This window comes from Cerasibacillus terrae, from assembly GCF_008039555.1.
In the GTDB taxonomy this organism is placed as follows: Bacteria; Bacillota; Bacilli; order Bacillales; family Amphibacillaceae; genus Cerasibacillus; species Cerasibacillus terrae.
Map to the genome: position 1 here is coordinate 1 of NZ_VDUW01000012.1, position 57,671 is coordinate 57,671.

Annotated in this window: 59 protein-coding genes and 3 pseudogenes (1 of these 62 running past the window's edge); 11 read left to right on the top strand and 51 right to left on the bottom strand. The window is 35.0% G+C overall.

Annotated elements, in window-relative coordinates; genetic code table 11:
- From FHP05_RS13250 to FHP05_RS13270, 5 genes are all read right to left on the bottom strand, one after another.
- Positions 1-805, bottom strand: an 805-nt coding sequence (locus FHP05_RS13250; RefSeq protein ID WP_147669094.1) for a hypothetical protein, incomplete at its 3' end; no start/stop codon positions are given.
- The gene (locus FHP05_RS13255) at positions 802-1,110 is read right to left on the bottom strand and encodes a hypothetical protein (protein ID WP_147669097.1); all 309 of its coding nucleotides are present in this window, start codon (positions 1,108-1,110) and stop codon (positions 802-804) included. The genes FHP05_RS13255 and FHP05_RS13250, both read right to left, overlap by 4 nt.
- A 225-nt stretch (positions 1,111-1,335) precedes the next feature.
- Positions 1,336-1,560 carry a hypothetical protein gene (locus tag FHP05_RS13260; protein WP_147669100.1) on the bottom strand — a complete coding sequence of 75 codons (225 nt, stop codon included), beginning with the start codon at positions 1,558-1,560 and terminating at the stop codon, positions 1,336-1,338.
- Positions 1,560-1,952 carry a DUF4176 domain-containing protein gene (locus FHP05_RS13265; protein ID WP_147669103.1) on the bottom strand — a complete coding sequence of 131 codons (393 nt, stop codon included), beginning with the start codon at positions 1,950-1,952 and terminating at the stop codon, positions 1,560-1,562. The genes FHP05_RS13260 and FHP05_RS13265 overlap by 1 nt, the downstream gene beginning before the upstream one ends.
- A 35-nt stretch (positions 1,953-1,987) precedes the next feature.
- Positions 1,988-2,263: a hypothetical protein gene (locus FHP05_RS13270; RefSeq protein WP_147669106.1), complete on the bottom strand. Its 276-nt coding sequence runs from the start codon at positions 2,261-2,263 to the stop codon at positions 1,988-1,990.
- Between the two features lie 169 nt (positions 2,264-2,432).
- Here FHP05_RS13270 and FHP05_RS13275 point away from each other — a divergent pair, with 169 nt between their 5' ends.
- The gene (locus FHP05_RS13275) at positions 2,433-2,786 is read left to right on the top strand and encodes a hypothetical protein (protein ID WP_147669109.1); all 354 of its coding nucleotides are present in this window, start codon (positions 2,433-2,435) and stop codon (positions 2,784-2,786) included.
- Positions 2,787-2,819: 33 nt separating this feature from the next.
- Here the strand turns inward: FHP05_RS13275 and FHP05_RS13280 are convergent, their stop codons facing one another.
- The 4 genes from FHP05_RS13280 to FHP05_RS13295 all read right to left on the bottom strand — a co-directional run bounded on the left by FHP05_RS13280 (position 2,820) and on the right by FHP05_RS13295 (position 5,717).
- Positions 2,820-3,053: a heavy-metal-associated domain-containing protein gene (locus FHP05_RS13280; protein WP_147669111.1), complete on the bottom strand. Its 234-nt coding sequence runs from the start codon at positions 3,051-3,053 to the stop codon at positions 2,820-2,822.
- A gap of 21 nt (positions 3,054-3,074) precedes the next feature.
- Positions 3,075-3,380, bottom strand: coding sequence for an iron-sulfur cluster repair di-iron protein, ric (locus FHP05_RS13285; RefSeq protein ID WP_147669114.1), 306 nt, complete (start codon positions 3,378-3,380; stop codon positions 3,075-3,077).
- Between the two features lie 37 nt (positions 3,381-3,417).
- Entirely contained in the window at positions 3,418-3,651 is a 234-nt protein-coding gene (locus tag FHP05_RS13290; protein WP_147669116.1) for a heavy-metal-associated domain-containing protein, read from the bottom strand.
- Positions 3,652-3,860: 209 nt separating this feature from the next.
- Positions 3,861-5,717, bottom strand: coding sequence for a heavy metal translocating P-type ATPase (locus FHP05_RS13295; protein ID WP_147669120.1), 1,857 nt, complete (start codon positions 5,715-5,717; stop codon positions 3,861-3,863).
- Positions 5,718-6,358: 641 nt separating this feature from the next.
- Here FHP05_RS13295 and FHP05_RS13300 point away from each other — a divergent pair.
- A complete protein-coding gene (locus FHP05_RS13300) occupies positions 6,359-7,204 on the top strand; it encodes a malate synthase (protein ID WP_330998096.1) in 846 nt (281 codons plus the stop codon).
- Between the two features lie 621 nt (positions 7,205-7,825).
- Here FHP05_RS13300 and FHP05_RS13305 read toward each other — a convergent pair.
- Genes FHP05_RS13305 through fdnG form a run of 4 tightly spaced genes read right to left on the bottom strand, consistent with a single transcriptional unit; the run spans position 7,826 to position 12,700 of the window.
- Positions 7,826-8,044, bottom strand: coding sequence for a twin-arginine translocase TatA/TatE family subunit (locus FHP05_RS13305; RefSeq protein WP_147669123.1), 219 nt, complete (start codon positions 8,042-8,044; stop codon positions 7,826-7,828).
- A gap of 56 nt (positions 8,045-8,100) precedes the next feature.
- Complete coding sequence (locus FHP05_RS13310) at positions 8,101-8,787, bottom strand: formate dehydrogenase subunit gamma (protein WP_191126353.1); 687 nt, start codon at positions 8,785-8,787, stop codon at positions 8,101-8,103.
- Positions 8,780-9,625 (bottom strand): 4Fe-4S dicluster domain-containing protein, encoded by an 846-nt coding sequence (locus FHP05_RS13315; RefSeq protein ID WP_147669129.1) that lies wholly within the window; start codon positions 9,623-9,625, stop codon positions 8,780-8,782. Before FHP05_RS13315 ends, FHP05_RS13310 begins: the two co-directional genes overlap by 8 nt.
- 3 nt (positions 9,626-9,628) lie before the next feature.
- On the bottom strand, positions 9,629-12,700 hold the full coding sequence (fdnG, locus tag FHP05_RS13320) for a formate dehydrogenase-N subunit alpha (protein ID WP_147669131.1): 3,072 nt from the start codon (positions 12,698-12,700) through the stop codon (positions 9,629-9,631).
- A 545-nt stretch (positions 12,701-13,245) separates the two neighbouring features.
- Between fdnG and FHP05_RS15405 the strand changes: the two genes are divergently transcribed.
- Positions 13,246-13,443, top strand: a complete 198-nt coding sequence (locus FHP05_RS15405) for a hypothetical protein (protein WP_191126354.1) — start codon at positions 13,246-13,248, stop codon at positions 13,441-13,443.
- Here FHP05_RS15405 and FHP05_RS13325 read toward each other — a convergent pair.
- Positions 13,435-14,208: a hypothetical protein gene (locus tag FHP05_RS13325; RefSeq protein WP_147669134.1), complete on the bottom strand. Its 774-nt coding sequence runs from the start codon at positions 14,206-14,208 to the stop codon at positions 13,435-13,437. The genes FHP05_RS15405 and FHP05_RS13325 overlap by 9 nt on opposite strands.
- A gap of 454 nt (positions 14,209-14,662) precedes the next feature.
- On the opposite strand from FHP05_RS13325, the gene FHP05_RS13330 reads away from it, so the two are divergent.
- Positions 14,663-15,664 carry a replication-relaxation family protein gene (locus tag FHP05_RS13330; protein WP_144925651.1) on the top strand — a complete coding sequence of 334 codons (1,002 nt, stop codon included), beginning with the start codon at positions 14,663-14,665 and terminating at the stop codon, positions 15,662-15,664.
- Positions 15,665-16,193: 529 nt separating this feature from the next.
- On the opposite strand, the gene FHP05_RS13335 is transcribed toward FHP05_RS13330, so the two are convergent.
- The 14 genes from FHP05_RS13335 to FHP05_RS13400 all read right to left on the bottom strand — a co-directional run bounded on the left by FHP05_RS13335 (position 16,194) and on the right by FHP05_RS13400 (position 25,058).
- Complete coding sequence (locus FHP05_RS13335) at positions 16,194-16,430, bottom strand: glutaredoxin family protein (RefSeq protein WP_144925649.1); 237 nt, start codon at positions 16,428-16,430, stop codon at positions 16,194-16,196.
- Positions 16,431-16,481: 51 nt separating this feature from the next.
- Entirely contained in the window at positions 16,482-16,868 is a 387-nt protein-coding gene (locus FHP05_RS13340; RefSeq protein ID WP_088051593.1) for a DUF302 domain-containing protein, read from the bottom strand.
- Positions 16,869-16,898: 30 nt separating this feature from the next.
- Complete coding sequence (locus tag FHP05_RS13345) at positions 16,899-17,198, bottom strand: rhodanese-like domain-containing protein (RefSeq protein ID WP_088051594.1); 300 nt, start codon at positions 17,196-17,198, stop codon at positions 16,899-16,901.
- Positions 17,199-17,213: 15 nt separating this feature from the next.
- Positions 17,214-17,573 carry a rhodanese-like domain-containing protein gene (locus tag FHP05_RS13350; protein WP_144925640.1) on the bottom strand — a complete coding sequence of 120 codons (360 nt, stop codon included), beginning with the start codon at positions 17,571-17,573 and terminating at the stop codon, positions 17,214-17,216.
- Positions 17,574-17,753: 180 nt separating this feature from the next.
- On the bottom strand, positions 17,754-18,014 hold the full coding sequence (locus FHP05_RS13355) for a metal-sensitive transcriptional regulator (protein WP_088051596.1): 261 nt from the start codon (positions 18,012-18,014) through the stop codon (positions 17,754-17,756).
- Entirely contained in the window at positions 18,004-18,360 is a 357-nt protein-coding gene (locus tag FHP05_RS13360; RefSeq protein ID WP_144925637.1) for a rhodanese-like domain-containing protein, read from the bottom strand. Before FHP05_RS13360 ends, FHP05_RS13355 begins: the two co-directional genes overlap by 11 nt.
- A 212-nt stretch (positions 18,361-18,572) precedes the next feature.
- Positions 18,573-20,267, bottom strand: coding sequence for an FAD-dependent oxidoreductase (locus FHP05_RS13365; RefSeq protein ID WP_147669137.1), 1,695 nt, complete (start codon positions 20,265-20,267; stop codon positions 18,573-18,575).
- Between the two features lie 11 nt (positions 20,268-20,278).
- Entirely contained in the window at positions 20,279-20,575 is a 297-nt protein-coding gene (locus tag FHP05_RS13370; RefSeq protein ID WP_147669139.1) for a rhodanese-like domain-containing protein, read from the bottom strand.
- Between the two features lie 58 nt (positions 20,576-20,633).
- Positions 20,634-21,413, bottom strand: a complete 780-nt coding sequence (locus tag FHP05_RS13375; RefSeq protein ID WP_147669144.1) for a sulfite exporter TauE/SafE family protein — start codon at positions 21,411-21,413, stop codon at positions 20,634-20,636.
- Between the two features lie 63 nt (positions 21,414-21,476).
- Complete coding sequence (locus FHP05_RS13380; protein ID WP_088051601.1) at positions 21,477-21,704, bottom strand: sulfurtransferase TusA family protein; 228 nt, start codon at positions 21,702-21,704, stop codon at positions 21,477-21,479.
- Positions 21,705-21,736: 32 nt separating this feature from the next.
- The gene (locus FHP05_RS13385) at positions 21,737-22,864 is read right to left on the bottom strand and encodes an MBL fold metallo-hydrolase (RefSeq protein ID WP_088051602.1); all 1,128 of its coding nucleotides are present in this window, start codon (positions 22,862-22,864) and stop codon (positions 21,737-21,739) included.
- Positions 22,865-22,947: 83 nt separating this feature from the next.
- Positions 22,948-23,343: a DsrE/DsrF/DrsH-like family protein gene (locus FHP05_RS13390; RefSeq protein WP_147669147.1), complete on the bottom strand. Its 396-nt coding sequence runs from the start codon at positions 23,341-23,343 to the stop codon at positions 22,948-22,950.
- Positions 23,344-23,355: 12 nt separating this feature from the next.
- The gene (locus FHP05_RS13395) at positions 23,356-23,907 is read right to left on the bottom strand and encodes a sulfurtransferase TusA family protein (protein WP_147669150.1); all 552 of its coding nucleotides are present in this window, start codon (positions 23,905-23,907) and stop codon (positions 23,356-23,358) included.
- Positions 23,908-24,248: 341 nt separating this feature from the next.
- Positions 24,249-25,058, bottom strand: coding sequence for a cupin domain-containing protein (locus FHP05_RS13400; protein WP_144925628.1), 810 nt, complete (start codon positions 25,056-25,058; stop codon positions 24,249-24,251).
- A gap of 244 nt (positions 25,059-25,302) precedes the next feature.
- Here FHP05_RS13400 and FHP05_RS13405 point away from each other — a divergent pair.
- Positions 25,303-25,752, top strand: a pseudogene (locus FHP05_RS13405) (ferritin-like domain-containing protein); the annotation flags it as partial.
- 377 nt (positions 25,753-26,129) lie between these two features.
- On the opposite strand, the pseudogene FHP05_RS15610 reads toward FHP05_RS13405, so the two are convergent.
- A pseudogene (locus tag FHP05_RS15610) lies at positions 26,130-26,249 on the bottom strand (spore coat protein); the annotation flags it as partial.
- A gap of 78 nt (positions 26,250-26,327) precedes the next feature.
- On the opposite strand from FHP05_RS15610, the gene FHP05_RS13415 reads away from it, so the two are divergent.
- From FHP05_RS13415 to FHP05_RS13425, 3 genes are all read left to right on the top strand, one after another.
- Positions 26,328-27,460 (top strand): IS3 family transposase gene (locus tag FHP05_RS13415; protein ID WP_147669153.1). Its coding sequence is split into 2 segments (ribosomal slippage): positions 26,328-26,577 and positions 26,577-27,460, totalling 1,134 coding nucleotides; the frame shifts between segments, so codons are not numbered across the junction.
- 766 nt (positions 27,461-28,226) lie between these two features.
- Entirely contained in the window at positions 28,227-29,060 is an 834-nt protein-coding gene (locus FHP05_RS13420) for a sugar phosphate isomerase/epimerase family protein (protein WP_147669156.1), read from the top strand.
- Between the two features lie 85 nt (positions 29,061-29,145).
- Entirely contained in the window at positions 29,146-30,198 is a 1,053-nt protein-coding gene (locus FHP05_RS13425; RefSeq protein WP_147669159.1) for a Gfo/Idh/MocA family protein, read from the top strand.
- A 395-nt stretch (positions 30,199-30,593) separates the two neighbouring features.
- Here the strand turns inward: FHP05_RS13425 and FHP05_RS15410 are convergent, their stop codons facing one another.
- From FHP05_RS15410 to melA, 13 genes and pseudogenes are all read right to left on the bottom strand, one after another.
- Positions 30,594-30,923: a hypothetical protein gene (locus FHP05_RS15410; protein WP_191126355.1), complete on the bottom strand. Its 330-nt coding sequence runs from the start codon at positions 30,921-30,923 to the stop codon at positions 30,594-30,596.
- 362 nt (positions 30,924-31,285) lie between these two features.
- Positions 31,286-31,507, bottom strand: coding sequence for a hypothetical protein (locus FHP05_RS13435; RefSeq protein WP_147669162.1), 222 nt, complete (start codon positions 31,505-31,507; stop codon positions 31,286-31,288).
- A gap of 452 nt (positions 31,508-31,959) precedes the next feature.
- On the bottom strand, positions 31,960-32,811 hold the full coding sequence (locus FHP05_RS13440; protein WP_147669165.1) for a sugar phosphate isomerase/epimerase family protein: 852 nt from the start codon (positions 32,809-32,811) through the stop codon (positions 31,960-31,962).
- Positions 32,812-32,822: 11 nt separating this feature from the next.
- Positions 32,823-33,794 (bottom strand): Gfo/Idh/MocA family protein, encoded by a 972-nt coding sequence (locus tag FHP05_RS13445; protein WP_147669168.1) that lies wholly within the window; start codon positions 33,792-33,794, stop codon positions 32,823-32,825.
- Positions 33,794-34,801, bottom strand: coding sequence for a Gfo/Idh/MocA family protein (locus FHP05_RS13450; protein WP_147669171.1), 1,008 nt, complete (start codon positions 34,799-34,801; stop codon positions 33,794-33,796). Before FHP05_RS13450 ends, FHP05_RS13445 begins: the two co-directional genes overlap by 1 nt.
- A gap of 400 nt (positions 34,802-35,201) precedes the next feature.
- A pseudogene (locus tag FHP05_RS13455) lies at positions 35,202-35,497 on the bottom strand (IS4 family transposase); the annotation flags it as partial.
- Between the two features lie 49 nt (positions 35,498-35,546).
- Positions 35,547-36,269 carry a ThuA domain-containing protein gene (locus FHP05_RS13460; RefSeq protein ID WP_191126356.1) on the bottom strand — a complete coding sequence of 241 codons (723 nt, stop codon included), beginning with the start codon at positions 36,267-36,269 and terminating at the stop codon, positions 35,547-35,549.
- A gap of 52 nt (positions 36,270-36,321) precedes the next feature.
- On the bottom strand, positions 36,322-37,059 hold the full coding sequence (locus tag FHP05_RS13465) for a glycerophosphodiester phosphodiesterase (protein ID WP_210766938.1): 738 nt from the start codon (positions 37,057-37,059) through the stop codon (positions 36,322-36,324).
- A 27-nt stretch (positions 37,060-37,086) separates the two neighbouring features.
- Positions 37,087-37,731 carry a YesL family protein gene (locus tag FHP05_RS13470; protein ID WP_147669178.1) on the bottom strand — a complete coding sequence of 215 codons (645 nt, stop codon included), beginning with the start codon at positions 37,729-37,731 and terminating at the stop codon, positions 37,087-37,089.
- Between the two features lie 76 nt (positions 37,732-37,807).
- The gene (locus FHP05_RS13475) at positions 37,808-39,433 is read right to left on the bottom strand and encodes an extracellular solute-binding protein (RefSeq protein WP_147669181.1); all 1,626 of its coding nucleotides are present in this window, start codon (positions 39,431-39,433) and stop codon (positions 37,808-37,810) included.
- A gap of 22 nt (positions 39,434-39,455) precedes the next feature.
- Positions 39,456-40,340, bottom strand: a complete 885-nt coding sequence (locus FHP05_RS13480) for a carbohydrate ABC transporter permease (RefSeq protein ID WP_147669184.1) — start codon at positions 40,338-40,340, stop codon at positions 39,456-39,458.
- Between the two features lie 24 nt (positions 40,341-40,364).
- Positions 40,365-41,258, bottom strand: a complete 894-nt coding sequence (locus FHP05_RS13485) for an ABC transporter permease (RefSeq protein ID WP_230974010.1) — start codon at positions 41,256-41,258, stop codon at positions 40,365-40,367.
- A gap of 244 nt (positions 41,259-41,502) precedes the next feature.
- The gene (gene melA / locus FHP05_RS13490) at positions 41,503-42,804 is read right to left on the bottom strand and encodes an alpha-glucosidase/alpha-galactosidase (RefSeq protein ID WP_147669187.1); all 1,302 of its coding nucleotides are present in this window, start codon (positions 42,802-42,804) and stop codon (positions 41,503-41,505) included.
- A gap of 133 nt (positions 42,805-42,937) precedes the next feature.
- Here melA and FHP05_RS13495 point away from each other — a divergent pair, with 133 nt between their 5' ends.
- The 3 genes from FHP05_RS13495 to FHP05_RS13510 all read left to right on the top strand — a co-directional run bounded on the left by FHP05_RS13495 (position 42,938) and on the right by FHP05_RS13510 (position 46,876).
- A complete protein-coding gene (locus FHP05_RS13495) occupies positions 42,938-43,882 on the top strand; it encodes an AraC family transcriptional regulator (protein ID WP_147669190.1) in 945 nt (314 codons plus the stop codon).
- 921 nt (positions 43,883-44,803) lie between these two features.
- Complete coding sequence (locus FHP05_RS13505) at positions 44,804-45,694, top strand: PucR family transcriptional regulator (RefSeq protein WP_147669196.1); 891 nt, start codon at positions 44,804-44,806, stop codon at positions 45,692-45,694.
- An 84-nt stretch (positions 45,695-45,778) separates the two neighbouring features.
- Positions 45,779-46,876 carry an ABC transporter ATP-binding protein gene (locus FHP05_RS13510; RefSeq protein ID WP_147669197.1) on the top strand — a complete coding sequence of 366 codons (1,098 nt, stop codon included), beginning with the start codon at positions 45,779-45,781 and terminating at the stop codon, positions 46,874-46,876.
- A 528-nt stretch (positions 46,877-47,404) separates the two neighbouring features.
- Here the strand turns inward: FHP05_RS13510 and FHP05_RS15415 are convergent.
- The 9 genes from FHP05_RS15415 to FHP05_RS13550 all read right to left on the bottom strand — a co-directional run.
- Entirely contained in the window at positions 47,405-47,551 is a 147-nt protein-coding gene (locus tag FHP05_RS15415; RefSeq protein WP_191126357.1) for a hypothetical protein, read from the bottom strand.
- 83 nt (positions 47,552-47,634) lie between these two features.
- Positions 47,635-48,621 carry a virulence RhuM family protein gene (locus FHP05_RS13515; RefSeq protein ID WP_147669200.1) on the bottom strand — a complete coding sequence of 329 codons (987 nt, stop codon included), beginning with the start codon at positions 48,619-48,621 and terminating at the stop codon, positions 47,635-47,637.
- Complete coding sequence (locus FHP05_RS13520; RefSeq protein WP_147669203.1) at positions 48,611-49,306, bottom strand: DUF559 domain-containing protein; 696 nt, start codon at positions 49,304-49,306, stop codon at positions 48,611-48,613. Before FHP05_RS13520 ends, FHP05_RS13515 begins: the two co-directional genes overlap by 11 nt.
- Positions 49,307-49,602: 296 nt before the next feature.
- Entirely contained in the window at positions 49,603-50,022 is a 420-nt protein-coding gene (locus tag FHP05_RS13525; RefSeq protein WP_147669206.1) for a hypothetical protein, read from the bottom strand.
- Between the two features lie 2 nt (positions 50,023-50,024).
- Positions 50,025-51,872 (bottom strand): DEAD/DEAH box helicase, encoded by a 1,848-nt coding sequence (locus FHP05_RS13530; RefSeq protein WP_147669209.1) that lies wholly within the window; start codon positions 51,870-51,872, stop codon positions 50,025-50,027.
- Between the two features lie 137 nt (positions 51,873-52,009).
- Positions 52,010-52,636, bottom strand: a complete 627-nt coding sequence (locus tag FHP05_RS13535) for a hypothetical protein (RefSeq protein WP_147669212.1) — start codon at positions 52,634-52,636, stop codon at positions 52,010-52,012.
- Positions 52,637-52,721: 85 nt separating this feature from the next.
- Positions 52,722-53,564 carry a toll/interleukin-1 receptor domain-containing protein gene (locus FHP05_RS13540; protein ID WP_147669215.1) on the bottom strand — a complete coding sequence of 281 codons (843 nt, stop codon included), beginning with the start codon at positions 53,562-53,564 and terminating at the stop codon, positions 52,722-52,724.
- 152 nt (positions 53,565-53,716) lie between these two features.
- Positions 53,717-56,701, bottom strand: coding sequence for a type III restriction-modification system endonuclease (locus FHP05_RS13545; protein ID WP_147669218.1), 2,985 nt, complete (start codon positions 56,699-56,701; stop codon positions 53,717-53,719).
- Between the two features lie 14 nt (positions 56,702-56,715).
- Positions 56,716-57,671: the 3' portion of a site-specific DNA-methyltransferase gene (locus FHP05_RS13550; RefSeq protein ID WP_147670227.1), read on the bottom strand. The gene runs 889 nt beyond the window's last position; the window shows 956 of its 1,845 coding nt (coding positions 890-1,845); its start codon lies off the right edge, out of view — the gene reads right to left on this strand; it ends in the stop codon at positions 56,716-56,718.

Here is a 57,671-nt window from a genome sequence, read left to right on the forward strand (position 1 = left end):
CGGCCTGTTTCAATCCTTCTGGCTCTATTATATCAGGAATGATATCGGAAAGGACAACAATTCCTGCATCAAGGACAAGTGTTAATAGGCCTTTTGCGATTTCATATAAACCAACGGCAAGCCCTTTAACAAGGCCCCATACTTTTTCCGATCCCCACTCAACTACATCCCATACACCTTCGAAAAAGTTTGTATATTTAGCCTTTACATTTGCGGCTTTATCATTGTATGCATCATCAACATTTTCAAACCTTTTCACCTTGGAGGTGTAGAGATCCCATAGTTCATCCATCTTATATTCGAGGTTGTTTTTTGTTTGTTGGATGTCCTGCCTAATATTTTCTATCTTTGCTTGATTTATTCGACTTGCTTCTTTTTCTGCGTCTGTTGGGTCATCTAAAAAGCTAAAAATAGAAGTAGGAGAATCATACGTTTTCATAAATGCTTTGGGTACGTTGTTAGCAATTCCGCCATCCATTTGCTTTAAATTAAACCATATATCATTCCTATCTACTCGCATCATGGCATTTCTTGCGATGGGGGAAATATACGCCGTTGTGTCGGCTACATAGTTTTCAAATAAGGATAAGAGATCACCGACTTGGGCTTGGTAATCTTTTATTTTTTCTTTAGAACCGGTGATTCTTGCATCCCAAGCATCAATACTTTCCCCTTTATACGTTTGAATATAAGTGGAAACATCTGTGAGCGACTCTTCCATTGTTTCAAGGTTATTTTCGTATTTTCGGAGTTGCTCGATAATCTCATCTAAAACACCATAATTTATTTGCAAATCTCGTTTCATGATGAGCCACTTCCGATTTTCGCACTAATTTCCTCATCTACTTCCTTCATATTGTTAAGTAGTGCTTTCCCACTTTGATGGATAGCATTCAATTGGTCAATTAAATCACTATTCATATCGTCATTCATGTTATCCAGTAGTGCATCTACCTTATCTATAAAGTCCGAATTAAAAGCTTTTAATCTATCTCTTGTATGAGAACGAAATGACGTCGTATAACTTGTAAATTCTTCTATACTACTATCTAATCGGTCTAACGTTGATTCGAGATCCGCTATATCTAGTTTAATTTCTGATTTCGCCAATCCTATACACATCCCTTCCTTATATAAAACTTCAATCAGAGGAGATTTTTTCCTTTCCCAATTCATTATTAGTAGGGAAAATCTAAAATATACCGCCCATTCCACCACCTAAGCTGATACTTTTAGCTTGAATTTCCGTGTATGTCATAAGAAATAATCTTGGGTTTCCATACACTTCTAATGAAGAATTTCTCATGACCCACTTATAGAGTTAGCTCTATGAATCTATCTGAAATGAGTAGATTGAATGTCATTAATTAGCCGATTTAATTCGGTAATCATTTCATTAACAATCTCCCTCATTTCTTCTTCAACAGAGGCATTTTCTAAGTCCATTTGTTCAAAGTTTTGTTGAATTTCGTTACAAGCATCTTGTAACTTGTTAATAATTCCGGAATCCCAACCACCGTATAATAGGTTATGGCAAAAATTATAGTCATATAATCCCATTATGATTCACCTACTTTTTTCTTCTCCTTCATTTCTTGCTGGAGTTTTTTCATATCTTGATTCGAAAATTCAATGGAGTTCATATTCTTTTCTACAATAAATTCCTGCTTCATTAAAAAGACAAAAGCGTCCTCCATCTCATCTGTATATCCTTGATGAATGACCTTTTTGATTAAAGGGGTTGTAAAATAAATTTGTGATCCTATTCTCACTTCTCCCACTGGATAGACGACCCCTACATATGGAAAATAGCTATGATAACCCTGTGGAGCGATGAATCTCCCTGTAATCACTATTTTGGAAGGGGATGTGTTTGCTTTGTCGGGTTTAAAATAAGCTGGGTCTAGTTCTACAATAGATCCTAATGGGAGTACTTCCCGTGTAATTTCAATCGTATTTGATAATAACTGAACAAACGTTGTCTCATCTAAGGAAAACGTTTATCTAAAAAGGCAATGGTATGTGATGTATCTTCATATGTATAGGAGAGGGTAGTGTGTTTACGATGTAGGTATAAGGATGTACGATTTTTGTAAGCATGATAAAGCTGTTGACATACAGTTTCATCCTCTATAAACTGGTTAAAAAAATCCCTTATAGCATGACCATATTTCAAACGGATTTCCTTTTTTAATGACTGGGTGATTTGATCTACTTTTTGCAAAGCAAGTTTTCGTAACTGATTTTTAAACTCTTCATTCATGAATTTGTATCACTCGCTCTCTTCATTATGCTAAAAACGCGCACTTTTCTATATATAAATATTAATTCCAATTTTATATAATTACAATACTACCTTTTACCTAGTTTTGTACTGGGTATATTTTGCTATTGGCGTATGTCTGGGTGATTATATGCAAGTATTAGTCTAAATGAATGTCCAGTGGAGGGTACAAGTAAAAAGGGAGTTACAAAATAGGAAAGATGCGAATGATCCATTGGGCTCTGCCGATTCAAAATTATACAACCAGAACTACTTATCTCTAGGATACAAGAAAGCCTCAGGAGAGAATAAAAAACAATTGTTTCGACATCTTATTAATCAAGTAACAATTGAACAAAAAGGGGAAATTCCTATAAAAATATGTATTTATCAATTTAATTTTGGAAAGGATGATAGTATAGTAGTTTTTTTAGGTCGTAAGTATTATCAGCCTATGTCAAATGATGCTTCAAAAAAAAAAGGAACTGAATCAAAATTCAGTTCCCTTTTTCACAGAAAATAGTCTTCGTTTTTATTATTTTAATTTATAAACTGATTAAACAGCTTTTACTTTCGATTTAATGATCGGGTATCCCAAGTCTTCAATTGCTTTTTCGATATTTTCAATTGTTACAGCTTCTGAATCAAAATTTGCCTTTACTTTACTTGAGTTAAACATAACTTTTACGCTATCTTTTTCTACCCCATTCAATCCTTTTACGGCGTTATCAATCTTTTGTAAACATGATGGGCAAGATAAAGTTTCTAATTGAATCGTTGCTTTTTTCATGTGTATTTCCCCTTTCTTATATCAAGTATGATAAGATTTGTCTGCTTCCGATAACATATTATATACGCCTGCATAAGTCTCACAAACATCTCCAGGAATCGTGTAGTTATCTGTGATGTTACGCAGTTTTGTAAATTCCTCGTCCAAATTCGGTTTCTCTGTTCCAGCTTCCTTTACTTTTTCATTCATGATTTCAAACAGTTCACGTACTTCGAATGCTTCTGGATGATTCTTACCATGAGCACGTGTGATTGCGGTGGTGTATAAATCTAATGTTGAGAAGTTTTTTTCTACGACTTCGTTAAATTTTGCAGTTTGTTCCGACATGATTCATTACCCCTTTCATTGTATTTTGCTTTATCGCTTAAACAGCTTTTACTTTCGATTTAATGATCGGGTATCCCAAGTCTTCAATTGCTTTTTCGATATTTTCAATTGTTACAGCTTCTGAATCAAAATTTGCCTTTACTTTACTTGAGTTAAACATAACTTTTACGCTATCTTTTTCTACCCCATTCAATCCTTTTACGGCGTTATCAATCTTTTGTAAACATGATGGACAAGATAAGGTTTCTAATTGAATCGTTGCTTTTTGCATATTAAATCTCTCCTTTTTTATATGAATGCTTTACTTTAATTGTTCTACTTTTTCTTTCTAATTCTAGTTTAACGTAATTTAGATTTTAAATAATTGACCGAGGTCAAGTTTCATTACATTTTTAAAATTACTTTCATCTGTTTGGGCAGTCTATTTTGTTTGAGTTGTTTCTACTGTTACTGTTGCTTTTGTTCGGACGTCATTACCTCTTAGTTGCCTCTCAAGCGATATCCAAGTAATCTCATTCCATTTAAAATAACAACCAGGATACTCAATTCATGAACCAACATTCCGATCGTCATGTTCATCCAGTTACTAAATAATAAGGCGGCTAGTAAGATTAAAACGACACCTACTGCAATAATGATATTTTGCTTCATGTTTCTTGCAGTTGATTTTGTCAAACCTAATGCGTGTGGTAAGCGGCTAAAGTCAGAGTTCATCAAGACAACATCGGATGTTTCAATTGCAACGTCCGTTCCACTTCCCATGGCAATTCCGATATCCGCTAATGCGAGCGATGGACTGTCATTCACTCCGTCACCTACAAAGGCGATGATTTGACCTTCTGCTTGCAACTTTTCAATATAAGCTGATTTTCCTTCTGGCAACATATGTCCATGTGCTTCTGTTAATCCAAGTTCACGAGCAACTAAATCAACCGTCCCTTGATTATCCCCGGAAAGGACAACAAGGTTTTTTACGCCAAGTTTTTTCAGTTTCTGCAAGTCTTGCTTCACACCTGGTCGGATTTGATCTCGAACACCCATCAGAGCTTTTAATTCCCCATCGACCGCTGTAAGAACAAGTGAGTTTCCATTTTTCTCAAAGTGTTCGACGTCTTTTTTAGCTTTTTCATTTAACACAATATTTTCCTGTTTCATTAAAGCGATGTTTCCGACTGCGATACGGTGACCAGCTACTTTTGCGACAATACCGCCGCCTTTCACCACTTCCGTTTCTTCTACAGTGGAGAATTTCGTCTCTCCAATATCCTCCAGAACTGCTTTTGCTAATGGATGGTCGGATTCACGTTCCACACTGGCCAAGTAGCCAAGAACTTCATCCATATCCTTTCCATAAAATTCCTTTTCTACGACTTCAGGGTTTCCGATTGTCAATGTTCCTGTTTTATCAAAAACGATTGTATCTACCTTACTGAAATCATTGATAACTTCACTACCTTTTAAGAGGACACCGTTACGGGCACCATTTCCGATACCGGAAACGTTAGATACTGGAACACCGATAACTAAGGCTCCAGGACATCCTAGAACAAGAACCGTAATTGCAAGCTCAACATTATTTGTAAACAGCCAAACAATAATACCAAGGACTAAAACAGCTGGTGTATAGTACTTCGAGAATTTGTCAATAAATCGCTCTGCTGCTGACTTAGAGTCCTGCGCCTCTTCTACTAATTCAATAATTTGACCAAATGTGGTGTCTTCACCAACACGGTCAGCTTGGATTTGAATCGTTCCATTTTCTAAAATTGTTCCTGCAAATACTTCCGAACCGTTCTTTTTACCTACGGGTAGAGACTCACCAGTGATACTTGCTTCATTAATGTGACCTTCACCAATTAGCACTGTTCCATCTACTGGCACTTTCGCACCGGTTTTCACTAACAGAACATCACCTTCATCTACATCGTCAACGTCCACTTCATCAAATTCCCCATTTTCCATTTGTTTCAATGCACTTTCTGGCGCCAACTCTGTTAATTCTTTGATCGCAGAGCGTGTTTTGTTCAAGGTACGTTGTTCCAGATAAGCACCAAATAAGAATAGGAACGTAACAATTGCTGATTCTTCATAGTTTTGAATTAACATAGCTCCAACTACAGCAATTGTAACTAATACATCAATACTAACGACCTTTACTTTTAATGCTTGATACGCTTGAATCGCAATCGGTGCGATCCCAAGAATAGATGCAATAATGAGCGACCAGTTGAAAATGAACATGTTGTCTATACCAAATTTCCCATAGAACCCAAAGACAATTAAAATGGCACTGATCAACGTGATCTGATTTTTCTTTCCTAATATATATCTTTGCATGTTGCTTCCCTCCACATTTCACTTTTTAATTTTGTTGTTGACTCTAGTATAGAATATTAACGAATAATAATAATTGACCAGGGTCAAGTTTTGGCGGTGCCTGTCACTCCCCGATTAAAATATGGCGGTGCCTGTCACTCCCCGATTTTTGTCGATTTTTGTAATATCTTGTCGATAATTATTTTATGATGAAAAACTTCATATACATATAAAACTAAGGTCAGATTCTATTTTGCTAAGACTGTAGCATAATGGAGTCTGACCTTTTATTGCTCAAGTATATTTAGCTAATAACTCATAAAAAAAAGCTTACCTCTATTAACGGTAAGCTTTTTCGACAAACTTCAACAAAAACCGGGTGGTGACAGGCACCTCCAAAACTTCATATTATACACTAGACAAACTACCAATGTCAATTGAAAAATTGACTTTTTTTAATTGACATGATATTATGTAAATAGAATGATTTTGAAGTAATATTCATTTTTTTGAGCGCAGCATCTTCTTCTATACAGAATTTGGATGCGTTTTTTAATTTGATTTTTTTATATCTTACCATCCTATACTTTTATTCAATGCAAACTCATTTGGAAACAATAGGCACAACCATAAAGTTCAAAATATATAAAGAGAGTAGGTTAATGAATTTGAATTTACTTAATGAAAAAGTAACTCATAACGTCTTTGGTAAGGGAAAGATAGTGAATCAAGATGAATCCATCATCACCATTAACTTCAACGAAAATATTAAAAAATTCGTTTACCCCGATGCTTTCGGAACATTTATTTCACTAAAGGATAAAGACACTGCAGAGTCTTTGAAAAAAATCATCTCAAAAAAAGAAATGGAAGAAAAAGCGCTTGAAAAGAAACGTGAAGAGAAAAAGAAACAAGAGGCACTTGAACAACAGCGTATCCAACAAATAAAGGACCACAAAATTCATGAGAGCTCACAAATCGCTTTTTGGTTGGATGAAAATGAACAACAGAATATCTTTACAGATTGGCAAGTATCTACCGGTAAGATACAGAGCGGACCAAATAAAGGTCAACCTAACCGAGCGGCTCGATTGCGTCCAAATAGTGCAGCTCTTTTAACGGCAAGAGGAAAAAATCAAGCAGAAACAGAAAGACAAATTCTTGGTCTATACATGGTAAATGAAACATTCGCCGGGAATCTTAGTGAAGATGGGATGGTCCCAGCTCATGCAGATTTTAAAATCAAGCTCACGGATCAAGAAGCAGAGAAAATGCTTTTCTGGAATTATTATAAAAGCAAAAACTATCCTCATCGAACGACTTGGAATTCTGGTAAATATCGCTATTTTGATAACGTTTGGACCGCACAAATTCTAAAAGATATCATTGCATTAAAAACGGATGAAGAAGAAATTAAAGAAATCAAAAACTTCCTAGAATACTTCTCTAAAATGAACCTCCTCGACATAGATAATATCCCCGAAGCATGCGGTGCTTTAAAACAATAATAAATGAAATATAGCAATGGCTCCCACTTCATTAAAAGAAACGAAGACAGAAAATCGTTTTTTGATTAGCTTGAGATGGACGACTAAATAATCCCCAATAATTTAAAGGGGGATTATATTTTTGTGCGTAAAATTTGTGTAAAGTAACTTTTTCAGTTCTATAAACAGTATAGTCATCATAGCCATTTAAGATGTAAATAGCCTTTGGTAAAGTAATCAATGGCTATTTACATCTTAATTATTTATAAAATAAGTCACATAAACACACCTTGGAAGGCTATCTTTCTTAGAATATTAAGGCACTACACTTGGTTCTGCTAACTCTTCTCTATTTTCTGTTGGTGTACGTTGTATATAAAGGATATTTAGGTAACCTTCAAAAAATAGAACAATTAAAAATGCGTACTTGTACAGATACAGCATAGCATACCTGGGAATCCATGCTTCCAAAGGTTTACACAGTGGAAAAGACAGATTTTCCTTTTTAAAAAAGAAGACACTAGAATTTGTTACTTCATTCTAAAGTGTCTTCCTTTTTTTAGTTTAGGCGTTGACTTATAAATCAACATCAGATCATGCTGCCTTTACATTAAACACATGGATAGCAGATCAACTTGAACATTACGAAACTCTTGTGGATTCTTGCTTGTTACTTTTTTCAACGTTCTTTTCAGCATCCGATGTCTCGTCATCATCCTCCAATACACCATTTGCCGACTGTTTGAACACCCTCAATGTTTGACCTACTGCCTTACCAAGTTCAGGTAACTTGTTCGGGCCAAAGATAATTAAAGCCAAAGTAAGGATTAGAATCAAGCCAGGTACACCGATATTGGCCATTGAACTTTCTTCCCTTCTCCAATTATTTGTTTTACTCCATTTCTAACGGAAACTAGTTAAGCGTTTTTCTTGTAAAAATCTGAATGATTATTTTCCTTTTCTTCTTGAGCTTTTACCTCGTTATACCATAATTCATGATGATGTTTGGCATACTCTCTGTCCATATAACCAGTCGCCATAGCATTGAAGGACGTACGATCAGCTGGATGAAAAATAACCAAATAAACATGAACAAAAAAGAAAAGCGTTAGTAAGACAGCTGACACATCATGAATAAAGAGTGTCACCAGCTGGGTTGTTGCTGAAAACCAATTAAACCAAAGAATAAAACCGGAAATGGCCAAAAAGACACCAAATACAACCGCAAACAAGTAAAATAACTTTTGACCAGTGTTGTATTTCTCTTGAGGAGGCATGCCATCACCCCCGACAAAGTAATGCTTTGGTGCTGCTAGTAACCAGCCAAAGTCGCTTTTATTCCACTTAAATGCTCTTAAAAAGCCAAACCGTTTCTTAGAAAAGATAAAGTAAAGAATAGGTGCTACCACAAATAGCACGCCCCCAATACGATGGAGGAGTCTAATGAAATTGCCAACTTCATTTACCAATAGAGCTGATGTACCTTCAAAAAAGACGGCATATCCTGTCAGTAAAGCCAGGACAAATCCCGCGGCCACTGTCCAGTGCATGATCATGTCTGGAAGGTTATAGCGTTTTACTAATGTCTTCTTCCGCTTATTCATGGTTATCATCCCCATCAGTCGTAACTTCATCTTTTTCTTTATCTTCTTTTCCATAGTTGGCTGATGACACGATAAGGTTCGTTAATAATCCGACAGCTGTTGCACCCATTAGTAATTCCGTTGCTGGTTTCACAACATCACGACGAAAACTTACCAATTCGTTTGTTTTTGGTTCAACCGGTAAACCATAAGTTTCAGGCTTTTCAGTTAAGATATAGATATAGTGTAAACCACCCATTTCTGTATCACCATAAACATTTGCATCTGGAAATTGGTCTTTAATCTCTTCAACACGTTTATATGCTTTATCAACAGCGTTTTGCCAAGTATCAAATTCCAATGAATTCGTTGGGCAAGTCCGGACACAAGCCGGTTCTTCACCATTGGTTACCCTGTCCTGACAGAAATCGCATTTATTCATGCGTTTACTACCTGTTGGGGCTTCTACCTCAAAGCGTGGTATATCAAATGGACAAACTTTTGCACAATACGTACAACCAATACAAGTATCTTGGTTAAAACCAACAAATCCATCCCCATGGTGAAAGAGTGCATCAGACGGGCAAACCTCAACACATGGTGCATCTGTACAGTGCATGCACTGATCTTTCCAGAAAATCCAATCCATGGTATCGGTTGATTTATCATATTGCTCAATAAACCTCATTAGCATCGGTGTATTCGCATTCCGGTCGGCCGGATTCTGATATGTTCCTGGTACATGTTCAAATTCAGTAGCCGGCAGATTATGCCATTCTTTACAGGCTACCTGACATGCCTTGCAACCTGTACAAAGAGTTGTATCCACTAATATTACTTTATCACGTTTTTTAGCCATAAATTACTTGCCCCCCTTCGTCACATTACATGCACATGCCTTATATTCAGGGGTACCTGTATTTGGTTCATAACCGGAATTGGTCACTTGGTTAACGGACTCTCCCTGTACCAAGCCTCTAAATCCCCAGCCCCATGGTACGCCAACCACTTCAACTTCTCTGCCATCTACCTTCAGGGGCTGCATTCGGTCTGTCACCATAGCTGAAACAGTCACATCACCACGAGCAGTGGAAATTTTTACTGGATCACCTGATTTGACACCAGCTTTTTTCGCCAAGCTTTTGCTGATTTCTGCAAAGTTGGATGGCATCAATTCATTTAATTGTGGCGTATTGCGTGTAACACCACCTGATAAAAATTGCTCTGTCACCATATAAGTAGTGAGTACATACGGATAATCTTTTGCTTTACCATACTTTTGAAACTCAGGTAACTCTACTGGAGCTGCAGTCGGATTGGACTGCTGGCTAAACATTGGATTCTTAACAGGTGATTCTAACGGTTCATAGTGCGCTGGAAGTGGACCGTCCCCAATGCCACCTTCATTGCTTATCAATGCGACCTTGAACACATTCGGGTCATACCCCGATTTTAGTGTGACATCAGGTATATTTTGCTGTGGCATTGTAAATGGTCCACGGAACAAGGCACCTTTTCCTTCAGCATTTGAAAAGACTTTGCTTCCCTCTGGCGTATTTGGTGCCTTGTCTTTCGCCGCAATATGCAAGACATCAGGCCCAACCCATCGATTGCCATTCCACGAGACAATTGCACGGTCTTTGTCACGAGGCTTTCCATTTTTATCAGTAGAACCCCGATTCCAAAGCACTCTAGTATTGTCAGGCCATGAAAATGTCCAATTTGGATGAACACCCAGGCCGCTCGGATCATCATTATCACGTCGTAACGAATGATTGCCCTCTTCGGTAATCACACCCGTGTACAAGCCACCCACTCCGGATGATGATTCTCCTGGTTTTAAACTCTGAATCTCTGACCCTGAGTTTAACAGTTTTCCAGTTTTTAAATTATAGCCGTTCATTTCCTTCAGAACGGATTCTATGTCAATACCATGGTCAAGAACTGGATAATCCCATGTTAATTCAAGAATTGCTTTGTCTTTCGAATCGTTACTGTTCGCATAAGATTTTTTTAGCCTTTTCATGATTTCATAAATCATATCGCCATCCGGCATGGATTCGCCTTTTGGTGCCACAACAGCCTTTTTACCCTGAATCCAGCGAGAAGAGTTTGTCATAGTACCATCTTTTTCAAACGCAACAGCTGCTGGAAGTAGGATAACTTCCGTTTGGATATCCTTTGAATTAAAATCAGGATGTAGCCAGAATGATGTCGTTTCGGTTTCAAAAGCCTCCGACACAACTAATAATTCTAATTTGCTCAAGCCTGCTAATGCCATATCCAAAGTCGGCGTGCTGACAACTGGGTTTTGGCCAAAAATAAAGCCCATCTTATATGCGTCCTGATTCATTTTTTCAAAAATCGGCACATAGGTAGCATCGGAAATTCCCGAATCACGCTTAGGTATACGGTGATATCCATATTCATTTTCCGGTGTAGCTTTATCTCCGTACCACGCTTTTAACAGCGAAATTAGTTTCTTCCCATTTGATATTCCAACGGTATTAATATAATCGTTTAATGTTGGATGGGCATCAGTCGGAATTGGTATATATCCTGGTAAAATATGCGCCATAAGAGCCAAGTCTGTTGATCCTTGAACATTTGGCTCGCCACGGTTAGCATTAATCCCGCCACCTGGCATACCCATATTGCCAAGTAATAGTTGAATAATCGCATACATCCGAATTCCTTGTGTGCCGACAGATTTTTGTGTCATACCCAGTGCATACAAAATTGTCCCCGGACGATTATTCACAAACGTTTCAGCAACAAGTTTCATCTTATCCACCGGCATTCCGGTAATCTCACTTGCCTTTTTAAACGTGTAATCTTTAAAATGTCCCTTTAGTTTCATGAGGACACAATCCGGGTCATCTAGTGAATCCGCCTGTATAGGCAGGCCATCCGAATCTAGCTGATATGTCCAGCTATCTTTATTGTATGAACCTTCGCCATCAAATCCTGAAAATAAACCATCTTGAAATTTAAAATCTGGGTTCACTTTATACAGCGCATTCGTATTTTCTCGAATGTATGTTTCATCATATAATTTATTATCTAAAATGTATTTAGCAATAGCACTTAAATAAGCAATGTCCGTACCTGGTCGAACAGGTGCGTAGATGTCTGCCACTTTAGCTGTCCGATTAAACCGTGGATCGACGACAATTATTTTAGCACCGTTTTTTTGTGCTTTTAAAACCCAGCGCATTGCTAATGGATGACATTCTGCCGTATTATTCCCTGCAATAAGAATAACGTTCGCATTTTTCATGTCATTAAAATTGTTTGTCATTGCACCGCTACCAAATGAAGGGGCTAAACTAGCCACCGTTGGAGCGTGTCATATCTCAGCCTGATGCGTGAAATTATGAATACCTAATGCTCGGTTAAATTTCGTATAAAGATAGGCCTCTTCGTTATCAATTTCTGCACTTCCGAGACTGAAAATTCCTTCCGTACGATTGACTCTGACCTCTTCTCCGTCAATATCCACCGTTTTCGTAAAGGTCTCCTCTCGCACATCTTTGACTTTAGATGCAATTTTATCAAACGCATCTTCCCATGAAATTGGTTCCCATTTATCACTTCCAGGTTTTCTAATCAGTGGATGTGTCACACGCTCGTCTGAATTAGTCATTTCCTTCATGGAACGTCCTTTTGGACACAATGCTCCCTCATTTATTGGGTGATCTGGATGTCCTTCTGTTGAAATAACCTTATTATCTTTAATTTTCACTTCAATTCCACAGCCTACAGAACAAAAGTGACATAAACCATAAGCCGTCGTTGCACCTGCTGTCATTAACGGAAAGGCTCTGTCAACATCATCCTTCTCAGCATGGACTCGTTTTTTATCGGCTAGTGCCGCAGCTGCAATAGAAGCTGCTGTGAATTTCATGAAAGATCTTCTTGTCAGTTTTGGCATGATGCTCCCCCTCAAAATTCTCTCAAATCTTTACTAATGAAATATTCCTTAGGAGAATCTATATTTTAAAATTATATTTTTTTCTCTTTATCTTTTCTCACTAAGAACAATATATGAAACATATGATAAATTTACTATTTCAAATCTAGTACAAAGGGATAAAGAGTTAGCGGTAAATCGATTATAGAATAGATTCTCTCAAACATACCGATTATATCACGCGTTATGAATTGTTTTCAATCTATTCTGACAATTACATTATTTACACTTTGGAAATGGTAAAAACGTGTTGGATGTTGCCATGGATGGAAATAAGGCAAGAATGGGAAAAACTAGAACATAGAAAATGAAAGATTTAAGTAACTGTGGAAGCAGGCTCTAGAATATACACCATCGAAGAGGAGCAAATGAGACTGAGAAATATGATTTATTCCTTGACAGATTTTTATATAAAAAAACTCACTATCCTCAAATTTCTTAAACTGTTTATTTATCTCCCAGTTAAATGAGGTGGACAGTCTGGGAGCGCTATCAAAAGGGTACATTTGAAAATCATTATGGCAATAAATAAATACAAAAATCCTTGGGGAAGCGGAGGGAATAGCCTTTGCGGCATGCCAGCAAGTTTTTTGAGTAGCTGGCAGTATGGCATGGAGATCATACCCGCAGAGGCTCAAGGTCAAGTTATAAAAAACACGCACTATTTTCCAAAGTTTATTCCTTATAAAAATTGTTTAGTTTAGTGTTGACATTCCACTCAAGTAGGTTTTACTAATTAATTCAAATTGATTCGAATCATAAACATTTAATTCATCTTCATTCCATTCACTTGACGAAGAAGTCTCTGTAGTAATTTTGGGAGTAGTCTCTGTAGTAATCTCTGGTATTGCAGCGCAATCATTTAGCTTCGAATCACTTTTTTCCACATTCGGAGAAACAGTTTGTTTACTCGAAGTATCATTTTCTTCCATTCGTAATAACTGTTTGTAATCATCTATTGGATATCCTAAATTACTTAAATCTAAAATGACTTTCACCAAGTTCACACGATATTGTAATGTCTTATCCCACTTATACCGAGGGTTATTTCTTCTTTTAACATAATTTTTTTCTACTATTTTACCCAAATACTTTCGAATCGTATTAGGTGACACACCAAGCATTACTTCCTCAGCCAGCTCCTCAGCTTTTTTATAAATCCAACCGTGTTTAAAAGAATCCGCTAAATGATTGTCAAAGCGCTCTCTTTCTTCAAGTTTATATTTAGCGGCATCTTTCATACGATCAATCCAGTAAATTAGTTGACCTAAAATCACCGCTTCTTCTGTACTACCTGTTAATTCCACTAAATCTTCTCTGATGACAGCTTTTTTAATTTTTTGCAATTGAATACTTTCCCCTTTCACTAAATATGTTTTCAAATATAATTTGAATTTTGTTTCCTGATTATCATCTCCTCGTCTACGTCTGCCATCTGGATTTCCAAATAAAAAAAGAGAAAAACCCAAGACAGACGTAGCAAAATAGATACACGTAATTATGTGTATATTTCACTACTTCCTCTTGGGTTTTTCCCTTGTTGTGAGAAAGTCGATCATTTTATTTATTTGACTATCATTATACAACGATGATTTTATATTGCAAGTCTTTTTACTTTTATTTTATAAACACCCACTAACTATTGAATTTACTTCTTTTATTTTATAGGACTAGAAATATCAAAATTTGACAGTACACTATTTAAAGAACACATTTCAATACCTTTTAATCACTCAAGTAACAAGGTTACAGATAAATATTAGCAGCGTTTAAGTTAATTATTCAGGAAAAGTATATTACTTACTGAAACAGCCTGCACGTAATCAACCTTTTATATAGCTGACAATAATAGTGAAAAGTAAGATCCTGAAAGTGTTCTGGCAAGCAAATATTATTCACCGAAAGGGAAAGGAGAAAAAACAAATGCAAGATAAAATCATCTTAAAGAAAAATGCACGAGAACGATTAGAACTTACTAATATAGATTTAAAGTTATTGGCATTTTTAGAACAACAGCGGTTATTAACCTTGCAGCAATTCTATCAAGCTGCAAAACACTTATTCGAACTAGGGATTAAAGAATATAGTTTTAAAAATCGAATCAGAAAGTTTGAGGACTATCATCTAATTCGTTCAGAACATTATTCTAAGGGGTTTGAAGGGGAACGTTTTAAATTCTTGGCTATCGGAAGTAAGGCTGTTGATGTATTAATAGAAAATGGACTTCTAGACCAATCATACAACAAACCCAAAATATATAAATTTAATCAAAAGAAAAACTTGTTGCACTTTATTGCAACACAACAAGCAGCACTAAATATATTAACAACCTTTAATAAGAAAGCTATTAGAGATCCAAATACAAATAAAACAAAGTATCCAATCATTTATAATCAAACTTCATTTTCCTATTCACCAGCAATGTATCCATATACCGAATGGGTAAGAAAACATAAAAATCTACATCGACAAAATAACGGAGCATATCATGCGGAGATAGCAAAATATATGACTACAGGAAGTAAAGCGCGCAATAAATTAAATGGAGCTACGATGACAATAGTAAAACCAGACTGGATTATTAAACTAAAAGGAACACCAGAAGTAAGGGACGCTATAATAAACATTGAGATGGATATGGGAACGGAGCCTATCGAAACCCTAGCTCAAAAGTTATTTAAATACGCAATCCTTGCTGAAAAGAATCCAGAAGTTCTTCATATCATGGATATTGTTATTGTCGATAACAGCTTATCAAATCGTTCCAGTTTTAGTGATGGAATTAGCAGAACAAAAAATATACTACAACGATTTAAGTCAGACTCAGCAGTTATAAAGAGACTAAAAGAATCCGGCTTAAAACTTATCGTTCACCCTTTAGGACTAAATGTAAATCAATTATATAAAACACTACGTAAATACTGATTATTGCTTTTCACGCACAGTCATTCATTTGGAATGACTGATACATAAAACATCATTGGTAACCATTATTGGATACTATGAATAAAAACTATCGTATCAACACTTTCCCTTCAGTTACATCTCTCACCTTTCTATTCACTTTTACTATTAGTTACGATTAATAGTAACCATTATTCAAAGTAATACACTCATTTGATAATCACTAACATAAAAATAGCAATTAACATATGAATGGTAACCATTAATAGATACCAACTCAAACATTGACTGGCACTGCATTTCACTAACTTGATTGTTCTATTACTCTGCATAGTATCTTATATTGGTAACTATTAATAGTTACCATATATTGTATTTAACAAGCCACTGTATTAAATTCTAATGTTGTACATAAAAGTTACCCTTGTTAGAAGAATATTAAAGCTAGAATAATGCCTTTTTGCTGAAATCACTTTATTTTTATATCACAAAAAAACAGTAAAGAATGTTTATATCCTTACTGTCTTTACGTATTCGTTGTAGTACGAGATCATTTAATTAATATCTTTAACATTCTCTCCGGATCAAACCCGCTTATCCACTCTCCATTTATATTGGTTTGTGGAACCGTTAATCTTTTCGTTTTTCCTATCACTTTCATCCTTGCTATAGGATTCAAGTCTACAATTACTTCTTTATAAGTGATATCAAAGGAGTTTAGAAAGCTTTTTACCATTCCGCAGACTGGGCAGAAGCTTGATGTATATACTGTGACAGTTTGATTCATTTGTTCATAACCTCTTTTATTAATTCAAAATCCCTATTGAATCTCACTTGATTACTTACTTTTATCAATACAGGCAATCAATCTTTCTTCAATGTCGGTTGCAATTTCCTGTAATTCTTCATCTTCTACCATTTGAATTAAAGCAGTTGGTTTTGGTAGCCCTATCTTAGTTTTCCCTTCATCATCCTCGTAAACAACGATTTTACATGGAAGGAAATATCCAATTAACTGATTCGTTGACAACACACGTTGCGCTTCTATAGGGTTACATACTTCTAAAACAGTAAATGGATGGTCTAGTTCATATCCCTTCTTTTGCAATGTTTCCTTAATGTCAAACTGCCACTGAACACCAAACTTTTCTTCCTTTAAATTTACTTCCAATGACTTAATGGCATCTTCTATAGATTTGTTTGTCTCTATTGTGTAATGAAACATCTTTTGATTTCACTCCTATCTACTTAGTTTTTATTCAATATTTCCATTCCAATTATTCATTCCACCGACCATATCTTCAACTTTGAAACCTAATGCCTCAAGTATTCCACAGGCAGCTTTACTTCGGTTCCCAGATTGACAAACAACCACGTAGGCCTTATCCTTGTCTAGTTCACCTTTTCGTAATGCAAGCTGACCTAAAGGAATATTGTTTGCACTTGGAATTTTGCCACTAGCTACTTCTCCATTTTCACGAACATCAATTATGAATACTTCTTCACTATTTTGAAGACGTTTAGCTACTTCTTCTGGTGCTATTTGTTTTGCCATCACTTGTCATCCTTTCTAATACCAAGCACTCATTCCACCTTTTACATTGTAAATATTTTCGAAACCTTGTTTTTTCAGCATATTTGCTGCTTTTGCACTTCTCATTCCGCTTTGACATATAACAACAACTTCTTTATCTTTTTCCAATTTGTCTACTTGGCTAGGCAAATTGGAAAGTGGGATATTTTTAAACGGTTTGTGATGATTTGCTTTATATTCACCCGGTGTACGGACATCTATAAATTGAACACTTTTATCCTTAATTTTATCTTTTGCTTCTTGAACAGTTATATTCGTAATGCCCTTTTTGGGAATAAAACGATTGATCACAAAGAGTGCGATCAAAATAATAAAAATCCATTGTATAATATCCACTCTACCTTCACCTTCTCTTTTCTTAACTTTTATCTGATGTCATTTTACCTTCTGTTCTAATTGTTTCATTTGATTACTTCTATTAGGATTTCAACTCACCCATATACCCAGAGGGGTATAATTTATTTAAAAAGAAAAAGGCTGTTAAATTTCCTTTTAGTAAGAAAATTGTTAGAACCTTTATCTACTTTTAACTAATAAATTTACTGCTTCTTTTACAAGTTCTTTCGTGTCTTCACCATTTTCAATATTCTCTCGAACACATTGTTCTAAATTCATGCTTACAATTAATCCAATTGTACGATCAATACCAGTACGCGATGCTGATAATTGAGTGATTACTTCCCTACAATCTTTATTTTGCTCAATCATATTTAATACGCCTCTAATTTGGCCTTCAATACGTTTTAAACGATTTATAACAGATTTATCATACTCCATCTATTATTCCTCCTTTACATGCACAACCTATAATCTCGAAACTACTAACACTATATCCTTTTCTTAATAAAAATCTCACACCTAGATTAATATCCATTCGATCACTCGCAACAACATGAAGTGACTGATCCGGAATCTCACTGTAGTGTCTTCTCAAATAAGCGTAAGGTATCTGCATTGCCACATTTTTTAAAGTTCCTTTTTCGTTGAAATCTCTTAAATCTAATATAACGATATCCTTTTCGCCAATTCTATTTTTACAAGTTATCCCCTTAATTGGGAAGTACCTTCTAAATAATTCATAACATAATAAAACAATAACCGCACTTAGCAAATATATAATCATAATTGATCACCTTTTAATAAGGATTACATAAACAATAATATACCCCATAAGGTATATTGTCAAGATTTCAATATTATTTTCTATTAGTCGCTTTTGCTTTCTTTAACAAAACTTATACACATCATAAGAATAGAAAATATATGGAGGATACACCAAATAATGTACCTCCGTTTCATTACTGTTAAATAATATTCTTCAGATTTTAAGTCAATCTATTTAAAATTATATTCCGTTACTATTCTTTCTCTACCAGTAACTAAATCATTAAAGTATTCATAAAGATTTACACCCAAATAGGAACCAGAAATGTTGTATACATTCTCATATCCTAAATTTTGTAATGCCATTACCATATTATAACTTCTTTGACCTGAACGACAGTGAATGTATACAGGTTGATCTTTTGGAATTTCATCAAGTCTCTGTCTAAACTCACTTAAAGGAATATTAACTGCGTTTTTAAAATGACCTGTATTATATTCACCTTGTTCTCGTGCATCAATAATAAAAGCATTACTTTCTACCAGTTCTCGAACTTGGGAAACTTTGACTTCTTTGTATCTGCCTTTTAGTAGATTTAGCCCTACTAAAGCGGCATGATTAACGACATCTTTAGCCGTTCCTAGCATTGGTGAGTAGGTCAATTCTAGATCTTTCAAATCTTCCAACGTACCATTCATTGTAATCATGGTTGCAATAACATCAATTCGTTTATCTACATTTCCTTTACCAATTGCCTGCGCACCTAAGATTCGACCTGTTGGATATTCATAAACCAATTTAAAATGCATTGGATTGCTGTCTGGCATGAGTCCCACTTTATCTCCCGGCATTAAGTAAACATAATCGTACATCATTCCTGCTTGCTCAGCTGTTCTTGCATTAAGTCCAGTAGATGCTGCATTTAAATCAAAGAGGTGGATGGATGATGATCCGATTACACCGATATTTCTAGTTGGAATTCCATGCATATGGTCTGCGGCCACTCTGGCTTGTTTTTGGGCTGGCCCGGCTAGTGCTAGTCTTGTTTGTTTTTGTAACAAACGATGATACACTTCAATGGCATCCCCAACTGCATAAATATCTCTATCACTTGTTAAGTAATTGGAGTCGACTTTAATAGCTCCTGTTTCTCCAATCTCAAGACCTGCCTCCTTAGCCAAGTTGGTTTCAGGTCTTACACCAATCGCTAATACCACTGCCTGCGCATCAATTTTCCTACCGGAGTTTGTTGTAATATATCCATCAGAAATTTTAGCTAACCCATCATCTAGAATAAGTTCAACTCCGTGATCCACCATTTCTTTATGAAGGATTTGAGCCATATCGTAATCAAATGGTGCCATTACTTGATTTGCAAACTCAACTAAGGTTACATTATAGTTCGCAAGTTTAAGATTTTCTGCAACCTCTACTCCAATAAAGCCACCACCAATGACAGCGATATCCTTCATACCTTTTTGCTTGATATATGAATTGATATTCTCAATATCGACTACGTTACGTACTGTAAAAACATTAGAATTGTCTATGCCTTCTAAATTTGGTCGAATAGGTGAAGCACCGGGGGAAAGCACCAATTTATCATAGCCCTCTTCGTATGTTTTATCTGAGATCAAATCTTTTACAGTGATTGTTTTCTTATCCCGATTAATTTGAATAACTTCCTGTTGTACCCTAGCTTCAATATTGTAGCGACTCTTAAAGATATCGGGAGACATTAAAACAAGTTTTTCGCTATCTTCTACAATACCGCTTAAATGATAAGGTAACGAACAGTTCGAAAAGGATACGTGAGGACCTTTTTCAAACATAATAATCTCTGCACTTTCATCTAATCTTCTGACTCGTGCAGCGACAGAAGCTCCACCAGCAACCCCACCAACAATCAGTACTTTTTTTCCCATATTTAAGCCTCCTATTCTATTTCACCTTGCCACGCTAACATTCCGCCAGTCATATTCGTAACATTGTATCCTTGATTGATTAAAAATTCACATGCTCTTGAACTTCTTCCACCAGAACGACAAACCATGTAATAATGTTTATTTTTATCTATTTTGTCTAAAGAATTTGGGATGTCCCCCAAAGGAATATGTTTAGCTTCAGGAATTTTCCCCTCTGCAACTTCAACGTCTTCCCGGACATCTATAATATGGACGTTTTCTCCATTTTTTATTTTCTCATGTAACTCCACTGCTGATATACTTTTCATCAGTCTGCATCTCCTTTATTATTGTCTATTTTCGTATCTAGAAGGTTTAAAATATTATTTAAGTCAAAATATCTATCCAAATTTTAATAGCAGTACCCGCAATTAAAAGTGCTAATATCACTTGTAAAATTCGGGTATTCATTCTCTTTCCTACTTTAGCTCCAAGTGGTGCCGCTAATAAACTTGCTACAATCATAATAGCAGCTGGCCAATAATCTACTTGTCCAGTAACAAGTTTACCAACACTTCCCCCGATGGAAGAAATGAACGTTACTGCTAAACTTGTTGCAATCGTCATGCGTGTTGGAATGTGCAAAACCGTAAGCATGATTGGTACAAGTAAAAAACCTCCTGCCGCACCGACTATACCAGATGCTATTCCCACAATTAAAGCTAATATTGCCGCCAGCGGCTTGTTGAAGGTAACATCATTTAATGGTACATCGTCCATTTGTTTCTTTGGTACAAACATCATTACAGCTGCAATCACAGCTAGAATACCATACACAACATTTACTGCTTGCTCGGATAAGAAACTCGATCCAAAACTACCAATTAAACTCCCAATTAGGATAGCTCCACCCATATAAATGATGAGCTGCTTGTTTAGGTATCCACCTTTTCGATATGCCCATACACCTGCAATGGAAGCAAACAGTACTTGTACTGCACTTATTCCAGAAACCTCATGGGACGAGAATGCTACTAGACCAAATAAAGGGGGAATATAAAGTAGCATTGGGTATTTAATAATGGAACCCCCAACACCTAACATACCGGATAAAAAGGAACCAATAAACCCAATTGCAAACACAACGATGATAAAAGTTAAATCCATTACTAAACCTTCTTTCTTATTTAGAAAAGCGAGTAGTTCACGCTACTCGCTATTTGGTTTTCTTTATCCTTTTTGAATATAGAAGTACAGAACATCCTCTTCTGTTTTTTGTTCTAATACGGTATGGCCACCTGATTTAGCCCATGCTGGGATATCATTTAAAGCACCCTTATCTGTTAAAAGTACTTCAAGTACTTCACCAGAGTTAATCGTATCCATTGCTTTTTTAGTTTTTACAATTGGCATAGGACATGCTAAGCCTTTTGCATCTAATGTTTTTGTAATGTCCATTTAATTTACCCCCATTTTTTTCTATTGATTAATTAGCGAACTGCACAACGGTTTGGACCGATTTCCATTTCTGTTTGTTCGTCATTATTAGGTGTGATTTTCCCCATATTTACCTGACGAATTTGTTCATACGCATTTGGCTGTGGTGGTAGGTTATCTGTAACAGTACGACGGAATTCCGCTTCATCCTCGATGTTTAATCCATGATTCTCTTTAAACAAATCACCTAATCTTCTAGCCACTGTACCATCTTCATTTGACTCATCAATAATCATGAAATGTGCAGGTAACACCACTAGGTCTTCAGCTAGTTCACGATAACGGGAATATAATGTTTCTCGTAAGTCACCTACCCAATCTTCCGCAAGTCCTGCTAAATCGGGACGACCAATGGAGTCGATAAATAAAATATCACCTGTTAACAAGAACTGATTGTCGATAACAAATGAAGTAGAACCAATGGTATGACCCGGTGAATAAAGTGCATTTACATCAATTTGAGATGCACCAATTTTTACATTTAATCCTTCTGTAAGTGGCGTGTAATCAAACACTACCTCTGTCGCATCTTTTGGTGGTAGATAGTAAGTTGCTCCTGTATTCGCTGCAATATGACGTCCACCTGAAATATGATCTGCGTGTAGGTGTGTATCAAATACGTGCTTGATTTCTACTCCTTTTTCTTTCGCAAAGTTTGTGAATACATCCGTGAAACGCACTGCATCAATAATAGCTGCTTCGCCTTCAGAAATTACCATATAAGATAAACAACCTTTTCCTAAACGAACAAATTGGTATAGCTCCCCACCATTTTCTAAATCGGAAACTTTAATTGGTTCTAGATAACTACTCCAAGATTTCATTCCACCTTCAAGATATGCAACTTCACGACCAGCTTCAGAAAGCATTTCTGCTACCATAACGGAAGATCCTTCCTTAGCACATACTACTAATACTTCCTTATCTGTTGGAAGTTTAGGCAAAATCTCTTCTACACCATCTAATAATTCGAAGTAAGGGATATTTAAATACTCGAATTTATGTCCTTCAATTTTCCAATCCTCAAATGCATCATGATTACGAACATCTAAAATAAATAATTCTTCGTTATCAATTACTTTTCGAGCAACTTCTGCTGCAGTCCATTTATTTACTGTCATTATTAAATTACCTCCATAGGTATATTTTTAATTATTTTTTTGCAGTGGAGAATTTCCCCACTGCATGAAGTTTGATCATCTAATTAGAAAGTTAATGTTGGTGATGCATCTTTTGCATATTCTAGGAATGTTACTGCTCCACCAACTTCAATACCATCAACGAAATCTTCTTTCGTAAGTCCCATAACATCCATTGTCATTTGACATGCTATAAATTTAACACCTAGTTCCTGTGCCATCTCAACTAGTTGTGGGATAGTAGGAACATTTGCCTTTTCAAACCCTTCGGCAAAATGTTCCTTTCCTGCTGGCATTTCTAAATCGTGCATTGCTTGTTTATGAATTAAGTTTAGTCCTTCAAAAGTGAAGAAGATTTGTACCTCTTTTTCTGAAGCTGCTGCTGCTGTTGCGATATTGAATACTTTGTATGCATCAAACATTCCACCGTTTGCTGCGATAATAGCTACTTTTTCTGACATAATAAATTCCTCCTAGATTTCTTTTGTTATTTTTCCGTTCCACTCATTCATACCCGGTAGAACGTTATAAACTTTTTTATAACCATTGTTTGCTAATAGTTGTGCTGCCAAATCAGAACGTTTCCCTGTACGGCAGATTACATAGATTTCTTCTTCTTTATCCAATTCTCCAAGGCGTGATTCTAATTCACCCATCGGAATGGACTTTGCACCTTGAATATGACCAAATGCATATTCTGCTGCTTCACGCACATCTAAAATTAAACCGTCACCTGATTCAATTTCATCAAGTGAAACAGTGTGTTCAAATGTTTTTTCCACTTCTGGTTCATTAGAGCCTTTGCGAATGTAATGATAAAGAACATCGCCTTCTTCCAATGTTCCTAGATATTGGTGTCCAACAGTACTTGCCCATGCTGCTAAATCAGCTTTAGATCCTTTGTCTGTAGCTTGAACTTCCAATACTTGACCATCTTCAAGATCCGTAATTGCTTTTTTTGTTTTCACAATTGGCATTGGACAAGCTAAGCCTTTTGCATCTAATTGGTGATTTGCTTGAATCATACATTTACCCCCCACGGTATTATTTTTAACAAAAAAATTTACGATTCTGCATTTATTATACCTGTATGGGTATAATGTTTAGCAATAAATTAGTCGTTATGGATAACGACGTTTGCAGAATACCTTTTATAAATTTCCATTGATTTAGCTTGTTGAAAATCAATTACAAGACCAATAATATACCCCCTAGAGTAAAATGTCAACCTTGTTATCTAAATTTTTATAGATGCCTATTGAAAAGTACTTAATTTAAATTATTATCCATTTTGATTTTTCTTTAAAACAAAATCAAAAAGGAGTTTCATCAAAAATGATAAACTCCCTTTTACAATAAGAAAGCATTACATATTTTTACTTTGCTGAAGAAGTTTTGATTCACCTGTACGTTCCCATTCTTCTACAGTCTCATATGCTCTTTCAGGAGAATAGCCTTTTCCGACGAGAACTCCCATGAGAATAAACTCTTGAAGGATATGTGTAGCATTTATTCCTCTCTTAACGTCTTCTAATCCTTCTTTCACTAAAAACTCTGTGTACTTTACCCATTCATCTGGAGTTCTACCAAAATAAGTTGGATTGGCCGAATTACCACCTTCTTCCGCAGCCATTGCATCTGCTTTCGTTTGGTGAATCGTTCCAAATGGATGTTCTGGAGGCGCATAAATGGTATACAACTTTAATGGCTTATTTCCAGTGTTTGTTAAATTATGCCACTTACCAGCAGGAACCATGATAGCATAATCTTCAGAAACCCTTCTTTCATAGTTCAAATTATTTTCGGTGTCACCCATTTGAACAATCCCCTGACCTTCTTCAATACGTAGAAATTGATCTACATCTGGATGGACTTCCAAACCAATGTCTTCTCCAACGCCAATACTCATCAATGTAACCTGTAAATGACTTCCGGTCCATATTGCCGTGCGAAAGTTGCGATTCCTTTCCGCAGCTTCCTCTATATTTATTACGAATGGCTGTTTCCCTTGATCTTTAAATGCCATATTTTTTGCTCTTTCTTCTATTTGCGTTGGTTGATACATACTCCCCATTTTTGTTTCTTGTGGGTAACCCCAATATATAGGCTGTTGGCGAACATGGTGCATTGGAACACTTACATAGTAATTTGGATACATATAAGGTGGATAATACATCTTCTCACTCCTCCATTATTGTCATATGTATCCTATGTACCATGCTCAATAAATGTACTTTTGTATACTGACGTTTATTAAAGTTTATCTGCAGTTTTTTTATATTATTCATTAAAGGCGCAGACAAAAATGATGGCTCCCTGTTTCCCTGTGTTAAAAATTGAACAACAACCCAACATAGAGCATAAGATAAATAAAATTTAGGTACTGGGAGGAGAACTATTTGTATTACTCTAATCCATTTCGACAAATTGATAATTACGGCGCAACAGGAGCATTAAATGCCTCCACATTAACCTTGCCTCAAATGTTGACTTATGCCCTCCAAGACGAGTATTTAGCTCAAGCAAGATACAATAATATTTTGGAAACCTTTGGATATATTCGTCCATTTGCGCAAATAAGGGATGCTGAATTAAGACATATCAATGCACTATTACCCCTTTTTTATCGCTATCAGATTCCTCTACCTGAAGATATATCGTACACATTCATTACTATTCCGGAAAACATTAAGGCAGCATACGCTACTTGTGTACAAGGTGAGATAGACAATATTTCGATGTATGAAAAATTTTTAGTCCCTAATCTTCCAAATGATGTTCGATTAGTCTTTACCCAACTGCGCAATGCTTCCATAAATCATCTAGCGGCATTTGAAAGGGGCCTTGCACGCACGAAACTAAATTGGTAACTTTTAAATCCTTTGTTAATTCACTTGTTATTGGTAAATGGATAGCTTCTTTATTAAGCAGGATCAGTCATCGTAAGTGGGATACTGTCTATTCCGTTAATGAACCACAAGTTGGTCTTGACGTAGCTTTAAATTTCCATTTACCGCTGAAAAACCTTATCAAATTATTTTAATATAAATTTTCTTGAGTAAACTATGGTAATGAATATATGTTAATATCTCAAGTTGCAAATTCCATTGATGATATAGTGTTATATCAGTTACTTTGATTATAAACATTGATTTCAATAAAAAAGCAGTTCAATTTACACACGAATGAATTGAACTGCTTATTTTTAATTGCACTCCTGTATCATAGTAGTTAATATAAACAAGTATTATTGTTCTTGTGTTAATTGTGATTTAAGTTGTTGGACTACTTCTTCTGAAGCAGGTGCAGCTGGTTGATAATATCCCTTTTGCAGTGCATAACTGTACAATGTTCTTTGACGAGATTGAATCGGTTACACTTAGTTAGACAAATATTTTAAGGTCATATAAACTTAACTCAACAATAAGTCGGAGGAGAGTCAGTCATGACCAAAAGAAAAAGAAGAACATTCTCAAAAGAATTCAAAGAACAAATCGTCCAGCTACATGCTTCTGGTAAACCAAGAGCCGAGATTATTAAAGAATACGAGTTGACACCGTTTTCTTTTGATAGATGGGTTGGCCAGTATCATTCATCTGGTTCTTTTGAAGAAAGAGACAATCGTACTCCAGAACAGGAAGAACTGATCAAGTTACGCAAAGAGAACCAAAGGCTTGCCATGGAAAATGATATTTTAAAGCAAGCCGCGCTGATCATGGGACGAAAGTAGATGTGATTCGTAATAATCGACACAAATACTCGGTATCAGCAATGTGCGAAGTCCTGCAAATTCCTAGAAGCACCTACTATTATGAGGCGAAAGAACGTGATACAAAAGAAGAAGAGGAACTAACCAAGTTAATTAAGGAAATATTCAAGGAAAATAGACGCGTCTATGGACAACGGAAAATCAAAATAGAACTTCAAAAGAAAGGCTGGCAGGTCTCTCGCCGCCGCATTGGCAGAATTATGAAAGACCAAGGACTTGTCTCTAAATACACAGTTGCCCAGTTTAAGCCTAAAAAGACAACTGTAAATGAATCTGACGTTGGCAATGTGTTAAACCGCGCATTTACCCAGGACCAGCCATTGAAAGTAGTTGTAAGTGATTTGACCTACGTTCGAGTGCGACAAAGATGGCATTATATTTGTGTGTTGGTTGATCTACACAACCGTGAAATCATTGGTCACAGCGCTGGTCGACACAAGGATGCAAAGTTAGTTCAACGCGCCTTTGCGACAGTACCATACAACTTAAATCACCTTGAATTATTCCATACAGACCGTGGAAGTGAGTTTAAAAATCAATTAATTGATGAAGCACTAATTACATTTGGCATCGACAGATCATTAAGCCATAAAGGCACGCCATACGACAATGCAGTTGCTGAAGCAACCTTTAAAACAATTAAAACAGAGTTCGTCAACGGCACAGTTTTCTCTAGTCAGGAAGAGTTGGATCTCGAATTGTTTGATTACGTCAATTGGTTTAATAACATTCGTATTCATGAGTCATTAGACTATTTGACACCAAGGGAGTACAAGCTTCAGCATCAGTTAGAACAGACCGCTATCTAACTTCAATGCGTCCACTTTACTTGGAGTGGCGGGCGTGATAGCCTTATTCGGCAAGCCAGCACGGTTTTTAATAAGCTGATGTCCTGGCAATCAAATCACGCCCGTAGAGGCTCAAAGTCAAGTGACAAACGATGCACTCTATTTTTAGGAAGGAGCATTTCATTCAACACCATAAAGCGTTTATATTCCTTAAAAATATTGTTTAGTTTAGTGTTGACATTCCACTTGAAACATTAGGCATACAGAGTTCATTTTCTAGACCAAGGGTAAGTAATGATAACCTTTAATCAGAAGCGATGTTCCACACACTTAAGTATAGAACAGCATTTCCACATAAGTGCTTCATGTCCCTAGAAGAGGCGCGAAAATGGGCTAATAAGTTTGTGACTTGGCACAACGAAATTCATCTACATAATGGCCTCCATTTCGTAACACTTACACAATGCCTTATGCCTTAATGATATATATAAAAACATATTAGCAAAACGAAGAGGGGACTATGAAAATGCGACACCTATGTTGACAAACACCAAAACAGAAAAACTTAAACTATTTGTGTCTAAATTATTGACGTAGATCCTCCAGTCTTGAAGGAGTATAACAAATAGAATTCTGAATGATTTACAAAAAAGTTAAACTAGCTTTATAATCACTTAATATTAAAATGATACGATACCCTTAATAAATTAAATTAACTAGGTTAATTAATTAAAAGAAAACTGTAACTAAAAACGTTTCTAGTCTAAACGAAGTAAGGGGTACGAATGTGAGAATCAGTGTAAGTATGTACAGCTTAAATAAAATAGTCAGAAAAGAAAAGTGGTCTGTTATCGATTTTATTGAATATGCAAATCGTATCTCTTTAGATGGGGTTGAACTCCTGGATATCTACTGGGACGATAAAGAAAAGAATATAAAAGAAGTAAAAGCTGCTTTACAAAGGTTTAATTTTCCCGTATCGGCATATGATGTAACCAATAACTTTGCCAAACCTTCTTATAATGATTGGGCAAAGGAAGTAGCTAAAATTGAAGATGGTATTCGTGTAGCCCATCAGTTAGGAACAAATATTGTTCGTGTTTTTTGTGGAGATTTACATGATGAGTTAACTTATGAAGAAGGACAAGAACGGATTGTAAAAGGCCTCCAACAAGCAGCTGTTGCCGCAAAAAGTGCGCAAATATATTTAGCAATAGAAAATCATGGTCTTTTGGCTGGTAAGAGCGAGCAAATAAAAGAGATTATTGCAAAGGTAAATAGCCCTTACGTAAAATCTACATTTGATACAGGAAACTTTTTACTTGTCCACGAAGACCCCTTAGAAGCATTTGAAAAATTAAAAAAAGAAATAGTACATGTTCATTTTAAAGATTTTAGATTAAAAACAGAAAATGAAACATTAAAAGGCTTTCATTCAATTAAAGGTATTGAATTTATAGGAACAGTACCAGGTGATGGTCAAGTAGATTTGGCTTATCTTGTTAATGGTTTAAAAGATATTGATTATAATGGGTGGCTATCAATAGAATATGAAGGTCATGATGATCCAAAGTCTTCGAATGAAGAAGCGGTTAGAAGACTGCGAAATCTAATAAAATAGAGTAGTAATAAAGTTTTTCAAAGTCTATTGAGGTTTAGAAGCAGTTGTGATAATGCTTAATAATTTAAAAAGGGTGTAGGTAATTATGTTAAAAGTTGGAGTTGTTGGTTTAGGATCCATCTCGGGACTTCATTTAAAAGCTTACGAAAAACATAAAGAAGTGGAAATAACTGCTTTATGTGATGCAAACAAAAGCAGATTAAAGGAATTGTCTGCAAGCTATGGTGTAACAAAGACATATACAAATTTTGACGATCTGCTTCAAGATGAAACAATTGATGCGGTAAGTATCTGTACTTGGAATAACACACATGCTGCAATGGCAATTGAAGCTTTAGAAGCAAATAAACATGTATTAGTAGAAAAACCATTAAGTATAACGGTTGGCGAGGCATTAGCAGTGGAAGATGCAGTAAAAAAAACAGGAAAAGTTTTACAAGTAGGTTTTGTTCGACGTTTTGGTAGAAATGAACAAGTATTAAAACGTTTTATTGACCAAGATGAATTAGGAGACATTTATTACGCAAAAGCATCCTATTTACGAAGACTTGGTAATCCAGGAGGCTGGTTTAGTGATAAATCTAAATCAGGTGGGGGCCCTCTTATCGACTTAGGGGTTCATGTGATTGATTTATCTTGGTATCTGATGGGGAAACCACGTCCGATTTCAGTAACTGGAAATACATATTATAAATTAGGAAACCGCAACAACATTGAGAACTTATCTTTTTACAAAGCTGCAGATTATGATGCTGGTAAAAACGACGTAGAAGATTTAGCAAATGCACTTATTCGGTTTGAAAATGGGGCTTCACTTTTCATAGATGTAAGTTTTACTTTGCATACATTGAAAAATGAATTTAGTCTAAAACTTTATGGTGATAAAGGTGGAGCTGAAGTAGAGCCTGAATTAAAGATTGTTACTGAAAAACATCAAACTATTTTAAACATTGAACCCCAAATTAATCAAAATAATAATCATATGGAAGAAAGATTTGAAAATGAAATAAATCATTTTGTAGCAAGTTGCTTATATGGTGAAGAGAATATTGCACCTGTTTCCGATGGAGTGCAAATCATGAAAATCTTAGATGCAGTGTATAAATCAGCAGAAACAAGCAGAGAAATCTTATTATAAATTTAATTTAAAGATTTATAATTATATTCTGCTAGATTTATATTAAACTTTTGCATAAATAAGAAACTATTCCACCGGCCCACACGTACTACAATATACAGAAAAAAAGGTGGAATCTACATGCGACAACTATTTATTCAGCAAAGGTCTTCAGCATAGTAGTAAAATTCACAATAAAAAACGAAGAGGAGATTGCTCATATTACGAAAAAACACATTTAGTTCCGTGTAGAAGTGAACGGAAAAAAGTGTTATAGATTAAGAAGGAGCTTACCTTCCTGAAGCCAAAATATACCATTGAATCAGCAGATATTGAAGTACAAGGCAGCTGGTGGGATATGAATTTTGATATTCTTCAGAATGGTGAGGTGCTTGAAACAGCGAATAAAGAATGGTTCAGCCGGGGTGACAGCTATAAAGTGCAAATTGCTGATGAAGAAATGGGAACAATTGATATTGCGATTGATTGCGTGAAAGTCGCAAAATCGTCTTCAAACGCTGGGGTAGCGTGCAGTCCACAACCGACTCTGTAATCGTCTCAATGTCACGATCCTCATTTGGGTATCCTTCCGTCTCTGCCGCATGTAAGACAGTTTCTACAACAAATTCCTCTAAATAAAAATGATCACCTTCATTTATAAAAGGTACACGTAGCCCCCTGGCTATTATTCCCACTGCTCTTGCAAAAATAATCTCTCCCCCATATAAAGAAAAATAATGATTCATCGCTAATTTCAAACTTCCTATTTTTAGAAAACCTGCGATTCATGATATAAGTAAAAATAATAATTATAATACCTGCTATTAGGCGAATTTATATGAGGGAAATTTTAGATTTACACCATACTTTTAGTATCGTCAGTAAAAACAAAAACTTTTCAAAAACTGCACAAGATCTTTATATGATTCAGGCGCTGTTAGACAGGCGATTTTCAATGTTTGTCAATATAGTTGTCGTAAATAATATCGTTAAATTCCTAACGTTTCCAACATAGCTTGAAATGTGGCTGCCCTCATTGGACTGCCATTATCGGAATGTAAGAGCAATGGTTTTCTTTGAACTTTTTCCTTTATGACGGACTTTTTAATTATATCTTCGCATGTTTTGGCAGTTCTGTTTCCCATACTTCCCAACCAACAGTTTTACGGATAAATAAATCAATAATTAAATATAGGCGATAATAAAGACCTAAAACAGGGCCATCTAGCCAAGTAATATTCATTGTCCATACTTGACTTGGTACGGTTACTATATGACTTTCAGATATTCTTTGGCTAGATTTTTTGCTTCTTCCACGATGGTGCTGCATGTTTTCTTCACGCAGTACACTATAGAAACTTGATTCAGAAGCAATGTAGATTTCTTAGTCGGCTAGCTTCGGCACAATCTGCGATGGTGATAAATCAATATATTCATTTTTCTTTACTACTTCTAAAATTTCCTGTCTTTATTTTAGTCTCTGCTGTTCTAATTTTATTTAAGGTCAGTAATCTATTTACTTATTTCATTAACTTAAATGTACCACGCCTCATGCCACTCCCCCGTTTACAAATTATTGTTATTTCTATAACATAAATAATTATTAGACGATAAGATGTTACTATTTTAACATTTGTTCTTCTTTCACCTTTTCATTAAACTCTTTTATGTTAATGACTTTGCTTGTAAGCTGTGATTGATTTGCAGCAAATGATGGGTTCTTGTTTGATCTTTTTCAATACAATAGTCGGGTTCGCCCCATCAAAACATTAACAAAGTTTATCACCTAATATTTCTAATCCATGTGCAAATGTCTGTCTTTATTATCCTATCAATCTGCCGTGCAGTATCTTCTGCTAATAAATTGGGTGCTATCTTATATGGAGTTAATTCTGCTGTAAGTGTATCGTCATATCCAATTGCAGTTAACGCCTTATACACTTCTTCCCAATTCACATCACCTGCAAACAGAGGAACAAATCCAGTAATATTTCCGACAGACATTCTGAAGTCCTTTACATGTATCTTTTTTATCCGTTTTCCTAAAGTCCGAATCCATTGTTCCGGATAGCCAAACTGCAATACATTCCCCACATCGAAATATGCACCTACATAATCAGAATCTAGTTCATCAATGTAAGTCGCCATTTCAAGTGGTGATAATAAAAATTTATTCCAGACATTTTCAATACCCATATTCACTTGATATTCTTCTGCAAAAGGTATTAGTTTCTTTAATTCTTCCTGACTTCTGTTATAGCAATCTGCATAGCACGTGCTTTCATTTACTGTACCTGGGACAACGAGTATGGTATCTAATCCCATCACTCTCGCTATTTCAATTTGTTTTTTTATTATGTTTCTTCCTTGCATTCGTATACTTTCACTTGCATCCGAAAGTGGAAAATCCCACAGTAATCCTGTGGAAAGACTGCGTAATTCTAATTGATAGGAAGAAGCTAGCTTGACGATTTCTTTGGCCTCGTTGATCGTCGTGTCTACAGTTATCCCTACATCACCAGTAGCATTTAAGTTTAATTCAACTGCATCAAATCCTGCATCTCTGCTATATTCAAATACCTTTTCCAGTGGCGTCCCTTTCGGATAGCACCACTGATTTATTCCCTTTAACATTGGATACCTCCTTATTTCAGCTTTATCGGTTCATTCTTTTCTGATGATTCATATGCTGCAATCGCAACACCTAGTGCCTTTAATCCGTCTTCTCCTGTTATCGACGGACGTTTCCCTTCACGAACTGTCGAAATAAAATCTATAATTAATTTTTTGTTCATATTATCTCCCCAAAAATCCCAATAAACCTTTTCATTGTTATAGACATTATTTTTTTGTCCAAACGCGTCAATCGTCAAAGTACCATTTGTACCAATAATTTCTAATGTTACATCGCCCCATGTAGGATAACCTTTATTTCTTGACCAGCTGCAATCCAATGTTGCAAATACATTATTATCAAATTCCATTGTCAGCATTCCACTATCATCAATATTAAGTTCTGATATTAAATTACCTACTTCAGCATATACTTCCTTAACCTCCGCCCCCATGTACCAGCGCATAATATCTACTACATGGACCGTGTGGTCAATAACCGCTCCACCACCGGATTTTGAACGGTCCGCAAACCAGCCAGCTGGATTCGTACCTCGATTCGTTGCTTTTATCGCAATCAACCTTCCTAACTGCCCACTATCAATAATTTCCTTCCCTTTCATTACTGGTGTATTAAAACGGACTGGGAATGCCATCTGTAGTATCACCTGGTGCTCATTGCATACTTCAATGATTGCTTGTGCATCTTTAAGATTATGTGCCAATGGTTTTTCACATAAAATATGTATTCCTTTTTTCGCTGCTGCTTTCACATGCTTATAATGGTTACTATTTTCAGAAGTGATGATGACCGCGTCAATCGGCTCATTTAATAGATCTTCATATTTCAAATAGTGCTTTGTATTAAATTGTTTTGCCGCTTTTATTCCCCGATTTTCATTTTCATCTGCTATTCCAGCTATTTTTACTCCTTCTAATTCTGCTAGAGTATTTGTATAACTGTATGCATGTCCATGAGCAAAACTAATTATTCCAACTCTCATTAGATAAGCTCCTTTACATTGTTATTCAACGTCACTGCTTTTCCAGTTTCAATTGATTCTAAAACTGCCATTGAAATTTCCATCGCTTTATACGCATCTGCAGCAGAAATTACGGGATCATCATTTGTTTTTATACAATGGACAAAATGCTCTAATTCTCTATAATATGAGCTTTCTTCTAAAGGACTTTCTGGCACAGCCGCTCCTCCACCTGAATTACTTTGATTCTGACCTGTTAGCACGGAGACAACCTTCGAACTATCATAATCAATAATCCCTTCCGTTCCTGCTATTTCAAACTTTGTTGTGAACTTTTGGTGTGCCCACGAACCTTCAACATGGGCAATAACCCCACTTTTATAGCGTAAAGTAACTAATGCATATTCCAATCTTTCATAAACCCTTCCTCTGCTGCTCTTAGCATATACCCGTTCCACTTCTCCAAAGCACCATCTTAAAAAATCAAAATCATGAATAAGTAGATCAAGAACCAATCCTCCACTGCTGTCATAAGCAGTGTACCAATCATTAGAAGCAACTGGGAATTTCCCGCCTCTTGATGTACGTACAACGGCCGGTTTTCCTACTACACCTTTTTCTACTGCAAGCTTTGCTTTGATATATTCGGGGGAAAACCTTACTACATGCCCAACAAATAACTTAACGTCTCTTTCACTGCAATACATTATCATTTCTTTTGCATCGGTTAAGGTTCTAGCTAAAGGTTTTTCACAAATAATATGTTTTTTATCATCTGCTGCTTTCAGAAGGAACTCTTTATGTACTGGGGTAGGTACGCAAATAGATACTGCATCAATAACAAGAGATTGCTGCACTGCTTCTTCATATGTACGGAAAGCTTTTGTGTCTAATTGGTCTGCCAGTTTAGCAGCTTTATTCAAGTCAGTGTCTACAATTCCTACTAACGATACACATTTCATTTTTGCAAAAGAACCTGCATGCATTCTTCCCATTGTTCCTGCACCAATTACTAATATGTTTAACATAGTCAATTCTCCTCTGTGCATTATGTATTTATAATAAAGCTGTCAGAACGGATGGAATGATCCGTTCTCCTTGACTTTCAAAGACTATTCATTTACTCTTGTTCTTGCGTTCAAATGCTGATTCCTGGATACTCATATAATCTTCTAAATTCATTTCATTGATTTTCTCTACATAGGTATCCCATTCAGTGAAAGGTATCTGTCTAGTAATAAATTGGTCAGCCATTTCATCAATCCAATAATGCTCAAGATTTTCTACAGCTTCCTGTGACATATCTGTATTTTCAAACCCGTTAAAACACTCTGATGTAACGAATGACGGGTAAAATCCTCCTGGATATGTGAAGTATACAGATAATTCTCCCTCAACATCAGTAAGGAATAGTTCCTTTGCTTCTTCTTGTATAAACGCATTTTTTCGTAGTCTTGAAAGAAAAAAGTAACCATCATCCGTCATGTGATAAAAGCGCTCATAATCCAAATAAACACGGTCAAATACATACATTCTTTGTCAACGTCTAATATTTCAAGCTGGTTACGGTCATGTTCTTTCATATTCGTGATAACGGATTTTTCAAGATAAGATAATCCTTTTTCCATAACTACGAGTTTTAGATGCACATTCCAACCTGCTTTTTTTCGAAATTCATCCCATCAATGATTGATTAAATTCAAGGGCAGTGTAGTTGAGTCGAGACTATTTTCATAGCATTCGTTCTTTAGAGTCTATTTACACTGGATATTTTTATTTGCTTTTAAAATTCTCTAGTGGTTGGCTCTTTCCAAACATCGGAGTTAATGTGCCGGGACTTTTTGCCCACTTCACAGCATTTTTTATCACCTGTTGAATTTCCTTGTTATTATAAGTAGGATAGGTTTCGTGCCCTGGACGAAAATAAAATATTCTTCCTTTTCCTCGTTTGAAAGTAGCTCCACTCCGGAACACTTCCCCGCCTTCAAACCAGCTAATGAAAATTAATTCGTCTGGCTTAGGGATGTCAAAGTATTCACCGTACATCTCTTCTTTGTTTAATTCTATATATTCCTTCTCGAGACCTTCTGTAATCGGATGGGAAGGATCTACCACCCATAACCTTTCCTTTTCATCTGCTTTTCTCCACTTTAAATCACATGTTGTTCCCATTAATTTTATAAATGGTTTGGAAAAATGAGCAGAATGCAGTACAATAAGGCCCATGCCATCTAATACATGTTCTTTTACTTTTTCTGCAATATGATCCTTTACCTCATCATGCGCTTTATGTCCCCACCATATAAGGACATCCGTTTCTTTTAATACTTTATCTGTCAATCCATGATCTTCTTCATCTAGTGTAGCTATTGTAAGTTGATGACCTTCTTCCTTAAGAAAATCAGCAATAGTCGTATGTATTCCATTTGGATAGATGGCAGAAACCTCTGGATTTACTTTTTCATGTCTATTTTCATTCCAAACTATAACTTTCAATATTCAAAACTCCCTTTATTCATACTATATGTCTATTCACTTCATTTTTAATCTAGTTTTTCACTCGAAGTGTTTCTTTTATTCGTAAAGCTTTTTCTGGGTAATCCGATATTATAGCAGAGCAACCTCGATCTATTAATTCTTTCATTCTTTCTTCATTATTTACTGTATATATCCTAACTGGAAAACCGTTCTGCTGTGCAATGTTTATCGTTTCTAAATCAGTCTTAGGGTCATGCGGATGTAATCCTCTCGCACCTAGTTTCTTAGCATAATTCCATGGTTCAAATAACTGCTGTGCATATAAAATGGCAGATTCTATCTTTGGGTTCAACTCGTTCACTCGCTTAAGTGCATAGTGATTAAATGAAGAAATAATTATTCTATCTTCTAAACCACTTTCTTCTATTTCATTAATTATCCTTTTTTCAAAATCAGGATATTGTATAGTTACATTTTTTAGTTCAATATTCAATGTAATCGAATTTCCTTGCATCCAATCTAATAGCTCTTTCAGAGTGGGAATTTTCTCACCTTTATTTTCCACAGAAAACCATGATCCTGCATCTAATTTCTTTATTTCTGCTAAAGTATATTCTCTTACTAAACCTGTACTATTTGTTGTGCGGTCAACAGTCTTGTCATGTATAATTACTATTTCATCATCCCTAGTTAAATGAACATCAATTTCTATCCCATCAGAACCAACTTTTTCCGCCTCTTTAAACGCAGCAAAAGTATTTTCAGGAAAAGTTCCTGAACTTCCTCTATGTGCAAATATCTCTGTCATTTTCAAAATCTCCTTATATAATACCTATTAATTTTGTCCAACCTTTTCTACGGTAATCTCTTCTTTTGGGAATGCTAAACAAGAAACCCACATCAGAACACCGAAAAGTATACTACTGCCAAACATGAAGAAAAGTATTGGAATATGACTATATATCAAATACACTACAATAAAACTTAGAAGTACTTTTGCAGTATGGAATGGGTGTCCAATAATAAGAATCAAGGAATATTTAAGGTAGTCTTTCATTTTAAAATCGTAGTGTACAAATATCGGAAAAATGATTAGAAGGACGATAAAAAATAAAAATATCAATACTAAAAATACTGCACTGATTAACGAAAATATCGGATGACTTATGGCTGTCTGGAAAAACCTCAAATCAAAGTAAAGAAATAGCCCTATTAATAAGAGCATATACCCGAGTATGTTCGCTGTTTTAAGATTTTCTTTAAAATAACCCCAATATGTCTTTCCAATATAAAAGTCTTTATCTTCATCCAAAAACCATTTACGAAACACAGCAAAGCTCGCTGCAGTTGCAGGAAAAAAACCAAATAAACCTAATCCTATAATCGTACACATCATCCATAGAAAATTTATATATGCCAACCTTGCAACCCATTCTCCGATGCGATAAACACCTATGAATAATCCTTCCATCCTAGTCATGCCTTTCCATTCAAAATTTTAAAAACTGAAAGGGTGAAATGTATTAACCACTCACCCTTTCACTTTCTATTAATAATTAACTTTCTTGATAACGTTCATATGCAGCTGCTTCAACTTCCAAATACTCTTCTAATCCCATTTGGTTTACTTGATCTACGAAGCTATCCCATTCACTAAACGGCTTGTCTCCACTAATGAACAATGCTTCTTGTTCATTAACAAATGTCTCAATGTCAGAACCAATTGATTGTTTGAAACTTAACTCTTCTTCCGTATAAGTAAATCTATTCCATATTTCTTCCGGTACATTCGGTTCTACTTTTTCACCTGTTTCTACTGCGCTCGGTAGTGATTCTGAACCTTTAAAGTATTTATGTTGTACATAACCTGGATAGCTTCCACCCATCCATGTAACATAAGGTGTTAATGCTTCATCCATTGTTAAACCATCTGGGTTGTTTGTGATTTCCTCTTTGAATACCAATTCGCCATCTTCTGCAACATCATATGTTTCGCCTTCTATTCCCATGAATTGGAATGTTGATCCTTCTTCACCAAAGAAGTAATCAATCCATCTAATAGTTGCTTCTGGGTGCTCATTAGCATCTGTTATAGCAAATGCTCCAACGTGAGCTAAAGGAGCTTTAACTTGACTGTATAAATTATCACCATGTGGTCCCTCTAATGCTCCAAGTCCTATGAAGTTATCCTGGTTCATAACAGTTATCGGGTTGGGAGAAATATTAGCACCAAGAATTCCTTGTGCTCCTTTAGCATTTAAATCTGCATCGTCCATTGTGTAAATATCAGAATCAATTAGTCCTTCTACATAAAGTTTATTTATATATTCTAACATTTCCTTATACATTGGATCTGTCTGTAAGAATCTCAAGTCATTTGTTTCTGGGTCAATATCAATATAAGGATGGTTAACACCTCTTGTACCAAGCCCCCATGCACCTTTTACCATATCACGTATTGCACCCGTGCTTGTTGCACTTAGAGGAATTTCGTCATTTTCGCCGTTCCCATTTAAATCTGTTTCCTTCACTGCTGTAAGAAATTCATATAATTCATCTGTCGTTGTTGGTTCTTCTATTCCAAGTTCATTCAACCAATCTTCATTGATCCATAATGGTTTACCGATTAACATCGGTAAAAAGCTGGGGTCATAATAAGAAGGTATAGAATAAATATTCCCGTCCGGCATTGTCAGACCTTTTCTCGCATCAGGATGTTTGTCAAAGAAGGCCTGAATATTCGGTGCGTATTCTTCAATTAAATCATTTAATGGGATAAATACGCCTTGTTGTCCATAAGAGAATAAATCTGCTGTAGGAATACGAGCAGAATAGAATACATCTGGATAGTCTCCACCAGCTAAGGATAAATTACGTCTTTCAGTTAATGAAGCAAACGGAACTTCTTCGAATGTAACATTTACATTTGTTTCTTCGGCATACGTTTCAAAAACTAAAGTTTCCTCATAATTGTCAAGATTTGGCTCATATTTACCAGTGAAAAACTCAAGTTCAATTGGTTCCTCCACAATCGGGAAACCTGTGTCATTTACATTTTCTGATGAATCTGTAGTTTCTACATCAGCACTTGCCGTTTCATCACCTTCATTCCCATCATTTTGACAAGCAGCTAGAAATGATATCATAAGTGAGAATAAAATGAACAATAACTTTTTCTTCATCTTTTCATTTCCTCCTTTTAATTTAACCCTTTAATGATCCAATCATTACCCCTTTAATAAAATACTTTTGCAGAAAAGGATAAATAATAAGCATTGGCAAACTAGCAATAACAACTACCGCGTACTTAAGTCCTTCTATTCTTAAAAGATGTTTAGCCACCCCCTCAGTACCTGACGTGGTCATAGCCGACATATCATCCTGGATAAGCATTTCTCTTAAAAAAAGTTGGAGTGGATACCTATCTGAATCTCGAAGATAAATTAATCCGTCAAAATATGCATTCCAATGTCCAACACCATAAAACAATGCCATAACAGCAATTATCGGAACAGATAATGGTAATACGATACGGATTAGAAAATTCAGATTGGTTGATCCGTCAATAGACGCAGCCTCTCTAATTTCCTCAGGTATATTTTGGAAAAATGTTCGCATGATAATTACGTTATAAACTGATACTGCTCCAGGAATAACCATTGCCCAAATTGTATCCACCATTCCTAAGTCTCTTACTAGTAAATAAGTTGGAATCATCCCACCACTAAAGAACATCGTGACCATAATGAAAGCAGTAATTGGACCGCGTCCATAAAAATCACTTCTAGATAATGGGTAAGCAATCATAATAGACATTATTAAATTAATTGCTGTACCTAGAAAAGTATAAAATATCGTATTTCGATATCCAATCCATATATCCCTATTTTGAAATGCTAATGAATAGGATTCTAAAGTGAAATCTGTTGGAAATAACCACAGTTCTCCTTGAAGCATTTTTTCTGGATTGCTAAATGAAGCACTTAGTACATATATCAATGGGTAAAGCATTAAGCAGATAACTAAAGTTAACAAAGCATAATTAAAAACAGTGAAAAGTTTGTCACCTGTGTTTAATTGTTTAAACATGGATAGCACCTCCGATTGATAGCTTTACCACAGGCTCACTTTGTTTATCTTTCTTGCCATATAGTTTACTATAATTAAAACGATGAAGTTGATAACTGATTCAAATAACCCAATTGCAGTCGAATAGCTATATTGAGAGCCAATTATACCTGTACGATAAACATGTGTTGCGATAACATCTGATGCCTCCATGTTCAGACTGTTTTGCATTAGGAATACTTTTTCAAACCCAACACCAAGAATACTTCCACATTGTAATATCAACATAATAATGATTGTTGATTTGATTGCAGGCAGGTTTATATGCCAAATGACTTGAAGCTTAGAGGCTCCATCAATTTTTGCAGCTTCTTGTAGCTGTGGATCAATGCCTCCAAGTGCTGCTAAATAGATTATTGAGCTCCATCCCATCGTTTGCCAGACACCAGAAAGGACATAGATTGTCTTAAACCATGCTGGTTCTGTCATAAAGGAGACTGGCTCTCCTCCAAGTGCAACAATAATATTATTTAAAATACCAGTCTGTGGAGATAAGAACATAAACAATAATGCTACGACTACTACAATTGAAAGAAAATGTGGTGCATATGTAACCGTTTGGACTATTCTTTTGAAACGTTTATTCTTCACCTCATTAATCATCAAAGCCAAGATGATTGGGATGGGAAAACCAACCGCCAGCTCGTATAATCCAATAACAAGTGTATTTTCTATTAGTCTTCCAAAATAAAAGCTATTAAAAAATCTTTTGAAATGTTCGAATCCAACCCAGGGACTTCCAGTTATTCCCTCTACTGCAATAAAATCTTTAAATGCTATTTGCGCTCCATACATCGGGTAATATTTAAAAACTATAAAATAGATGATTACTGGAAAAATTAGTAAATATAAATCCCAATTTTTTTTGATGGTTTTCAGGTTTGAGTTTTTTCTGTTTCTCTTTTGCTTTAATTTTTTAAGTTGTTTACTTTCGAGAATTGGTGCTCCTTCTATTGTGGATCGATTTTCCAAAACTTCACCTCCCTATGATACCCACAGCCCACAATTAAGAGTATAGTAGACAAACATTAATGTTCTGTTATGTATTTATTAAGATAGCGTAAAATTAATACTGAATATTGGGCATTTTCAGTTTAGGGGCTTAATTTAAAATAATAAATTTTTAAACATAATCTGGTAGAAATGAGCCATGAGATTCAATTAAATCGTCACACAAAGAAACAATATCATCCATAGACAATTCAGATGAGGTATGCGGATCTAACAAAGCTGCTTGATAAATATGTTCTTTCTTCCTTGACATCGCAGCCTCAATTGTTAGTAACTGTGTGTTGATATTTGTTCTATTTAATGCCGCTAATTGTTCGGGTAAATCTCCAACATACGTAGGTGTAACACCACTTCCATCTACTAAACAGGGTACTTCTATACATGACTTCTCAGGAAGATTACTGATAATTCCTCCGGTATTTAATACATTACCGCCAATTTTAAATACTTTATTTGTTTCCATCGCTTCGATAATATACGAACCGTATTCATGTGTTCTTTTATGTGTAAGTTCTTTATTTTCCACTAAATCTTGACGCATTGAATTCCAGTTTTCAATTTGCTTAACTGACCTTCTTAAATATTCATCTATGGGAATGTTGTATTTATCTATTAATTCAGGATATTTTTTCTTAATAAAATATGGATGATACTCTGCATTATGCTCTGAAGATTCTGTAACGTAGTAACCAAACTGTTCCATTAGTTCGAAGCGAACCATGTCACGATGCTTCTTTTTTTGTTTTTCGCGAGCTCTTCTTTTAATCTCTGGGTATAAATCTTTTCCATTTCTCTCAATTTCAAGTAGCCAAGCCATGTGGTTTATCCCCGCAATTTTTGTATTTACGTTGTTTGTCGGTAGATCAAGAGAAGTTAAAAGTCTGTCGGCACAAACTTGCACACTATGACATAATCCCACTGTTTTTATTCCGGTATAATGAAGCATCGTTCCAGTTAATACAGCCATAGGGTTTGTATAGTTGAGCAGCCATGCATCTGGACAAACTTCTTCCATTTCTTTTGCAAAATCCATCATAACAGGGATTGTTCTCAAGCTACGAAAAACCCCACCAATTCCAACTGTGTCACCGATTGTCTGCTGTAACCCATATTTCTTAGGAACAGCAAAATCTATAACCGTACTTGGTTCATACCCCCCTACTTGAATGGCGTTAATAACATACTTTGCATTTGTTAACGCATCTTTTCTATTTGAGTAAGCAACAATGTTTACAGTTGAACCTAAATTTTCCCTTAGGTTATTCAGCATTGTTTCAGAATCCCGTAATTTTTCTGGGTCAATATCATACAAGGAAAACTCAAACCCCTGCAAAGCATCGACTTTTAGGCAATCACCAAGAATATTTTTTGCAAATACTGTGCTTCCTGCACCTAAGAAGGTAATTTTTCCCATACTTCAGCCTCTTTTCTTTTTGTTCACAAAGCAAAAGTAGATATCTTTGCCACATATTGCTTTGATATTCCAATTCAATATTTAATAGATCTTTGTTACAATGTCAGTATATATAGTAATGCAGTTATAAACAATGGTAAATAACCATAGAAAGAAGGGTAAAATATTGCCATCAGTAAATTCTCAACAAAATTACAGTACATATGGTTTTCTGTTTAGGGGTGAGCACATCGATCGCATCGCTGGGATCCATACATTGGGTTGGGAAATTCGTAAAAACAGCTCCTATTACTTGGACGGATTAACACGAAGTGAAGTTGGCAAAGTGATTTTTCAATACACTTTAAAAGGCAGAGGTGAGATCAAGTTAAATAATAAAATTTATCAGTTGAATCCTGGTAATGCCTTTTTTGTTAAAATACCCAGTAATCACCAATATTATTTACCAGAGGATAGTAAAGAATGGGAGTTTGTCCATATCACACTTTTTGGTGAAGAATCTCATCACATCTTTAATTCCATTACCGAAGAGTTCGGACATATACTAAATTTAGAACTAAATGCTAAACCAATCCAGCTAATATTCAAGCTATATGAAAAAGCTATTCGTAATGAGATAAGGAATAGTTATGAAGCATCTTCCTTCGCATATTCTTTTTTGATGGGGCTAAAAAGCTACTCAATAAATCAAAATTTCCCACATGATAAAGTTCCTATAACAATTATAAAAGCAGTTCAGTTTATACATAGCAATTATAGAAAACAGATTACTTTAAATGACATCGCTGAATCATCAAATCTTTCGAAATACTATTTATCACGGTTATTTAGTCAAACAATGAATATAACACCATTACAGTATTTAACACAATTTCGGATGAGTAAAGCTTTGGAGCTACTGAATGATGGCAATCTGACAGTTGAAGATATTGCTTCAAAAGTTGGTTATTCGAATGGAAATTATTTCACAAAAGTGTTTCGTTCTAAAGTAGGTATTTCTCCTGGTAAATATCGCAACAAAGAAAACTTTGTACCGTTTGATAAAGTGCTTCAACATTTAACATTATTTGAAGAATAAAAACAGATCTGCGATTTTACGATATAATATGAATAACTCACTAGCATTGCATTAATTAAGACTAAATATTAACAATAGGCATGATTTTCAATAATTTAAAGAAAAAATCCTTTATAATGGATATAGTCAGGTGGTAACCCATCAAAATCCAATAATAAAGAACAAATCTCATGGATGCGGATTCAATCGTTTCAAAGCCTTTTTCAGGATACTCCGGTCTATACTTTATTGTTCTGAATATAGACTCCGAATATGGATTATCATTACTTACACATGGTCGTGAATAAAATCGCTGAATTCCTGACATTTCTTTTGATGAAAGTTTATTTTTGGGTTCGGGGACATGTTGCAAATCGACGATGTTCTTCCTTCACACTTCCTTCTACCACCCACCTCTCATAAGTTCGAACACTAATCATACTTAAGTTTATTCCTTGTATAAATCCTTTTCCCTGCAATACGCTACCAACTCTGTTTCGTTCAGGGTGTACGTTTCTAAAACAACAGGGAATTTATCTTCACTACTCCATTGCGTGGATACTTTTTCATCTCCTGAAGCTACATAACCTGCCGAACGTGCCTCTGTTCTGAAGCTGCATAAAGTCGCATCCGAAATCCCATACCATTTATAAAATTTACCAATTGACTCGTTATTAGGGGGGCATCATTCTCGTTACTATTGCTTCTATCATTTCTTTTGAATATCGGATTATTTTTTGTCATTTAATTCAACATCCGTATACTAACTAAAGTAATATGCGACAGCTATCCTAACATAGGAGCTATGAATGTTAAGAAAGTATGAAGAAAAGTTGAAATTTTTGTAAAAAACACCGATGAAACTTTACAAAACCTAAAAGGAGTTACTGCCTCTGTTCTAGTATAATAGAGATATTGTCTGAAATAGAAAAGAGGGATTTTATGATCAGAAAGCTTGGGAAACTATTTCCATCATTACAGCTTCTGGATAACTTCCACGATACTCCAATAGATTATAAATGGTTTATTTCTGAAGATGGTCAGATTATCGGAATACATCCTAATGAAATATCAAAGAGAGACAGTAAAATCCTTTCCATTTTTTTACAGCCATATAATATGAACATTCCTCCGCTGACAGATCAGGAGATGTGGTGGAGCAAACGTATTCACGATGATCACAATAAGAGCGAGAAAGTAAAGCCATTTCGCTTTATTTATTTTAAAATAAAAGGGAAACAAGTGGATGGTGCTGCATTTAAAGAAGCACTGCAAAATCTATACACAAAGACAATCCCCGTATTATGGGAAAATGATAAGGAAGGAATCATTATAGAGTCTGAAGCAAATGCTGTAGAAGAAACAATCGATTATGAAAAAATTATTGATGTTTTCATGAGTGATTTGTATATGAATATTAATTTTTTGGTTGGTCCATATTTTCATTCACTTAAAAAAATAAATATACACTATCATTCCATGGTAAGAGATGCTAAAACTGCTTTCTCCTATTCGAACCAATCCGTGATTACTTATAAAGAAGCAATTCTTTATAGTATGGTAAATCAGATCGATGATGCCTTTCTTACAGAAGTAAATAGCATTTTATTAGAAAATATTGAACATGATTACGAGCTTTTAAAAACCATTAAAGTCTACATACAATGTAATTTAAACACTACCGTTGCAGCCAGAAAACTGCATTTACATCGCAATAGCTTACAATACCGTTTGGATAAATTTGTCGAAAAAACAGGAATGAATATCAAAAAATTCAACGAAGCTTCGGTTGTTTATATAATGATTCTGTCGATTATGCACAATGAAAAATAATATCTTTATGCATCCTGCCCGTTGCTACTCTTGTGCTTTCATTTTAAGATAAGTGCAGCACATATAAAACGGAGGTATAAGAAATTGGCAGAATTACGCTTGGAAAACATTCAAAAAGTATATGGAAAAGATGTTGTTGCAGTAGATGATTTCAACTTACATATTAAGGACAAGGATTTTATCGTTTTTGTAGGTCCTTCTGGTTGCGGAAAATCGACAACCTTGCGCATGATTGCTGGGCTTGAGGAGATTTCTGAAGGTGAGTTATATATTGATGATAAATTAATGAATGATGTAGCTCCTAAAGACCGTGATATTGCCATGGTATTTCAAAACTATGCATTATATCCGCATATGAGTGTGTACGATAATATGGCTTTTGGCCTAAAGCTTCGTAAGTTTAAAAAAACGGAGATTAAAGAACGTGTGGACAATGCGGCAAAGATATTAGGTTTGGATACGTTCTTAGACCGCAAACCTAAAGCTCTATCTGGCGGGCAGCGTCAGCGGGTTGCCTTGGGTCGTGCGATTGTACGTGATCCAAAAGTATTCTTAATGGATGAACCCTTATCCAACCTAGATGCAAAACTGAGAGTGCAAATGCGTGCTGAAATTCAGCAACTCCATCAGCGTCTGCAAACAACTATGATTTATGTTACGCATGATCAGACAGAAGCAATGACAATGGCCACACGTCTTGTTGTGATGAAAGACGGTCTCATTCAGCAGATTGGTACACCAAAAGAAGTATATAATAATCCACAAAATATGTTTGTCGCTGGATTCATCGGTTCTCCAGCCATGAACTTTTTTAAGGGTATCTTTCATGAAGGGAACTTCCAAATGGGAGAAATTAAACTGAAGCTACCAGAGAATAAAATAAAACTTTTAAAAGAACAAGGATATAAAAATAAAGAAATAACTTTGGGTATCAGACCTGAAGATATTCACAACGAGAGTGAATTTATATCAGAATCACCTGAAACTAATGTAATTGCAAGTATTGAAGTAACAGAATTAATGGGTGCAGAAACGATTTTGTATGCTAAGGCAGCTGATCAGACTTTCGTTGCTCGCATCGATGCTAAAACGGATTTGAATATCGGGGAAAAGATTACGTTAGGATTCGATATGAAACACGTACACTTTTTCGACCTGGAAACAGAAAGTAAAATTAAATAAAAAAGAACAAAATCGCTAACGCGACTAAACCACGTCCCAAGTGAGATTTAATCACTTGGGACGTTTTTTACTTCAATCATAGTGCAATTAACAATAAGAACAATCTAGTTAAACTTGTTCTCTGCTTTTATCCACGCTTAATTCACCGATGATATATTCAGGAACTTCGTCGGTACATAACAATCAAACTATTTAAATAAGACAACTAATCCAAAAGATTCTTCGTCATCTAACCAATCAGAAAAAACTTCATTTAATTTATTCTGCTCTTTTTGATTTCCTAAATCCGTAACCCCTTCACCACTCTGTTTCTACTCCTTCTACATATTTCCCCTTTTTGAAAGTTATATCTCTTTACTTTTATTTATTTTCATTGTGTTATTATTCAGATAACTATCCACCTCTAGAAGAAGAATAGATTTGGAATAGGTACAATAAAAGGAAGTTAGGCTAGCTATCCTCAACAAAAAAGAAACTGGTATGTCAACACTAAACTAAACAATATTTGTCTAACTAAGTGTAACCGATTCACAGAACACCTTTTGGTAAATCGGTTAGGTCATACTCATTTTCAAGAATTTGTTGATACTCTTTAAGTCTCTTAGTAAATTGTTGTATGATATTTTGATGCTTCTCGTATTCTTCTATTCTTTCAAAAGCATATATTTGTTTCAATGTACCCCCCCCTAAAACCAATATTCAATTTTAATTTACAACTTAGCAAAACTGTCTATTTATTATGATTAGTTTTCTTAGATTCATTTCTTCAGGTTATTATTTTCAATAAATCGTTCAAAATCATCGTTTGTTTGTTGACTTAATCGATGTTCGTTAAATTTTTCGTACTCTTCGGTGGCTATCTTGTCAGCGACCGATTTAGAGACTCTCCCGGCATTTTCAAGAATATCACGATCATTAAATTTCAGAAACGCATTTAATCTATCAAGCCAGTCCTTCATATACATTGGATGTTGCCTTTCAGCCTGGTCCTCAGCATAATCTAAATACATCGTAACAATTCGATTAAGCGACTTTAACTCCTTTGCAGATAAATAATTTTTAACAACAGTAACATCTTGTTTGCGTACTTTGTCACCTTTCCATGAAGTAAGTCCCATGTTTGCTTTCTCCGCATCTGCTCTATCTGATATGAGTTCAGCAGCCGTCTGACCATGGATTGCAAAATGTAACTTGTTTTGAACCGTCGCAAAGAATTCCTGTGTTACTTCTGCTTTAGGATCATAATCTACAGATGTAGCGTAAATATCAGTAATCTTTTGATAGAACCTTTTCTCTGAAGCACGAATATCGCGAATTCTTTCTAGTAACTCATCAAAGTAATCCTGTCCAAAATTACGCATTTCTTTCAACCGATCGTCATCAATTGTAAAACCTTTGACAAGGTATTCATTTAAGCGTTCTGTTGCCCATTGACGGAACTGTGTGCCTCGATGGGAACGAACTCGATAGCCGATTGCGATAATCATTTCGAGGTTATAGTGTTTTGTCTTATAATTTTTACCATCTCTCGCAGTTGTCAAGTAAAACTTGACAACTGAATCCTCATCTAATTCCTTCTCTTCAAAGATATTTTTTATATGAAGGCTTATATTCTGCTTAGTCGATTGATACAATTCTGCAATTGCCTTTTGTGTCATCCATACTGTTTCATTTTCTAATCTAACATCTATTTTTGTGTTTCCTTCTTCTGTTTGATAGATTAGTATATTAGTTTCATTTTGCACTCTGTTCACCCCTTATATTTGTATTATTTAACTCCCTTTTCTTCATTAAAAACTTAATAATACGATTAAGACCATTAAACTCCTCATCTTCATTAACCCTTATAAATTCAACACCTAATCTTCCCTCAATAAACTTTTGGCGTTTTGTATCTTCATCAAATTGATTTTTATGATGTTTTTCATCATATTCAATTACTAATCCAACCTCTGGTAAGTAAAAGTCAACAATATATTTTTCAACTTTGAATTGCGTATAAATATCAACAATACCATCTAATGTGCTCTCCAACATTTTACCAAATTGCTGCTCTTTAATAGGTATAAATACTAGGAACTCCTTACATGTACCATTTTCATTTGCAAAATTCATCAGTTTATTAAATTCCTCAAAATACTGTCCCCTAATAGCAATATTAAAAATAACATCTAGATTATAATGTAAAATCTTCCTTTTTACTTTTCTAGGGCCTTCATGTTTTTCTACCGTATAGTATTTTAAACAATTTTCTTTTTCCAGGCTATTAAGGATATTTTTAATATGTTCATTAATAGTATTAACACCCTTTTGGAATAACTCTGCAATTGCCTTCTGTGTCATCCAAACTGTTTCATCTGCTATTTTAACTTCTACTGATGTATTCCTGCCCTCTGGTTGATAGCTCAAAGTTTTTATATTATTTAACATTGCTCTACCTTTCTTTTCTACATTCTTCTATGTACTATTATATCATTTAAACATCGAATAGTTGTACATAAACAGAACGTTCATTCCCCTGTTATAACTTTTTCTAAAACAAATATAAAACCCCTTCAGGCTTGTTATAAAATCCTTAGGGGCTGTTAATTTATTAATTAATTTGTGCTAATACGGTTTTACATAACTCAACTTCCTCCCTTTGCTTTACCACTACTTGTGGTACGGTTCTCCGTACCGGTTTGTAGGGTAAAATAAGCTTAGGGTGGCCTAAAATTGGCCACCCTTTAAGCAGTTTTTTCATAATAGTTTTTAAGTTTAGTAGCTAAATCATTAGGTAAACTATTTATAAATCTTGTGATGTTGCCTGGTTTATAATACTTTCGCATTAATTCTACAATTTCATTTATTAAATCTGTTTCTTTTGTTTCTCTATTCCAAATTTCATTGATTCCATGAATCGATTCTTCCTGAATAACATTAACTGTATTACCTTGAAAGTAATATCTTAAAATAACATCAAACTTAACTGAACCCAATTCCTCTTCAAACAATAATTCACCTACTATACTATTATCCCGTTTTGTAAAGCTAATCCGCTTATAATGGCTTAAGAATATGTTATCCGCTAGTTCAGAAGGTTGAACACCCTTTGTCATATAAAGCTTTATTAACTTATTTAACTTTTTATCGATATCTTCCATCATTTTTATAACATCCTCCTGATTTCTTCCACAAGCTTCTCAAGGTATTTTTTTGAAGCTAACAATTGATCTGGTTCTCTTTCTTTGACTGGGCCAAACTTTCTGGATAAACGAAGATTTATATACCACACTAAAATGCCATCATTAGTAGTTGAAGATGATAGATTTTTTATTAACCCTTTAAATTTATCATAAAGTTCATACTCCTTAGGTTCTATGTTTTTCTCTTCTAGCACTGCTTGTACAGCCTCATTGGCATTATTGTATAAATAATCCCTTGTTTTTTTTCTTAGCAATTCAGGTCTTTTTGAGATTAATATCTCATCGATTTCACCTTTTTTCCTTTTTATAGCCTTCTCTCGTAACGCAGCTTTTGTCACTTCGATTTCTTCATCATCTAGACCCGCTTTTTTTAAAGCATCTAATTTAGATAAAACGTCTTTATCAACTTCTTCACGAGCAACTCTAAACATTTCATTAAAATCAATCGATTCTAAATATGAGTCATTCTCACTGACAAAATAATCGTCCTTATCTATCATTGCATATACAACTTCTCTTTTTGTGTACTCCCTGTCTGAAAACTCATATTCCCTGATGGGAATTTTTTTACTCCTTTCAACTTCTCTTGAGAAGTGTTGCCACATATCATTTAAACCAATTTCCTCGTGGAAAATTACAACTGCATTATTATCTATTGCAAAACTTTGGATTTCATTATCTGGAATGGTTCTTAGTACTCTCCCTACAACCTGTGCAAATCCATTTAGGCTTCTATAGGGTCGAAATAATGCTAAAACCGTCAAATATTTGTGGTCATAACCCTCCATTAACATATTAACAGATACAACAACTTCACATTCGTGATTTTCTATGGATAAAAAAGCTGCATCCAACTGATCCTTATTCATACCACTATGAACAATAACTACACTTTTCCCTTTCTGATTATACCACGAAGCGATATCTTCCGCGTGATGAATACTGCAGGCAACAGCTAAAATTTTATGAGGTACTTCGGTTGAATACTGCTTAATTTGTGATAGTTGGTTAATACTTTCTTCGATTACGTCTAGAGAACAATCTTTAGAGAGTGCGACTGACTTCTCTAGCCATTCTTTTTCTTTTAATGCTAATACTTCATCTTTTGTCAGTTTTTCTCCTTGGTCTGGTATAGTAAAATATAGGTTACTGTTATTAATCGTTTGTTTTCTCAGCCACTTTACATACTTTAGTGCCATTACCTCAGATAATGGAGTATTGTGTATTTCTTCTCCTGGTAACTCTTTATGATCACCCCTATATGGAGTTCCTGTAACATGTAATTTTTTTGCTTCTGAGAAATAGTCCAAAGCATATTTCCAAGTATCAGCAACAGAATGGTGTGCTTCATCAATTATTATCATGTCAAAAAAATCTCCTGGCACTCTATTTATTAGGGAACTTTCTCTATCTTTATATAACTTATGTACATTTGCAATTACCACATGGCATTTTTCTAAGCTCGATTGAAGCATATCTGATTCATATTCTTCAACGACTGGCATATCCATAGGGTCAAATAACACATCGTAATTCAACCAAAAGTTTTCTTCAAGTGGATGTAATGTCTTAACAACACTCTTTTTTGTAACTAATCCTGGAGTTATCACTAGAACTCTTTTTGTTGCTACACTATATGGCGCAATAGCAATCAAACCACTTTTGCCCGTTCCAGTAGGTAACACGACAAGTGCCTCACCATTTGGGTTGGCATTAAAATATTCTCTTATTTTAATATAAGCTTCTTTTTGTGGATCTCGCAGTTTATTATTATTCTCAATATTTGGTACGACTTCAGAAAAATAGCTCATTAATATCCACCCTTTAAAAAATCTAATATTTTTATTGTACCAAAAACAAAAACAATTCTGTTTTATTAAATAAAAAAACATAATAGGCATGTATCAAATACATGATGGTAGGAGATTGGTATTTTTCAGACATAATTTCATACTCTGTTCTTATAAACGAACTGCTTCTGACTGTTTGATAAGCAATCCCAAATACGCCTTAACTTCCATTCTTCTAGCTTCAACAATTGATATTTTTCTCGGTTTCTTCGGATTGTTATTTTAAAATGAGACCTTTTGAAGTCAATTCTTTCCTTTTCAAGTCTCCATATAAGAAGTGCTAGCTGATTTGGTGTAAAGGCCCTTCTCTCCTTAAAATACTCAATAAAACTTTCTATATTGAATTCTTGATCCTTAGTAGCCAATGTCACTAAAGTATTTAGAACACTTTTTTCCTTTGCTTTAGTAACAAGTCTGCTCCTATCCTTAGATACTTTTTTCCTTGCATCTTCAGTAGACAGTGTGCTGCCTGAATCATCTATTACTGATATATTAAACCTATTAATACACTCTGATCCAATCAGCAGTGAATTGCTATTTTGGTTATTAACTATTTCAAATTGATATCTTATGTTCTGTTGATCACATAATTCACATGTTTCATCTGGAACTTCTACATCAAACATATTTCCCACATACACCCACTCATCCAATGCTTTTCTTATATTGTACTTTTCATCGCTAACTGGAAAGACATTTTTCTTGATCCTTTCCATCCAACTCATAATATCACCTCAATATTTTTCTAAACATATCAATTTCATAGCAATATATCAGTCACCAGGTGAATAGGAGATCGTCCGTTCTCACTTATTCTTTAGATTGTGATATTACCTGAGAAATATGTTCAACCATTTCATCTACAGTAAACTTATCCGTACTTAGAGCAAACTTATCAACCAAATAAGGATTATATTGACGCACTTGTTCAACCGAAACATCATGCCATATCGGCAATATAATTATTTTCTTTTCATTAATTTCTCGGTTTAAAAAGCTCTTGAATTCGTACTCAGACCATCCACTCTGAATGAAATTAGATGATAGGAAGACCACAACAAATCTTGAATTTAAAATTCCCATATTCATCATATCAGTTTGACTTTGCCCTATTTTGAACACCTTTACATCCTCAAAGACATTGAGCCCTTTATTACTTAGCTTTTCAGAAAGTTCGGTAACAAAAGTTTCCTTATCAAGACTTGAATGAGATAAAAATACGTCATATTCTATAATTTCCTTTTCATGTGCAGTATGCTTAACATCTATAGCCAGTTCATTTAACCTTTCTGATATTTCCGATACCTTGTTCATATAATTCTCATTCGTGTTTGTTTGAGATTTAATAGTTTTCATCATTTTTTCGTACTCCCGCTTTTGTTCTTTATCGACTTTTTCTTTATTTCTGTTAATATCATCATTATTTTTGCGAATCTGTTCCATTAACTGTGTCATTTCTTTTTCATACTTTAATAGATTCTTCTGATATCGTTCCAACCTTTGTAAATCCGATCTCGTCACATTCTTTTTCTTTGTTATTGTATTTATTTTCTTTGCTTCATCGTCTCTTCTTTTCCTTACCGCTACCAGTTTTTTTGAAAGTTCACCTTCTTTTCTGATGGTTCTTCTTAAGTTAGTCTCGTTGATGCTCATTACCTTACCCCTTTTCTACATTTGTAGTTTAAATTATCAATATCGTATAAATAAAACGCTAAAGAAACTGCAACATTTATAATTAACAGTCTTTAGCGTTCTTGTTAGTTAAAATCCTAGATGTCTAAGCTAAACACTCTAGCGGTAATTTATTATATATTCTCTTTCAATTGCTCATAACTACTTGCAACATCGTACTTAACACCATTCTCAAGTGCAGCAAAGTGCTTACGTCCACATTCAATCTTACCATCTTCACGTAAGCGAAGATCCTCTTGATCTGTACTTCCTTTTGTTTCGATGACGAAGAAAAGTTTTTCTACACCATCATTCTCGACTAGTATTGCCCAGTCAGGATTATAGTTTCCTAATGGAGTGTCAATGACAAAGGATCCAGGAAGTTTCACAAATAACTTTACATCTTCATCATTATTAAGTTTCTCCGCAAATGTTTTTTCTGTATCAGAATCATACTTAATGTAATTATAGACAGATTTGTCATCATCAACTTTAACTGCATTAGCTTTCATATATCCTACAAGCTCTTCATTTTCAAAAAGTGATTGCTCATAATATTCGTAGTCACCAATCTTCTCGTATTTAATGCCATCAATGATCAGTTTACGCTTTTCTCGATTAATGATTTTCATTACTGCTTCCATAAATGCTTGTGGATCCCTTTTAAAATCATCTAGACGTTCGGACTTTATAAGTATATCCACTATAGTTCGGCGTTTAAGATTTGTTTGCTCCTGCAGATAACGTAATATGTCAGGTAGCCTTCTATCTTCTTCCAAAGCTTCATATACCCTTAATGTTTGTCCTTCACCTGTAACCCCAGAGTGCTCAACTTTCAAGAGTGCATTTTCCCGTTTAACTTTTCGTGCTCTAAATGGGGCTAATTTTCTAATTGCTGATACACTTTCGTTCATTAGTCTTTCACTATCCAATTGAACGGAATATGTAGTTTTATATTTAATCTTATCCCATAATTGGTTGAAGTCTTCACTTAGTAATACTTCTTTATTCAACCCAATGGAAACTTTATCTTTTTCATTAAATACAGGTAGCTTTTTAATCGACTTTTTAATTACCCGCTCAATCTCTTGTTGTACAGGTAAAAATTCATCTGGCACCGAAAAATCTTCACTTACTAAATCCTGTTTAAGAGAATCTTTTACTTTACCTTTTTTATCGATGTATTTCTTTTCTAACAGATAATCAAATAATTTCTCGGACTTTTTATAACCAAGTATTTGTTCTTCATTATTTTCGTCCTTAAAAGTAATTGGTGCGAAAGCCTGTTGCTCAATATATCCAAACTTAATGCCTGTTTCATCTTCCATTTCTTTTTGAAGTGAATCTGCAAACTCCTCATAGGATTCATTTGCAACAACGGTTAATATATTGTCATTTTCATCATAAACACGGCGACCATCTTTGCTAACTGGTAAGCGAAGACCACGTCCGATTTTTTGTCGTTTTGTTAGCGTGTCTTTTGTTTCGACTAACGTACAAATTTGAAATACGTTTGGGTTATCCCATCCTTCTTTAAGTGCCGAGTGAGAAAAGATAAACCGCGTTGGCTCCTCAAAACTTAGTAATCTTTCTTTATTCTTCATGATCAGCTCAAAGAAGGATTCATCATCTTTATTCGAACGGAGAGAACCATCTTTTGTTGTTCGACTGTCTTTAAAATTCCCCTTTTTGTCTTGCGAGAAGTAACCGCCATGAACATCTTCCACATTAAAGTTTGTAAGAAAACTATCCTCTTTAAACAACGCATGATATTTCTGATGCTTAATTAGGTTCATATACTCTTCTTCAAACATTTGAGCATATCTCCCATGGCTCCATGTACCATCATCGTTATAAATACGATAGTTAGCAACCTTATCAATGAAAAACAAGCTAAGTACCTTTATCCCTTTATGAACTAGTTTTAACTCTTTGTCTAAATGAGTTCGGATTGTTTCACGGATTTGATATCTTTTTAAAAGGTTATCGTCCATACCACCAATCACTCCACCAAGTCCCAGTACTTTGCCATTTTCAAACTCTATCGATTCATTGCCTGGGAAGCAATCAATTCCATCTACAACATAACCTTGATATAAATCACGCTCACCAGATAGTAGGAACAGATTGTTCTTTTTATTAGGATCTATCTGTTTTCGAACACGCGTTACATTACCGTTTTTCTTTTTCTCGTCAAGCTCTATCGTTGCTTTATAACCACTCTTGTTTGAAACACTAATAAGCTTAATGTATGGATCGTTATAATCATCATCCGAATTCACTGACAGCACTTCGATCTTTTTCACTAATCGTTGGTCATAAGCATCAATAGGATCCAATTTATACATCAAGTTATACGTTTCTCTATGTGTTGCCGAATAACGCAATTTACATAATGGGTTGAGTGATGTAATTGCTTCTTTCGCCTTCTCTGTATTATCAACACTTTGAGGTTCATCGATAATGACTATAGGGTTTGTTTCTTGAATGAACTCAATTGGTTTTTTCCCATTCATCGTATCCCGCTCACGATGGATAAGATTCGCTTTTGTCTCTTTCTCAGGATCATCGAAACTTTTCCTGAATGCGTCGATGTTAATAATCATTACTTCAATATCACTACTTGTTGCAAACTCACGAACTTTCTCTAGCTTTGATGAATCATAGATAAAATAATGACAATGCTGCCCTGGGTATAATTCATTAAAATGATCAGCAGTCATTTGGAACGATTTGTATACCCCTTCGCGTATAGCCACACTTGGTACGACGATTATAAATTTCGAAAAACCGTATTTTTTATTTAGTTCAAAAATACTACGAGTATACACATACGTTTTTCCAGTACCAGTTTCCATTTCGACAGTAAAGTTCCAGTCCTGGATAGCATTACTTTTCTTCAAGTGATTTCGCATTTGTATCGTTTGTATATTTTCTAATATTTCTTGTTCTGACAGTTCAAGTTTATTACCAATACCTAATTCTGTTTGTTGCTGTCCAAGAATATGTCCAGCACCTACTGAGAAGTTAGATACTTTTACAGGTTGTCCATCAAAAATGTCTACAATAGAGTTGACAGCATCTAATTGGTATTGCTGTTCATCGAATTTAATCTTCATTACTGAACACCTCCTTAAATAACACGGATATCTTCTACGTTGTGGCGCTTTAAGATTTGTTGAGCATTTGTTCGAACTGTGTCATCTTTGAACCCTTCATCATAGAAAACAACACGTGCAGGTTTTAATTCCGCGATCTGTTCAATAATTTCTAAAGTAAGATCACGTTCCAAACAAATTAAAAGATACCCCATTCCTACATCATAAACTGCCTTTCCTGCTATTTCTTTCTGTGTTATAGGTACAGTTAAATCAACACCATACTTAAGTAAAACTTCATAAACAACATCCTCTTGTGTTCGCCCTTCTTTGACTGGATCAATCATATCCAGTAAATCTTTTTCAAGATCTAAAGATTCTTCGTCCCATGCTTGTAGGTTAGTTTCATCCAACTTAAACACCTTGTATCCATTGTCTAAATTAACAGGAAGACTTTCCCCAGCATTTTTTATTCTTAATGCACTAATCTGGGCAATATTATCAAATCTATTAATTGATGCATTACTATTGTCAGATAACCTTTCATCTAATTGAACCATTATAAACCTTCTATTTTTACCATCTTCGGCATTCAATTCCATAACCGCATGGGCTGTTGTGCCGGAACCTGCAAAGAAATCTAAAATAATATCATCCTCATCAGTTACTAACTCAACTAAAAACTTAATTAATGAAACAGGTTTCGGAAAGTCAAATATATCCATACCTAAAAGTCTATGTACAATTTTTGAGCCAATTTTAGTAGAACCTTTATCTTTCAATATTGTTGCAGGATTAATTATAGATCTTTCTTTTTGATACCTTAAGACGCCATTACTGTTAAAAAAGAACTTTATTACCTTTTGACCCTTACTATCAAATACTTCTTCTCCATCGAACCAAGCCTTCATTTGATTTTTCATAGACCAACCTGCTTCTAGGATTATATCCTCAACTAATTTCCCATGCTGTGCAATCATTTTACCTTCAA

What these genes read in the sequence shown, in the direction of transcription:
- FHP05_RS13315 (WP_147669129.1), bottom strand. Translation starts at nt 9,625, where the DNA reads ATGGCTAAAAAACGTGATAAAGTAATATTAGTGGATACAACTCTTTGT.
- FHP05_RS13375 (WP_147669144.1), bottom strand. Translation starts at nt 21,413, where the DNA reads ATGGATTTAACTTTTATCATCGTTGTGTTTGCAATTGGGTTTATTGGT.
- FHP05_RS13270 (WP_147669106.1), bottom strand. Translation starts at nt 2,263, where the DNA reads ATGAATGAAGAGTTTAAAAATCAGTTACGAAAACTTGCTTTGCAAAAA.
- FHP05_RS13520 (WP_147669203.1), bottom strand. Translation starts at nt 49,306, where the DNA reads ATGTTAAATAATATAAAAACTTTGAGCTATCAACCAGAGGGCAGGAAT.
- FHP05_RS13530 (WP_147669209.1), bottom strand. Translation starts at nt 51,872, where the DNA reads ATGAGCTATTTTTCTGAAGTCGTACCAAATATTGAGAATAATAATAAA.
- FHP05_RS13310 (WP_191126353.1), bottom strand. Translation starts at nt 8,787, where the DNA reads ATGAATAAGCGGAAGAAGACATTAGTAAAACGCTATAACCTTCCAGAC.
- FHP05_RS13295 (WP_147669120.1), bottom strand. Translation starts at nt 5,717, where the DNA reads ATGCAAAGATATATATTAGGAAAGAAAAATCAGATCACGTTGATCAGT.
- FHP05_RS13545 (WP_147669218.1), bottom strand. Translation starts at nt 56,701, where the DNA reads ATGAAGATTAAATTCGATGAACAGCAATACCAATTAGATGCTGTCAAC.
- FHP05_RS13470 (WP_147669178.1), bottom strand. Translation starts at nt 37,731, where the DNA reads ATGACTAGGATGGAAGGATTATTCATAGGTGTTTATCGCATCGGAGAA.
- FHP05_RS13535 (WP_147669212.1), bottom strand. Translation starts at nt 52,636, where the DNA reads ATGAGTTGGATGGAAAGGATCAAGAAAAATGTCTTTCCAGTTAGCGAT.
- FHP05_RS13450 (WP_147669171.1), bottom strand. Translation starts at nt 34,801, where the DNA reads ATGTTAAACATATTAGTAATTGGTGCAGGAACAATGGGAAGAATGCAT.
- FHP05_RS13440 (WP_147669165.1), bottom strand. Translation starts at nt 32,811, where the DNA reads ATGTTAAAGGGAATAAATCAGTGGTGCTATCCGAAAGGGACGCCACTG.
- FHP05_RS13340 (WP_088051593.1), bottom strand. Translation starts at nt 16,868, where the DNA reads ATGTTTCATTACACAATAGAGACAAACAAATCTATAGAAGATGCCATT.
- FHP05_RS13335 (WP_144925649.1), bottom strand. Translation starts at nt 16,430, where the DNA reads ATGAATCAAACTGTCACAGTATATACATCAAGCTTCTGCCCAGTCTGC.
- FHP05_RS13390 (WP_147669147.1), bottom strand. Translation starts at nt 23,343, where the DNA reads ATGTCAGAAAAAGTAGCTATTATCGCAGCAAACGGTGGAATGTTTGAT.
- FHP05_RS13475 (WP_147669181.1), bottom strand. Translation starts at nt 39,433, where the DNA reads ATGAAGAAAAAGTTATTGTTCATTTTATTCTCACTTATGATATCATTT.
- FHP05_RS13305 (WP_147669123.1), bottom strand. Translation starts at nt 8,044, where the DNA reads ATGGCCAATATCGGTGTACCTGGCTTGATTCTAATCCTTACTTTGGCT.
- FHP05_RS15410 (WP_191126355.1), bottom strand. Translation starts at nt 30,923, where the DNA reads ATGAATCATTATTTTTCTTTATATGGGGGAGAGATTATTTTTGCAAGA.
- FHP05_RS13525 (WP_147669206.1), bottom strand. Translation starts at nt 50,022, where the DNA reads ATGATGGAAGATATCGATAAAAAGTTAAATAAGTTAATAAAGCTTTAT.
- FHP05_RS13290 (WP_147669116.1), bottom strand. Translation starts at nt 3,651, where the DNA reads ATGCAAAAAGCAACGATTCAATTAGAAACCTTATCTTGTCCATCATGT.
- FHP05_RS13365 (WP_147669137.1), bottom strand. Translation starts at nt 20,267, where the DNA reads ATGGGAAAAAAAGTACTGATTGTTGGTGGGGTTGCTGGTGGAGCTTCT.
- FHP05_RS13355 (WP_088051596.1), bottom strand. Translation starts at nt 18,014, where the DNA reads ATGGAGTATGATAAATCTGTTATAAATCGTTTAAAACGTATTGAAGGC.
- FHP05_RS13260 (WP_147669100.1), bottom strand. Translation starts at nt 1,560, where the DNA reads ATGGGATTATATGACTATAATTTTTGCCATAACCTATTATACGGTGGT.
- FHP05_RS13300 (WP_330998096.1), top strand. Translation starts at nt 6,359, where the DNA reads ATGAATTTGAATTTACTTAATGAAAAAGTAACTCATAACGTCTTTGGT.
- FHP05_RS13360 (WP_144925637.1), bottom strand. Translation starts at nt 18,360, where the DNA reads ATGATTATATATTTGCTAAGTGCGGTTATTGTTTTATTATGTTATGAA.
- FHP05_RS13285 (WP_147669114.1), bottom strand. Translation starts at nt 3,380, where the DNA reads ATGTCGGAACAAACTGCAAAATTTAACGAAGTCGTAGAAAAAAACTTC.
- FHP05_RS13395 (WP_147669150.1), bottom strand. Translation starts at nt 23,907, where the DNA reads ATGATTCAAGCAAATCACCAATTAGATGCAAAAGGCTTAGCTTGTCCA.
- FHP05_RS13465 (WP_210766938.1), bottom strand. Translation starts at nt 37,059, where the DNA reads ATGACAGAGATATTTGCACATAGAGGAAGTTCAGGAACTTTTCCTGAA.
- FHP05_RS13435 (WP_147669162.1), bottom strand. Translation starts at nt 31,507, where the DNA reads ATGCAGCACCATCGTGGAAGAAGCAAAAAATCTAGCCAAAGAATATCT.
- FHP05_RS13425 (WP_147669159.1), top strand. Translation starts at nt 29,146, where the DNA reads ATGTTAAAAGTTGGAGTTGTTGGTTTAGGATCCATCTCGGGACTTCAT.
- FHP05_RS13385 (WP_088051602.1), bottom strand. Translation starts at nt 22,864, where the DNA reads ATGACAGTAAATAAATGGACTGCAGCAGAAGTTGCTCGAAAAGTAATT.
- FHP05_RS13275 (WP_147669109.1), top strand. Translation starts at nt 2,433, where the DNA reads ATGAATGTCCAGTGGAGGGTACAAGTAAAAAGGGAGTTACAAAATAGG.
- FHP05_RS13345 (WP_088051594.1), bottom strand. Translation starts at nt 17,198, where the DNA reads ATGGCAAAACAAATAGCACCAGAAGAAGTAGCTAAACGTCTTCAAAAT.
- FHP05_RS13280 (WP_147669111.1), bottom strand. Translation starts at nt 3,053, where the DNA reads ATGAAAAAAGCAACGATTCAATTAGAAACTTTATCTTGCCCATCATGT.
- FHP05_RS13495 (WP_147669190.1), top strand. Translation starts at nt 42,938, where the DNA reads ATGGTAAATAACCATAGAAAGAAGGGTAAAATATTGCCATCAGTAAAT.
- FHP05_RS13330 (WP_144925651.1), top strand. Translation starts at nt 14,663, where the DNA reads ATGCAAGATAAAATCATCTTAAAGAAAAATGCACGAGAACGATTAGAA.
- FHP05_RS13505 (WP_147669196.1), top strand. Translation starts at nt 44,804, where the DNA reads ATGATCAGAAAGCTTGGGAAACTATTTCCATCATTACAGCTTCTGGAT.
- FHP05_RS13380 (WP_088051601.1), bottom strand. Translation starts at nt 21,704, where the DNA reads ATGGACATTACAAAAACATTAGATGCAAAAGGCTTAGCATGTCCTATG.
- melA (WP_147669187.1), bottom strand. Translation starts at nt 42,804, where the DNA reads ATGGGAAAAATTACCTTCTTAGGTGCAGGAAGCACAGTATTTGCAAAA.
- FHP05_RS13370 (WP_147669139.1), bottom strand. Translation starts at nt 20,575, where the DNA reads ATGAAAAGTATATCAGCAGTGGAGTTACATGAGAAAATAAAAAATGGA.
- FHP05_RS13540 (WP_147669215.1), bottom strand. Translation starts at nt 53,564, where the DNA reads ATGAGCATCAACGAGACTAACTTAAGAAGAACCATCAGAAAAGAAGGT.
- FHP05_RS13480 (WP_147669184.1), bottom strand. Translation starts at nt 40,340, where the DNA reads ATGTTTAAACAATTAAACACAGGTGACAAACTTTTCACTGTTTTTAAT.
- FHP05_RS13445 (WP_147669168.1), bottom strand. Translation starts at nt 33,794, where the DNA reads ATGAGAGTTGGAATAATTAGTTTTGCTCATGGACATGCATACAGTTAT.
- FHP05_RS13400 (WP_144925628.1), bottom strand. Translation starts at nt 25,058, where the DNA reads ATGTATTATCCACCTTATATGTATCCAAATTACTATGTAAGTGTTCCA.